Origin of the sequence: Bacillus sp. FSL W8-0645 (genome assembly GCF_038007905.1) — a bacterium.
In the GTDB taxonomy this organism is placed as follows: domain Bacteria; phylum Bacillota; class Bacilli; order Bacillales; family Bacillaceae; genus Bacillus; species Bacillus pumilus.
This window is the reverse complement of the sequence record NZ_JBBOYC010000001.1, coordinates 519,043-576,713: the sequence shown is the minus strand read 5'-3', so window position 1 is coordinate 576,713 and position 57,671 is coordinate 519,043. Positions and strand designations below refer to the sequence as shown.

The following is a 57,671-nucleotide window of genomic DNA, read 5'->3' as shown; positions in this document are numbered from 1 at the left end:
GGCAAGTGCCGCTAGCCAGCTTGTATCAAAGCTTGAACAACTTGGCTATGTCAAACGAGAAATTAATCCACATAACCGACGGGAAATCATTGTTGATTTTGCTCAAAAGGGCCATGACTTTCACAAGAATACAGAAGAAATTCAATTGCACCTCATTCAAAAATATTATGCAAAGCTTCCAAAAGAAGATTTAAAAACATTATTGTCTCTATACGAAAAAATCTATCAGATTGCGAAAGAAGCGCCTTAATACGGTGTTTCTTTCTCCAACATTTAAGTTAGATAAACTATTAAGGAGATGAAAGTATGGATAGCATTCTTTTAAAAGATGGTCGTCATATTGGTTTGTGTGAATACGGGGATCTTGAAGGGTTTCCAGTATTCTTTTTTCATGGAACTCCTGGATCAAGAGTGATGTTTTTAGATGATGACCCCATTTCTAAAGAGCTCGGTGTTCGTCTCATCTGTTTAGACAGACCAGGATTTGGTTTATCTACCCCTCAACCTGACCGTACGATTTTAGATTGGGCAAAAGATGTGTTGGAAGTAGCAGATCATCTCGGCGTTCACCATTTTTCAGTGATGGGTGTATCTGGAGGCGGCGCATTCGCTGCTGGCTGTGCTTATCAATTGCCGAATCGAGTCCTTTCAGCCGCTCTGATTTCAAGTACAACGCCATTTCAAGACGGAAAACCGCCTAAAAGTATGCTCAAAGAAAACAAATTGGCTTTTTTCCTCAGTAAGAAGTTTCCTTGGCTATTAAGAGCAAGCTATCGTTCCCAGAAGAAAATGATTGAGAACAAACCAGAGAAATTTAAGAAGCTGGCCAAAAACGGGAACAAGCATTTACATCCGTGGGACCGTCAATTCCTTCAAACCGATGAGCAGTTAGAGATGATGATGACACATTTACACGAAGCCACTCGTCAATCGGTGGATGAATGTATTCATGAACCAGTTTTACTCTCGCGTCCGTGGGCATTCGATATGAAAGATATTCAAATCCCAGTTGATGTATGGCATGGAAAAGAAGATTCCATGGCTCCGTTTGTCGAAATAGAAAAAATAGCTCCTAACATTCCAAACGTCAAAACCTATTATATCGATGAAGCGGGACATTTTCTTACGGAAGTAGACGATATTTGGCGAGATATTTTACTCTCTTTAAAAACACGTGCAAAAGAGCATCATCAGGAGCACGTATAAAAAAAAGACCCGAAGCTTCGGGTCCCTTTCTTCATTAATACTTTTCATAATATGCCTGCACTTTACTTGGATCTTTTGTCTTCGTTAAAGCGAGCATAAGTAGAATGCGTGCTTTTTGTGGATTCAATGAATCCGATGAGACAAAGTGATGTTCATCATCCATTTTTTCATGGGTCACAATTCCATTTCCTGCACGGCTTGATCTCACGAGGACCACGTCTTTCTTCACGGCATCTGTTGCCCCTTTGATGGCTTCTGTTGACATCGTTCCATTTCCGGCTGCAGCAACGACAATGCCTTTCGCTCCTGCTTTTACTGCTGCATCATACATGTATTTTTGATCATTTTGATAGCCGTATAAAATATCGACTTGTGGTAATTCTTTTATGTTTGATACATCAAATTCACTTTCAGACGTATGTTTTCTTGTTGGTTCGTTATAAAAGGAAACCACTTCACCAGCAATTTCTCCAATGTAGCCTTGCTCAAGAGACTTGAAGGAATCGGTTGTGGTCGTGTTTGTCTTTGTAATAAATCGAGCTGATGCAATTCGGTCATTTAATGTGACCATGACCCCTTTGCCTTTGGCTTCTTTTGTGGATGCAATTTTCACAGCATGATACAAGTTCAGCGGGCCATCCGCACTGATAGCAGACGCTGGTCTCATTGAGCCAACGACCACAACTGGCTTATTACTTTTGACAACCAAATGTAAAAAGTAAGCGGTCTCTTCAAGTGTATCTGTTCCATGTGTGATGACAATCCCATCGACTTGATCATCGTTTAAGAGTTTATTGACTCGTTTGGCTAATTTTAAAAGAAGAGCATCATCCACATTTTCACTGCCTACATTCGCCACCTGCTCACCTGTTACATTTGCAATATCCTTGAGCTGAGGAACTGAAGCAATGACTTTATCGATGCCAAGTGAACCAGATTTATACCCTGTCGTATCTGTATCACTGTCTGAACTGCCAGCAATCGTCCCGCCCGTCGCTAATACCTTAATATTAGACAAGGACTTATTACCTGTTTCTACGGCTGTCGTTTTGTCTTTTGATTCCTTAGATGCGGTTTCGTTTTCGCTTTGATTTTTCTGTTGAGTACTTGTATTGGCACAAGCTGCTGTCGACATTAATAAAACAGAAAGAAGGACAGCACCTAACCATTTTGTTACGTTCATTCGATCATCTCTTTTCTTAAATGTGATGGATTCAAAGCTATATCTCTTTCTATAGGGTTTACTTTATACCAATCCTTCATTCATCAGCATGAGGCGAAAGTTACAGAACCAAATAAAGGCAAAAAGGTCATTATCACAATCATTTCTTTACATCTAAATACCTACCTTTTTTTAAAAAAAAGGTAATATTGAGGTTGTTCAATTATTAACAGTAAACGATGCTAGATCATCAATTTATGATAAAATATAGTAAATTTTACAAAAAGGAGTTTACATATTGCAAAAGCTTCAATCATTTCACAAAATCCTAATAACACTATTCCTTAGTTCGATTTTACTCAGTCTGTTCGTATGCTTCTATCCACCGATTCAGGGTGAGCCTACGTTTATGGTATTTTACGTTCCCATCTTTTTTGTTTATTATTTCGTCTTTGCGGTTCCTTTGCAGTTGTTGTTTTCTTTGCAACCAAAGGTTTTCCATCCACTTTATCTAGCTGCTTATTTACTGATTGCAATGGTTGTCATGCTTTTTGTGATTGATGGAATTGGGAGTTCAGTATCTATACCTATCGTCATCATGAGCAGTCTCATCTACTGGATCTTTGATTCTTTGCTTTATCAAAGAACATATGAAAAAAACACCTAATGTGAAGGTGTTTTTAGCTGCTCGAGTATATGCTCACAATGATCCAAGTACGCTTGGCTCAGTAGGAAATCTTTCGGTGCGGCGATCGCCGCTAATGTGATCAGGGCATTGGAATGATGAATGAGCGGATTCAGCATTGAATGCTCTACGTCTCTTATTGTTTGAATATGCAACCATTGAGGTGCTACTTCTTTCTCGTAGATCGTTTTCGTTTCAGCGGAATCTACGTTTCGGTCATTTTGTGCCAAAACCAAATAGATCGGTGATTGGATGCGCTTGATATCTGAAGTGGCATCGGCTTTCATGTTCTTTTGTATGAATTCAAATCGATCTTTTGTCATCTCTTGATCGTCCGTTTTCTTTTGATATGTGCGAAATGCCGCGCCTTCTTCTAATAATTTGTTTTGCTCATCTTCTTTTTCGATTGTTTTTTGAATTTGTTCTTGAGATGCATTCGTTTCTTTTAATGTTTGAAGTGTATTGTACCTTCCCTGTCTCATCCAATTGATAGCAGGCCCGACAAGGATGGAGGCTGTGATATCGGTTCGATCTGTCATTACTTTTGGGATCACCCAGCCCGCTTGGCTTGCTCCCCATAAGATGATTTGTTTTGATTGAAGATTATGCTCTTTCTTCGACCATTTGATCACATTCTCTACTTCCTTTGCACGATCATCCATGGATTGATGCAGCCAGTTTCCTTCTGATTGACCCACCCCGGGCTTATCCCATGATATAGACGCATAGCCTTGCTTTGCAAAGCGTTCCATTAAAGGTCTGTATCCTCCGTCATATGTGGCATTTTGTGGACCATCTCCGTGTACAAAAAGGACAATTCCTTTTATTGACTCCTTCTTAGGTGTTGTGACGATACCTGATAATGTCCCATCCGCAGTCTCCATGACGACTTCCTTTTCATTCATAGCAAAGCTGTTTTCATAAAATACAAATGCTGTGATAAAAATGAATGCCGATGCAGCGATGATCAGCCAAATCCTTTTTTTCAAGTTCTATTCCCCGCTCTCTGTTCAACTGTATACACCATGGAATCTTGGTACGTGACAGAGACTGGTACATTCTCATATAAGATCATATAAGAAGGCTGGTCAAACGGAGCTTCGTGTAGAAAAGCCTCAATTTCTTCAATGACTTTCTCTTCATCTTCGGCTAAAAAACTTTTAACCGCGTAAGAACCTGCATCCAGTCTCACATCGTAATCCTGTTCATTTGATACATAATAAGAAATGGTTAAGTCATCTTGCAGATTGATCACATAATATCTCTCCTCAAAAAGAGACAGATCCAGCTCCTTTTGGTGAACGATTTGTTTAAAGTCGAGCTCTGTTTCACTCTTTAGAAGATGATCTGGGATCTGTTTCAAATAACGAATTGGCCGATCTTGAGTCGTTGTTTGATTAAGCTGAAGGCTGTTTTGAATCGACAGCATATGCTCCAGACGCTGTTTCACTTCGCTCAATTCCTGTAATTGCTTCTCGACCTGATCCAGCATACCTCGATAGGACAGGGTCATACCGGGTTCTTTCGAAAAGCTCTCGCTGATATCTTTTAAAGAAAACCCCGCCTTTTTTAAGAAGAGGATTTGATAAAGGGTGTAAATTTCTTTTTCATCAAATAATTGGTATCCATTTTGAGCGACCTTCGCAGTGCGGACGAGATCCTGTTCTATATAATGACGAAGCGTATACTTTGTGATGTTTAATAGCTTACATACTTCTCCACTTGTTACATACGTCACTAGATTCCCTCCTTGTGTACATAGTCTAAACCATGTGGTTACCACACAGTCAATCATGCCATAAAAAAATCACCGAGGACATCTTCCCTCAGTGATGTGTCATTTCTATTTCATACTTGGTCCAGCATGTGAAAAAATCGGATCTTTCAATTCAAAATCAAATGTCTTGCCGTCAACAATACCGACTGTTTTTTCATGATCATACAGCTCGAGCAGACAAGCTGCCATTTCTTTTGATGTATGATATTTCTTGATATTGCCTTCATATTCGAATTGATCTACATCTAATGAACGCTTTGCAAATTCCGATTCTGTTGCAGAAGGTGCTAATATTTTTGCCTGTAACTTAGCTCCCTTTTCTTTCAACTCTAGTGCCAGTCCTTCTGTAAAGGCACTCACGTAAAACTTTGTGGCCGAATAGGTGACGGCATTGCCGACGACTGTATAGCCCGCTCTTGAAGAAATGTTGATCAGCTGAGCCCCTTCTACTTGCTCATAATCACGAACAAATAAAGTGGATAAAATCGTTAAGGCTTCGATATTCAGATGAAGCATATCTCCAATTTTACTTACATCCTGTTCTCCTATCGAGCCGAAATGGCCGAATCCTGCATTATTAATGAAGGTGTCGAGCTCATATTCAGCCAATGATTCATAAAATGAATACACTTGCTCCATGTCGGTTAAATCGACAGACTGTATATTTACTTCGATATCGGGATATTGATCAAGAATCTCCTTCTTCAGCTCTTGGAGTTTCTCGAGCCGGCGTGCAGCTAAAATAAGATTTTTGCCTCGTGCTGCAAAGGCCAGTGCCGCCTCATATCCAATACCTGAACTTGCTCCTGTAATGACTGTATAGCTCATTTTATATCCCCCTATGAACGTCTTCTAACTAGTTAAATTATAACGACAGCACTTTGCTCTAGTCAATTTTGAAGAGAATCACAGGGGTGACTTGTCTAGCTTCATTCATCATGTTGGAGGATGTCATGTTGAGATTTTTTTGTTAATTTGTGAAAAACCAATTGGTAGGAATGTTCGATTAACTCCTCTACAAATGAAGCTGGAATGTCTGCATCAAGGTAAATGGAATTCCAATGAGTCTTATTCATATAATAGCCCGGAATAATCCCCTCATGCATCTCTCTTAGTTCTTCAGCACGTTGAGGGTCACATTTTAAAGTGATAACAGGCTTTCGATTCGCATCTCCGCCCATCATAGCAAACATCTTTCCACCAATATGATATCGATCTGCCTGCCATTCTGGCTGATAATCATGGGTGACTCCTTTTAAAGAAAGACAAAATGCCTGTAGATTCTCTTTTTCCATTAGATTCGCTCCTTTTTTAAGTCTACTATTCTTTCTATTATATCGACTATAAAGGCATATATCTGATCTTTTTCATTCACTTCACAACAATAAAGCACAGGCCCGCTAGGTTCTGTGCTTTTCTATCAATCAATGCTTCTTTCTTATTCAAACGCCTTCTTCAATTGATCACTCATGAGATGCCAAGCCTCTTCAGCTATTTCTAAATCTCCGGCATGCGTGAAGGCGTGGGGAACTCCTTTAAACTGTCTGTACGTGACGTCTATCCCTGCTTCTTTTAACTTCTCCGCATATTGTTCGGCTTCTTGAGCTAGCGAATCTCTTTCAGCTGTGATAACGAGAGCTGGTGGCATTTGTGCCAAGGATGAACGATCGGCAAAGATTGGAGAAACGAGCGGATTGCGCGGATCTTGGCCTTGCAGATAGAAGGCATTAAAGAGCCTCGCCATTTCAACTGGGATCGCTTCTTCAAACGCTGGCTTTTGTGCTGGATCAGTGGCTAAATCAAGTGGCGGATAATCAAGCACTTGATAGACAATCGGGAGTTGGTTCCCTTTTTGAATATTTAAGAGACAAGCAGCCGTTGCCAAGTTTCCTCCTGCGCTATGTCCGCCAATGGCTACTCTATTAGGATCTATTTGAAGCTCATCAGGGTGTTCATACAGCCACTTCAGCACATCATAGCATTCATGAAGAGCGGCTGGGAAAGGGTGCTCTGGAGCAAGCTGATACTCGACATTGACGACGATACATTGGGCTCGGTCTGCAATGACCGGACACCAGTGGTTATCCATTTCAGCACTGCCTAGGATAAATCCTCCGCCATGTAAATTCACAAAAACGGGCAGCGGCTGCTTTGAAGTGTTAACTGGCTTAAATACCCATACCTTTGTTTCTCCAGCACTTGTTGGAATGTCATATTCCATTTTGTTCACTTCATGAGGATGGACTGGTTTTAGTTCCGATTGACTAGGTAATGAACCTTCAGCCGGTTGACGTAATGACTCAGCGATTTTGATTTGTTCTTCTAAGTTCATGATCTCAGTCTCCTGTCTTATTTATTTCTTCTTAACTCATTCGTTTCTTTTTCATCTTTTCCTTCTACTGAATCAGCAGCACATTCTCATTGGTTCACTTTTTATCTATCTCCCCATTTTCGCCCTCTTTGAAACAAGCATTGAGAATATAAAAAAAGCACTGCGGCGCTAAGTCCTCAGTGCTTTTCATCTGTTTTATGAAACTTGCTGTTCTACCTTCACTCGTTTAATAAAGAAAGCGATGATCAAACCAATGACGGTCATGATCACAGCAAAGATAAATGCATGCTGGACGCCATTTGTAAAGGCGAGCAGCTTGTTCATCGGATTTGCAGGATCAGCCACATTTTCCATAAAGCTGCGGGTTCCTGATGAAAGGATCGAAATACCAACCGCAGTACCAATGGCTCCTGACACCTGCTGCAATGTATTCATAATCGCTGTACCATGCGGATATAGCTCTGGCGGCAGCTGATTTAATCCATTTGTTTGTGCAGGCATCATGATCATCGCGATGCCGACCATTAATGTAATATGAAGGGTCACAATGTATCCAATCGATGTATTCACACTTAGATTGGTAAAACCTAACATCGTCACTGCGACGATAGCAAGCCCTGGAATCACAAGCCATTTCGGTCCAAACTTATCAAATAAACCACCCATGATTGGAGATAGCAGACCGTTGATAATTCCACCTGGCAATAGCATTAAACCTGCTGTAAAGGTCGTTAGTGCCAAGGATGTTTGCAGATACAATGGCAAAATCATCATAGCAGACAGCATGACCATCATACACACTAAGATCAGCAGTAACCCAATGACAAACATCGGATATTTAAACGGGCTTAAGTTCAGCATCGGTTCCTTCATATTCAACTGTCTGAGAGAGAATACAAGAATCCCAATGACACCTACTGCAATTGCAACGATCACATGCATACTGCTCCAGCCGCCGCCTTCACCGGCACTGCTAAAGCCATACACAATTCCTCCGAAACCAATGGTTGAAAGCACAATGGATAAGATGTCGATTTTCGGTCTTGTTGGTTCTGTGATATTTTGCATAAAGATAAAACCAAAGACGAGTGCAGCTATTAATAGCGGAAGTGAAATCCAGAAAATCCAATGCCACGTCAGCGATTTCAAAATAAGACCAGAGACCGTTGGACCAACAGCTGGTGCAAACATGATCACAAGACCTATAATCCCCATAGATCTGCCTCGTTTATGAGGCGGGATGATCACCAAAATCGTATTGAACATTAATGGAAGAAGCAATGCTGTTCCGACTGCCTGTACGACACGTGCCACCATTAAAATACTAAAGACTGGTGCAACTGCTGCGATAAAAGTTCCAATGATCGAAAAGACGAGCGACGTCATGAAAAGCTGTCTTGTTGTAAACCATTGAAGAATGAGTCCTGAAATTGGTACGAGAATACCAAGTGTTAATAAATATCCTGTTGTTAGCCACTGAGCTGTCGTCGCTTCAATTCCAAAGTCTAACGTTAAGCTTCTCAGCGCCATATTTAGTGCCGTTTCACTGAACAGGCCAATAAAACCGGCTGTAATAAATGAGATAATAATGGGCAGCGTTCGAATATGAGAAGCTGCTGCTTGCTGTTTGTTCATAGTAGGTTGGCTCCTTTTCTTTTTCAATTTAAATCAATCATAGGAAGTGAGGACGGTCAGAAATGAGCCACTTCAATGTCTATTGAAAACAGATAAAATCTGTTTTTCTGCAGCGAATTGAGCGATTTTTTCGATTGTATAACCAGATTCATGAATATAAAACATCATTTCAGGCGTCATCGGAGAGGACATACAAAGTGTCGTCAGTTCAATATCCTGTAAATTCGCTTCCCCTTTTTCATCTGCTTCTTCTAGCAAATCACGAATCATTTGCCTAAGCGATTGACTGTAATGACAGTCATACACTTTGCTTGTCTGCTCTAAATTCCCAGATATCTTAAGCATCCGAATCCAGTCTAAATGATGACCGACAATGAGATGAATTTCTTCGAGCACATAACGCAAACGTTCACGAACCGGCTGGTCACTGATTTTGCTCAAGTAAAGATGCAAAGCAGGGATCAGCTGTTCAAATTTTTCTCCAAGGATCGAAAGGCACAAATCACTTTTATTGGCATAACGGCGATAAAGAGTACCCTGCCCAACACCAGCTGTTTTGGCAATTTTATGCATGCTGACATTTTCCACGCCAAATTCCTGAAACAAAGTAAAAGCGACCTCTTCAATTTCCTTCCCAATATCCTTTTCCATGATGCTTCACCTTCTTTACCTTCATCCATATTGCACTTCTCTCTATGTGTTCAATCAAAACTTTTTGGTTTTCATTAGGACAATTGTACCGGTATTATCTTACGGACAACTGTCCGCTTTGTCAATCATTCTTTAGTAAATAGCCTGAAAAAGATCATTTTCTTTCGTAACTTCCTATGAAATAAGAGAAAAATCTAGTAAAAAATCCTCTTTAATATCATATATTAGACCGATTTTCCATTTCGAGAGAATCATGTATGATCAATTAAGAAAACGCTTTCAAAATAAGAGAGGGGAATGCCTACATGTCTTACCGTGTGAAACGAATGTTGATGCTGCTTGTCACTGGAATAGTATTGAGTTTATCCACATTTACTGCGGGTGCCTCGGCCCAAACAGGCGGATCGTTTTATGAGCCTTTTAACAACTATAATACGGGATTATGGCAAAAAGCCAATGGGTACTCGAATGGAAACATGTTTAACTGTACGTGGCGTGCAAACAATGTCTCCATGACGTCGTTAGGGGAAATGCGATTATCGCTCACAAGTCCTTCCTATAATAAGTTTGACTGCGGAGAAAACCGTTCCACTCAAACATATGGCTACGGGCTTTATGAAGTCAGTATGAAACCAGCCAAAAATGTTGGGATCGTGTCTTCGTTCTTTACTTATACAGGACCGACTGATGGTACGCCTTGGGATGAAATTGACATCGAATTTCTTGGAAAAGATACGACAAAGGTTCAGTTTAACTACTATACCAATGGTGTAGGAAATCATGAAAAGATCGTCAACCTTGGTTTTGATGCAGCAAACTCTTATCACACGTATGCATTTGACTGGCAGCCCAACTCGATCAAATGGTATGTGGACGGACAATTAAAACATACTGCCACTACTCAAATCCCTCAAACTCCAGGAAAGATTATGATGAACCTCTGGAATGGTGCAGGTGTCGATGAATGGCTCGGATCCTATAACGGTGTTACACCACTCCACGCGCATTATAACTGGGTGCGTTACACAAAAAGATAACCACATCACAAAACCTGTGACAAGTCACAGGTTTTTCTTCATTTAAATAGAGCTGGTTTTTAGTTGATGAACTAGCTTTTGTTCATAACTGTGGATAATATCTTCATAACTTTCTATCTTGTAATCTAATCGCTTAATCGTCTCTTCGATTTCCTTTTGCTTTTCTACAAGTCTTTCTCTCTCATTGACCAAAATGCTTTTTCGCGAGGACAGGGTATGATCCTCGCCCTCGATAAATAAAGCCGTATATTCTCGAAGTGCATCAATTGAGAGACCCGCATTTCTCATACATTTGATAAATTCAATCCACTGAATATCCTCTTCTGCATAATCACGAACACCGTTTTCATCACGACGGATCGGTCGAATTAAACCAATATTCTCGTAGTATCTGAGCGTAGCAGTAGATAAATTGAGCTGCTTGGCGGCTTGTGCTATTTTCATTGTTTTCACCCTTCTCTTCTTCTCTCACCTTATGAAAAATGAAATTCCTTCTTCTCATCATCTCCAATTTGATAGAGAACGCAAGATGCTTTTGGCTCAATTCTTTATTTAAGGATGTTGAAAAGCCTGAAGAGGGTTCTCTATTGACTTAGAGTTCACTTTAAGACGTACAGTATAGAAGTAGAACAGAATCTTACTTTTGAAAGGATGATTTAGAATGTGTCAGACGCACCAATCAAACGTTTTAAGTGTTTCACATGCAAAAGCGAACTTTGAACGGACAACCATTGAACGAAGAGCGCTTCGTCCACATGATATTTTAATTGATATTCAATTTAGCGGGATCTGTCATTCAGATATCCACAGCGCCTTTGATGAATGGGGCGGCGGTATTTTCCCAATGGTTCCGGGTCATGAGATTACTGGAGTCGTTGCCGATGCCGGCGATGATGTGACGAAGTTTCAGATCGGAGACCGTGTAGGCGTTGGCTGTTTTGTTGATTCCTGCGGCACCTGTGAATATTGCCAAAATGGAGACGAGCAATATTGCAAGAAAGGAGTCGTCCAAACCTATAATAACCTCGATTATGACGGGGAACCAACTTACGGCGGCTATAGTCAGAAGATTGTCGTGACAGAGCGCTTTGTCGTCAGCATTCCAGATCAACTATCCCTTGATGTCGCAAGCCCTCTTCTCTGCGCTGGCATTACCACTTATTCTCCGTTAAAGCACTGGAAGGCAGGTCCTGGCAAAAAAGTCGCCATCGTCGGGATGGGCGGGCTCGGTCATGTGGCCATTCAATTCGCACGTGCACTTGGTGCTGAAGTGACGGTATTGAGCCGCTCTTTGAATAAAAAAGAAGAGGCACTGTCATTTGGTGCAAAAGACTATTTTGCTACAAGTGATCCTAATACATTTAAAACACTATCCGGCCAATATGACCTCATTCTCAATACGGTCTCTGCTAATATCAATGTAGACGCCTATTTGTCCTTACTTCGAGTGGACGGAACCTTGGTGAATGTCGGTGCACCACCTGAGCCAGATCAGTTCCATGTCTTTTCATTAATCACCGGGCGCCGCAGCATTGCCGGTTCACTCGTTGGCGGCATCCAAGAAACACAAGAAATGCTCGATTTCGCAGCTACTCACCATATCGCACCACAAATTGAAGTGATCAACGCAAGTCAAATTGATGAAGCATATGAACGTGTGCTGAAAAGTGATGTGCGTTATCGGTTTGTCATTGATATTTCGACATTATGATCGGATTCTATCTGGAAAGACCAGCTCAATGGCTGGTCTTTTTTAATGGTGGATATCCTGTTTTTCTTGTAGTGAGATTTTAGAGGATATGTTCAAAAATCATCCAACATTTTCATGAAATCATCTCTTTTTTTTAGAACTAAATTTATTGACAAAAAATAAATAAACATGTTATTATTAAAAATTTGATTATTTTACCCCTAAGTGTGGTACCCTTAAAGTAGATACATGATATGGAGGCGGATGATATGTTTCAAATTGGTGATAACATTGTTTATCCAATGCACGGAGCAGGTATAATTGAAGCCATAGAAGAAAAAGAATTCTCTGATGAAAAACAACAGTACTATGTGATTAATATGTCAATCAGTCATATGAAAGTGATGATTCCAACACGGAAAATGTCAGGTTCACGTGTTAGACCTGTTACAGATATACTGGCATTAAACAATGTGATGGACATTTTCCAGCATGGCGAATCAGTTCAAATACCGACATGGAAAGAACGGCATACAATTAATACAAACAAAATAAAAACGGGTAGCATCCAAGACGGTGCTGAAGTTGTACGTGACCTGATGCGTATGAAAAAAGAGAAAGCACTAAATGCAAGTGAAAAGAAAATGCTAGATGATGCCCATGAATTTTTGCTAAGTGAATTAGAGGTCATCGAAGGGATTACAGAAAAACAAATCAAAAGTTTCTGTTAAGAAATCTGCCGCTCTTTTGGGCATCCCTCACCATTTTTGAATTCAAGTTCTCTGACCCACCCTTCAATTAATGAAAGAAAAAAGAATTTATTTAGGCAAATTCCGCATATTGTAAATCCAATATGCTATACTGTTGATAAACCTTTGAAGCATGAATTTTTTTACGATTACCTTGTAACATCTCCCTACTTGTACGCTGAGTAGGGTTTTTTATTGAAGAAATAAATGAAAGTACAAAAAAACAGGCTCTCTACAGAGAACCTGTTTTAAAAAATGAAGATTAAGCAGTTTTTTGAACGTTAGCAGCTTGAGCTCCACGAGAACCTTGCTCTACGTCAAATGTTACTTTTTGACCTTCGTCTAAAGATTTGAATCCGTCACCTTGGATAGCTGAGAAATGTACGAATACATCGTCGCCTTCTTCACGTTCGATAAATCCAAAACCTTTTTCTGCGTTAAACCATTTTACTGTACCTTGTTCCATGTTTGTTGCCTCCTAGTGCGTTATCACACAATGTATTATACTATCCTTGCCCAAAGTATCCTCAAGACGAAAAGTCTTTCTTCATGCTATCCTTTACGCCGAACAAAAATAATTAATCTTATTGTAACATGATTCGGAAATAATTGCAATTTAGATTTAAAAGAGCACAAAATGTGCTATGGTAACACAAATAAGACAGGGATTTAATGATGAAACGTTCATTTAGCTATGTTCAATCATTTGCGCATAAAATATGTTATTTTCAGCACGAAAAGCAACCTTTATCTAAATTCTCTCTAAAATCGACTGAACAAAGTTAGTTTTTCCCTCGGCATATTTGTGTTTGTCTTTTTTATTTAAACTTGATAGGTTCAGTTTGAGCTGCTCGTACTCATTTCTCACTAATTCGTTTCTTCTTAAATAATCCCTGAAATTTAACTGTTCAAGTAAATACCTATTGCCTGTTTGATACATATGGATTTGGTGTGTACGTGGTTCTCCTTTGTTGAAATAGTGTCTTTCAGGTAATACATTGATTCCTCTATATGAATAACCAAGCTCTTGCAAAGCTGTTACACACTGTTTCCCGTCAAGAAAACAATCTATTTCAATCGCAATATCTATAATGGGTTTCGCACTCAAACCATTTACTGCTGTACTTCCAATATGATGCACATTCACCGTGTACTGCCCAATGACCTCTACTATTCGTTTCTTTTCCCTTTCAAATTCTTTGCCCCATTCAGCAGACCAAGGAACTAAAAAAACTTCCTCTCTTGGTAATCCAAGCATAAGCTCCACCCCTCCTTATTATTTCGTTGTTTAGTTGGAAATTTCAGCACAACCTAATTGAAGCCTTTCGATCCATTAGAACGACTTATTATAAGATAACTCAAACAAAAAGCCCACTTACTTAAGTTGAGTGGACTTTTTCGTTTAGAAACTATAAAAATCATTAATACAGCCATGAACCCGAATCAAGAAAACTTCTATTTATACAAAGGTGTACAACTACATATTTTCCGACTCAAGTCTGTTTAACCAGTTATGGACTAGTGAGTTAAATACATCAGGTTGTTCGATTTGCAGGTTGTGGCCAGCCATATCAAGCACTGCAAAGGTTGCCCTTGGATAGTCTTCGATCAGCCGCCACGCATCGTGATATCCAACTACATTGTCTTGACGCCCTGTGATAATGAGCGTGGGATACTGAAATTCAGCTGAAATGTCGAAGCTATAGCCATACCCATTTTGAAGAATGTTATTGATGAATTCATGATTTGTTTGTTTAGAAGGAAGGTAAATTTCATCTCGAAATCTTTCCCATTCCGTTTTTCCTTGCACAACTGCCATGGAACAAAATTCATCCGTCTCCTCTGGAGAAAGTTGTGATATCAAGCTGCTGTCACTTTTTAGAACGGTCTTCTCTGGCACGACTCTTCTATCGAATACAGGTATAGTCATTGGGGCCACAAGCAGTAATCCACGAACGGTTTCCCGGCGTGAATGAACAATACCTCTAGCTATGTACCCTCCATACGAATAACCACAAACACTAAACTGTTCATCAGGAATAATCTCGTCCAAAAGACGCAATACCGCTTCTAACATATCATCAGAATTCTGAATAGACGGATGCGGCTCGGAACGTCCCATCCCCGGTAAATCTATGTATATTCTCTTCCAACCGCTTTGTTTTTCAAATACCGGTTCCAATGCATGTAACATCACTTGATGGTCAAGTGTCCAACCATGTAATATTACAATTGGAAATCCTTCTCCAATGACTTTATGGTAAATTGACATGTATTTTCCCCCTTTCCTATCCTTCAATATTTTATCACAATTTTAGCAAAATTCTTTATTCCACTGAATTTGGTATCACCGTAAACTGTCATAAATAACAGTTCAATTACTTCGAAAACACAAAAAAACCAAAGGTCTACAACCTTTGGTTTCTTAGATGCGGCCGAGAGAACTTGAATTCAAATGAATAATACTCCCAGTAAAAATTTTAAAAAATTCACCTTTTAGAACGATGCTAAATACTCATCTATTGCTCTCAAAGCTTTCTCTTCTCCTCCAGATTCTTTAAAGCTTACACTTAACTTTCTAACATTCTCTCGATATGAAGGGTTAGAAAGTATAAGATCAACAGCTTCTTTTAACCTTGGTACACTTACCTCATTTGGATGAATTGTATAGCCAGCTTGAAGTTCTTCCAGCCGTTTGGCGATCATTGGCTGGTCATTAGCTTGAGGAATGACAATAAGGGGCACTTCATAATAGACAGCCTCACTTGTACTATTCATTCCACCGTGCGTAATAAAGACGTCTGTATGCTGCAAGACATCCAGCTGTGGTACATAGTGACGAACAATGAAATTCTCTGGGAAAGGCTCTAATTTAGAGATTTTCGTATTATCTCCAATTGAAAATACTACTTTACCTTTAAAATCTCTAAATGCCTCCATACAAGTTTTGAAAAAGGGCTCTCCACCCAAAAAAAGAGTACCCATCGATACATAAATGACTTTCTGGGCTTTTAATTCATCTAATGATAAATTGTTGGTTTGCTTGCGTTTCGTGATAGTTGGCCCAATAAAGATATAAGAATCGTTTATATGTTCGCTATTTGGCTGGAACTCTCTACTGGTATAGACGATATTCAAATCAGCTGTATTCATAAGAAATTGAAAAGGATGCTTCACCTTAACATTGAAGCTGTGCTCTATTTTCTTTATTAACATTTCATTTTCCCTCTCCACTTCTGAAGACGAGCTGAGTGATACAGAGCTGTTTTCTAACGTTGTTAAGAATTGTTCTTCAGGAACAACAAACGACGATGATGAAGAAATGGCTGGAATATTTAAGTATTCTTTGACCAATAATCCTGCACCGAACGTATCATAGTACACATAATCAAACGTAATGGATTGAGCAAGCTCCTGAACGATCGTTAAAATATCAATAGAAATCCTTAAATGGACTTGCACGAATTCATGAATGCTTGTGTTTTGAGGTGTCCGTCCCTTAAGGTAATTTGGGTGGAGATATGTTTTCGCGCCCAAAGCTTCAATTCGTTCCTTAAACTCTTCTGTTGTAACATAATAAACCGTATCTCCCCGATTAATTAATGCTTTCACTATGCCAAGAGTTGGGTTAACATGCCCCTCCCCTGGAAAATTGATCATTAATACATTCATAAGTCATACTCCTCCCTAATGAAACGAGCCTAAAAGATATACACTTTTAATTAAAAAGATTAATGTTAAATTCTTCATTCAGTATCTTGACATACTGATCTTCATTCAAAACCTTCTTCGTTTTTTTACCGTTTTTAATTTTGATGAATTTTTCTTTTGTTAACGTAATATGTCCATCTTCTATTATTTTTACAGCGAGAAGGTTTTTATTAAACGGTGATTTTTTATTTTTTGCTATGGTTTCTTGCATCTCATTTAACTCTATTTCTGATATCTCGTTCAGATTAAAAGCATATCCTAGTTTCCATTCTCCATATTCTAATGTATTTTTTTCTTGCATTTCAAAAACATAGGACCCTTTTTCAGTGTTCAGTTTTCTTACTCGATAATTTCTAACGGGAGACTGTACAACCTCACCTGTAAAAGGAACTGGTGAAAGAGGAAGAAATGATGCAAAACCCGAATCAATTAGATGCATTCTGTGATGGTATGTTAACATAATAGCTACATGTGTATGATCAATTGACCAGTTCTCAGATGAATGATCATATACTGTTGCTGATAATAATTGAACATCAAATCCACAATCTTTAAGGAAGTAGTATAAGAGTGGATTTATCTCATAACATAAACCGCCTCGATGATGATCTAAAAGTTTCTTTTGAAGATTTTCTTTAGAAATGACTCTATAATTTTTATAGATGACATCTATATTTTCAAAAGGAATACTCCTCGCAAAAGATTGAAGGAGATCAGGTAAATCTTCAAACTGTATGACCCTTTTTGATTCTAAATCTACTCTTGAAAAAATACGCTCCCTTAATGACGACACCAGATAACCTCCATTTTACATTTAAGTATATTATTATCATTTACCCACCTTTATTTTAAGTTGAATAAAGATGATTTTCAATTTTCTTGCTCAAAATCGCTTCTTTATATGTTCACTAAACTTTACTTGAACAAGTTTTACTTTATAGTCAGAGAGCCTTGGTTATCATTAAATTCAATACTCTAGTTTCTTCAGGCTCACATTTCACAACCAAACAAATGGATGACCATTCGTGATGATGTTATTTCACTGGTACTCCCACTCCTAAAGAGCCAACTTGTCTCGTCAGTTTCCATCCCAAGAGGATAATAATCAAGCCTAGAGTGATAAGCAGATACAATGTAGGAACAAAACTTCCTAAATAATCATGCAGGAACCCAATGATAAATGGTCCCACAGCACCAATCATATATCCAATTGCTTGAGTCATAGCTGACCAGGTACTTGCTTCTATTGGTGAATCTGTCTTATCAATTGGTAATAATAAAGTGAGTGAAACAAGACCGCCACTGCCAATCCCTAGACATATGCTCGCAACAAGAGGTGTGATGTTTGTAAAGCATAACAGTGATAAACCAATCATCACGCTGAGTGTGAAAAATGTAATCCAAAATCTTCTGCTTGGCATTACCTTTAAGAGACTAGGCAAGAAAAGGGTGGCCGGCAGCTGTGCGAGCATGGTTATAGTACCAATAAGACCACCAAATGCCGCAGTTTCTCCTTTTTCCTCTATAATTGCTGGCAGCCAAGCTGCAAAACAATAAAACAGTAGAATGACAAGACCAACAAAACAAGTTAATAGCCAGGCTTCTTTATTCTTTAAAGGCAAGGACGCACGAATCTTTTTGGACGATTTATGGGTGTGTTTTTGAGCTTGCTTAGTAACCAAGAACCAAAGTGGAAGTGCGACTAGAGCAAAAATACTCCAGAAGGCTAATCCATTTTTCCATGAATCATTTAACATGTGTTGAAGTGGTGTCGTCAGCCCAATTGATATAGATGCACCAACGACCATTGATGTAGAATAGATGCCTATCATAGAAGCAGCATTCTCTGGAAAGTAGCTTTTGATAAAACCTGAAAGTAAAGGACTGACAATTCCGATTCCCGCACCAATAAACAAAGCCGTTATCAATAGATTTACGGAAGAATTTGAAAAGACACGTAAAAGTGTTGCAACTCCTATCAAGGCGATAAAAAAGGTAATAATTTTCTCTGATTGATAGCGACTGGCCAATCGGCCTGCAAATAATGAACAAAAACCAAAACAAATTAAAGGAATAGACGTGAGTAAGCTTGCTGACATCGAACTCATGCTTAGTTCCTCCGTTATTCCATTTAGAACTGGGCTAACTGACGTGATACCCGGTCTCAGATTAAATGCAGCTAATATAAGTGCAAATAGAAATAATCTATTACGATTGATCATACTTGTTACCTCCGATACGTTTCTTGATGCGCAATCCTTTTTAATGGTACATGAAGTCATTACATAAATAAAATACATATTAATTATATAAGAGATAACAAAAATGATATGCATTTCAAAATAAAATCAGTCTGTTTTTATGTAATATAGATGAAAAAAGCCGAATTTCCCAATGTTTGGAATCTTCAGCTTTTAATAGTATTTTTACTTTTTCTATTCTTCAATTAGATAAAAATGTTCATCATATTTTATAAATCTGGCAGTGATAAGATTTCAATGGTTCGGAGCCTGATAAGGGATCTAGCTGATCTGTGCCTATTAACTGATTTACATTTGCACCTTCTACTGAGGATGGATCAAATTCAGCTAATTCTAGTTCATCACACTTATCCCACCAGCCTGCTTGAGTATAGACCGTACCCAAGGGTATACTTTGTGTCAGTCGAGCGACTGCCTTCATCCTGCCATGAGGAGATGCTAAATAAACCCATTCTCCTTCATTTAGGCTGTACACTTGAGCTGTTTGTGGATGGATTTCAACAAAAGGATCGGGATGCATTTTCCTTAGTCTTGCAATATTTCGATGCTGGCTATGACAAAAACCTTTTAATTTAAAAGAAGAAAGAACTAATGGAAAGTCTTTAGATTTTTTCTGATAATGCGGAACAGTTATTGGTTTCTCAAACTGGGGTAGTGGATCATACCCACGCTCTAACAAAAATTCAGAATAAATTTCTAGTTTACGCGTTGGAGTGGAGAAGCCACTGACTCCACCATTCTTCTTTTCCGCATATTTACAATACTTCACGTTTAAGGGAATGGATATTCCTTCTAGCTGAGTTAAGAGTTGATCTACGGTTACATTGAGAGGGCCAAGATAGTAATTAAACGCAGCCTCAATATCCCCATCCCAAAATTCTTCTTGATAACCCATTTCTAAAGCTAGGTCCATTATGATTTGTAGGTCAGGACGAGCTTCTCCAGGAGGCTTTGACATCGGAGGTTTGTATTGAATATGTTGCGCCGTTTGTAAATCCCCCTCAAAACCAGTCAACAAACTCGGTGACTCCCAAGCATGAGCAGCAGGTAAGACAATATCTGCAAACCTTGTCATTGGACTATGAAACAAATCGACATGGACATGAAATTCTAGTTTTTTCAAGGCTTCTATCATATTTTCACTTCCTGAGTTTTGAGTGACCATATTACCGCCAAAGCTTAACAATCCTCTTATCAGATAAGGAGATTTGTTCAATACAGCATCGGCAAAATCATATCCTGATGCGGATATTTTGGGAGCACCTAAGGGTCTCTGTTCTAATCCTAGACGTTTCTGCTGTTGTGAAAGTGGTATCAAATTTCCACCTTTAATTAAGCCTACTGGTAAAGATGGGAGGATAATGTTTCCCCCTTGCTTATCAAAACAACCAGTCAGACTATAAAGGATACATAATGCTCGATTGGTTGATGAACTATTTACATGCTGTTCTAAGCCATTCCATGAATAATAAGCGATCGGATTTACTTGGCATAATAATTCCCCCAGTTCCGTTAACTTCTCAGCTGGAACACCCGTGATGTTTTCTACATGTTCAATCGTAAAAGAAGAAACTCTTTTCATTAATTGTGAAAATACGGTTTCCGAAGAAACGTCCTCATTTTCATATTCACCTGTAAGCACTATTTGTTCTGACCATATCTCAGGATCTTCTAAAGTATTAATTTTAAATGGTTTCTGCTTGTGATGAAGAGTTAAAAATTCATTCGACTGATGATTTTCAGGTCGAAGGAATTTTCCTGTATGCTTATCGACTAAGAAAGGGGCATTTGTCCAGTTGAGTAAAAATTGATCGTCATATGATTGATTCTTAATCAAAAACTGAATACAACCTAATATTAAAGCAATATCAGTTCTATGATTCGGCGCAATCCACAAATCTGCCGCTGCAGCTGTCGTTGTTCGACGTGGATCAATGACCACTAGTTTACTTCCCCTTTTTCGTGCTGCCATCAGTCTTTTCCAAGTCTGTAGATTCGTATCTGCTGGATTATGTCCCCATATTAATATCAAGTTGGCATGTTCAAAGTCAGGTTGAGGCAACCCAACACCATAAGTGTATTTTGATCCCTCGTCCCTTGCCCATTGGCAGACATTTGTATGGGATATATAGTTGGGGGTACCATAAAGATTCATCAATCGCTGCAAATATGGGCCCCAGTTAAAACTTCCACTCGCACCAACAGTTGGATAAGTGTATGAAACAGTTTCCGCCCCTGTTTCTGAACGAATCTGTTTGAGCCTATCAGTAATTGTTCGAAAGGCTTCTTGCCATGTGATTCTTTCCCATACAGGGTCTTGTCCCTTTAGATTAGTTCTTTTTAAAGGGAACAGAATACGATCAGGATGATTGACTATTTGAGGGGCTGCGGCTCCTTTTGGACAGATTCCTCCATTCGGATGATTTTTGTCAGGAATCACCTTTATTAACTGATCATTTTTCGTAATGGATATAACTCCACATTTTGAAACGCATTGTGAACAAAATCCCGATCTCCTTTTTTCACTAGTACTCATCATACTTCTCTCCTTTTTCAGGCTGAAGTCATTAGTTAAAATCCAGGAATTTTTCCGGGCCAATGATGATGCATACAGCTTAAATACAGATTTCCCGTCATTCTAAGATAAAGAAAATACCTCTTCTAAATGCTGATCCGTCTTCTCAAATATTTTCTCTATATCCGGCTTGAGAGCCGAATGATTTGAAAGTGTTTTCAGAGGTTTCATTCCTATAAATTGCTGTGCTTTATGCATTGCAAATAGTATCTCATCTACTTCTCTTCCCTCAAAGAAAGGCTGCTCAGCTGGATTATTGAAAATCCATTCACCTGCACCCCAAGTAACAGAAAGCATGTATTGACGACCTTTTAATAAACCGCCTTCACCATAAATTTCTGTTCCTTTATAAAAAATTCCATGTTCATATACCGTGTCCATGTACTTTTTAAATGCAGCCGGGTAGTGATACCAATAAACAGGTGTTTGAATGATAACCATATCAGCCCATATAAACTTGTCCTGTTCTTCTTTTATTTCATAACCGCTATCCACATTTGTCGTTTTGACTTGATAAAATGGGCTTAACTTGTCTACCATTCTTTTTGTTAACGTTTGATTTAATTGCCCTTTTGCCATCTCATGATATTCATGAGCATTAATGATTAAAATATTTTTCATTATGATCCTCCTCCAAAAATTTAAATCCAAGTTCATGTATTACTTAATAAAAATAAAATATGATAACGAACTCACTTTCCGGTTGATTTCTTGAATTTATATTTACTATTATGATACATTAAGTTCCAACATAATTAAAATGCATATTAATTATATAGGAGATAACGAAAACGCTATGAATAGATCACAAATTCAACTGATTGTCCAAATATCAGAAACAAGAAGTTTCACAAAAGCTGGTGAGGAATTACACATGACACAGCCTGCGGTAAGCCGCGCTGTAGCAACTATTGAAGCAGAATTAGGAACAAAACTAATCATGAGAAATAAAAAGAATCGGTTGTTCTTTACTGACGTAGGAGAACGTGTCTTAATTATTTTCAGAAATATCCTGAGTGATTTGCAGAAGGTAGATGAATTAATTGCAGCTGAACAGGGGTTAGAGATTGGAAAAGTTCATATTGGGGCTTATCCAACGGCATGTACAAGATTTATCCCTAAGATTATACGAACAATGGAAGATCAATATCCAGGCCTTGAAGTCAAGATTTCAGAAGGAAGTGTAGTTCAAGTCAAAGAATGGTTACGTTCTAAAACGGTGGATGTAGGAATGATTATTCCACCTGAAGAAGATTTTGATATCGTGCCTTTAATGAAAGATCAATTAATTGTCATTATGCACTCGAGTCATCCTTTATATCAAAAAGACACAATCGGTATTCCTGACTTACAACATGAAGACATCATCATTGGAAGAGGGGGTTATGAGCTTCAAATTCTCTCTTTATTTAAAGATTTAAATTTGAAACCTAAGATTAGGTTTGTCATTGATTACATCGACACAGCATTATGTATGGTACAAGAAGGGTTAGGGATTACAATTACAACGAAAAAAAACATATTATCCCTACCTGAAGATGTGGTTTTTCGTGAATTGAAGCCAAACACATATAGAGACATCGGTATAGCTGTTCCAAATATGAAGGATATCTCTAAGGCTACAGAAGTCTTTATTCAAACGGCTTGTTCTCTTTTTAAGAGCTAGATTGACTTCAAAAGGGTATGGCTGCAATTGAACGACACTCTATAAAAATATAATTTCAAACAAATAAGTCCACTCACTTTAGGTGAGTGGACAGATTTTGGACAGCTTCATTTAAAGTGATAAAAAATAAAAAAACCAAAGGTCTACAACCTTTGGTTTCTTAGATGCGGCCGAGAGGACTTGAACCTCCACGGGTTATTCACCCACTAGGCCCTCAACCTAGAAAATTTTTGTTATCACTTACGAAAAGTTGATTTTATTACACTCTTTTTTATCTATTATATAGGGAATTGAGTTTTCTAGGACATTTTTCGGTCATTTTCAATTAGGTCATATCTCTATATTAAAATATTAATATATTCTTACGATTAGGCTTCGGTGGTCTTATGAAAACACAAAAAATCTGTTACAATCCCATATCACTGATCTCTGAGATTATAAACAGATTTTTAAATACAATATCGTCCCCAAAATTATTAATATTTCCAAAAGCCAAGTTATAGTAAATAACCAAATTTTCTTTTTTAAAAATAAGAGGTCCTCATTATAAGCACTATCAGAGTCGAAAATCTCATTAATTTCTGTATCACTTAGAATATCACTATACATCTTTTTAAGACGGTTATATTGCACTTTATATCTACTACGTTCCATCCATGCATACCACTTTGAAGATAATAAAAAGAAAAAAGATATAATTAAAATTGCATATGAAATCACAGTGATATCTTTAGTGAAAATCTCTTCAATTTTATTTTCTGAAATTGCATTGAGTATAACTATAGAAGTGAAAAAAGTAACGATTAAAAGTTGGTTACTTTTTAAAGACGAAGCTAGCCCACTTACTATCTGACTAGTTTGTTGCGTTAAAGAAATAAGCATATCGGATAGAGTGTCTTTAACTCTTATATATTCTTCTATATTTTCTTTTTGAAACAGCTGGTAACTGGATTTTAATGAATTGAAACAATCTTTACGAAGAATAATTCTCCCATCATCTTTTATAATACATTCTTTTGTTATTGTATTTCTAGCTAACCCTAACTTATCATATGGATGTAAACCTTCATAAACCCATTGATATATTGAGGTTATAACATCATTATCGAAATTCAAATTCTTATAATCTACCGTGAAATTTAAATCTCTATGTCCTAAAAATTCAAAGTCAATAATATTATTATCATCACTGAACATAACAACTTTATTAGAAAGAAAAGCAAATGAGAATATGTTATTCAAGTTATTAAACATTTTTTCTAAGCTTCCTAAACTGTCATCATCTATCAATTTAAAATCTTGAGGTATTAGATCTAATGCGAAATTTTCAACAAAGTTACTAACTCTATTTCTTATTGAAATAACTCTTTGTCTTTCAATTGGAGGTTCGTTTGGAAAATTTTTTGTTGACGAAAAATAAAAACTTCTAGTTCCACCTTCAATCCCTTCATGTTGAACTTCAAAGTTTAGTCTGTTTTCTCTTTTGATTAAATCATTGAACTTAACTAATATAGTTTTTAAACTCATATTCATGAAATAGTCTTGAAAAGAAGAGAAATCATAAAGAGTTATTGAATTATCAATACACCCTTTCATGATATTTACAATCAAAAACCAATCTGATTCATTATTCAGTTCAATCGCAACATTAATCTCTTCAATAAAACCATTTACATCCTCCACAGTTCTCACAGTGGTCTCTAAGATATCATCTATTTTAAAATCAATATTCACCCTATCTCTTTCATGAATCCAAGAAAAAACATCAGTTAAAAATTCAAAGTCTTCTGCTGTTGAACCTTTATTAATTTGCATAAAAATTTCACATCTATCTAAATCTTCAATGATTTTAATAATTTTAAGATTTAAATCCTCTTTCAGGAACCTTATCACATCCAAGCTTTCACCTTCTTAATCAATTAAATTTCAAGAGTCTAAATGTCTCGTTATATTTCTCTTCGTCATCAACTTTCACGATAATAACTCTATTTTGTGCTTCATCAGTTTTAGCATATATTTTATCTCGAAGATCTTCAATATGCCCATTAATTCTAATTTCAACTTTTTCACTGACTTTATATGTCGTTCTCATTCTTTTGTTAATTGCAGTTTTCTCTATTGTAAACTTAGTATCAAATTTTCCTTTTTTCATTTCATTTTGAAATTTTTCAATTAGTTTATCGGTCTTAATTTTTGCTGGATTTTCAGGAATATATTCTTCTAAAACTTCCTTTATAACCCCTGTAACAGCAAAATTTTGATGATTTCTAAAATAACCCAGAAGACTATTATATAACTGAGTATAGTCAGCCTCCGATTGTTTTAATACATCTTTCTTAAGAATTTTATCAAATGCCATAAACGCCTTTAAAGTATTCTTTCCATCTGTATTCAATTCTTTTAATTCAAGAAATTCTCTGTACCAATAAGCTGCGATTGTTGTATTTGTATCAGTTACTATAATATCTGTTATTCCATCGTCAAATTTAATTAAACAAGATTTTAAACTCCTTGTCTTCTTATTATAAGGAACACCAACAATTTCTCTGAAATTATCTGAATCCAAAAAGTTTTCATGCTCTACTTTTGTAATCAGAAAATACAACTCTGATTCATACTCAATTAGTGATTGAATCAAACTACCCTCTTGTATGTTTATCATACTATGCTTCTCCTGAGCATTGATATGTTTTTCAAGAGCTCTATCAGCAATAGTATTACAAACATCCTTGAGAAAATCAGTATCTACCGAATCTTGGGTTATATCTTGTTCAAACACTCCAGATATTAGTGTGTTTATTTCGACTGTTTCAGAATTAAAAATATAATAACGCTTATCTTCTTTTGATAAAATATCATACATAAGATCTTGTAAAAATCTATCTATTGATGGATGATTATTGGCCTTTCCAGTGATTTTTTTCTGCTTAATATCCATGTGGTGAATACTATCAAAGATTCTTCTTACATTCGTCATTTATTTATTTCCTCCCAAAAAATATTTGGAAAGAGAAATTAAAACACATGATGACTTAGCATATTCTTACAAGCTCAAAATAATTTCTCTCTCTATAAAAGTTGATTTCCATTTGTTGTGAAGCAATTACAAACTTCCATAGAAATATTATCGGTTATTTAGATTGAGCTTTGAAGTTTAGGAAAAATAAAATGCACCTTATTTCGAAGTAAGGTGCATTCAATATTTAGTGGCAAAAGTAAGACATCCAAGTATGAATTAAGATATCTTATTTCCTCAAATTTATTTTAACTTCCTACTCTTTCAGCCAGTGTCTTAACATTTTCCGTTTTAAATAAGCCAAAGTTTTTCTCAGAATCACTTGCTCCCACCAACACCACTGATGTAAAGACCGCTGCTGTCATGATCGTTCCCAATAAAATCATTTTGATTTTCATATATAATCTCTCCTTTTTGTATTTCTTTTCGAGCGATATTAACAATATGATAATATTCGCTCGCCAATTCATACCTCTTTTTCCCTCGATAATATTCGGCGACTTCTAAAGCAAAATCTTCAATATCGGCAAACATTTGCCTTTCCTTAAAGAAAACAAAGCATTGATCTAACAAGTACTTATCTTCCTTCACATATAGTGATTTAAGTATATTGAATTTATTAATATATTCCAAGTCATTATTCATTTTCGCCAAAAAAACGCCTTTTTCTAAATAAGGCTTGGCATCCCTGCTTCTCTCATTTTTACATAGTGCGTGAGCCATATTAAATAATGCTTTCGGCAAAAAGCTATGATTATCTTCTTCAAAGATTTTAATTGAGCACATCAAATGTTTTTCTGCTTCTTCATAATTTTCACGAGCAATACAACAGATTCCCAAATTCAAATGAGATGTACCGACTAAGTGTGACTTATTTAATTTTCTTGCTATGTTTAAATTCTCTTGAAATTGATTAAGAGCACCTTCATAATCTAGGATATCCATCAAATTACCAGCCATTATGCATTGAACATGAATTATATGATCCGCATAACTATTATACTTGCTATAAATTCTTAATGCTCTCTTAGCGTAATTTAAAGAGAAAAAGGTTTGTTTCATATAATAATATACTTCTGATATTTTAAAATAAAATTCCGCATGCTCAATTTCATCTTCAATACCATTTAGTTTCGTTTCTGCTATTCTATAAGCACTTATAGCAGTCGTTAATTCCCTTTGTCTAAACTCATACATTCCCATAAAAAAGAAAAAATAGTATTCAAGCATTCCAGTAAGATTCCCATCAAACTGACGAAGCTGTTCATACGTCTCATTAACTTCTTTCAAATCCTCCGATCTCATATAAGACAGCATTAATTCATGTCTAAAATCTAATAATTGATAGTACATCAATACATCTTGATTTTCTTCCATATTATCTATCAATTGTTCAACTTCTTTTTTTATTTCTTTTGCTTCTGTAATTAGATTGTTTTTAATAGCTGTATACCAAAAATTAAGACGAGTTGAAACTAAGTCATATGGAATCCTATCAAAACCCAAACATTTCCCCTCCAATAACAACAGAATTTTCTGTAATTATGAGAATTATGCCAAATAATTGAATCTTTAAAAAGGGTATATAGTTACATTTTCTTACTCTTTTGGTCAATAATACACCAACTAAAGATATATAAATCAAAACCTTATTCTTTGATCCATTCTACATCTTCTTTACTCCATCCCTCTGGTAAACCATTTGGGTATGGATCATCTGCATACACTGGCTTCAAAAGAACCTCGTCATATTCTATCGTTTCCGAATTCATATGAGCATACATATGGGCGTATAGCTCTAGTTGTTGTTGCACATCCACCATAACGAGATTCACACCCATAGGCGGTGATTTCAGTTTCATGTCATACTTCCCAATGTAAGACCAAATAGGGCTATAAAACTTACGTCCCCCATTCACAAGATCATACGTGATTCTTTTGTCTTTTTTCTCGACCTGTTCATCATCAAAAAGGTGACCTGTGTGACGCTCAACGTTTATATGCGGAAGCTCATACGTAATATCATACACCGATGTTTCGCCCTTCATTTCACTGCTATGCTTCGTTTCTTCCATTTCAACTAAAGAACGGTTTCCGCTTTTCTTGTATGTCAAATAACTATCGACCATATTAGTCGGGACTTCAAAATCAAATGCAGGCGCAACCTTTCCGCCAATTTCATTTTCATAATGAAGATTCACTTCCCTTTCAAAGCCATAACCTGTTTTCTTTCTTGGAATTTGACTAATCGGTATACTTAACTGTTCATAAAACACCTTTCCCATCAAAGGCGTTTTTTCTGTCATGACAACACCCTTGTAAGACAGCTTTTTGTCTTTTGCCGCATCTGCCTTGATCGTTTTTTCACTCGCTGCGTATCCATCCGTTGCAAGTGAAGTTTTCGCAAAATCAATTTTAAAATCGTTTTTGCTGAAGTCTGTAAACTTCACTGTGTAAAGAGCCTTGTCATTTACCTTCAAATACTTCGCAGGGATTTTCATATCAATCTTTTTAGGTAACTCTTTTGCTGTATACGTTTTTGATGTGACCTTTGTTGAGCCACGATATAGCCCTACTGTGATTTTTTTGTCGGACATTTCTTTCAAGCTAGACTTGTAATTCAGTTCTTTCGACAAAAATACTTTGACAGGCAGACCCTTTTCCCACTGCGCTGTATAGATTTGCAGTTTTTCAAAGCCTAATTTTGCAAGTGGCTTGTCATAATAATAATTAATCGTGATGTTTTTTGACCCCACTGTTCCGCTTTCTTTGTCTCCATCAGTCTTTACATAATGATACGTGTATTCACCATCCTTAATTGTAGGATGTTTTTCGGAATACTTTTCACCACGAACCTTTTTATATTTCTTGGTCGCTTTGATCTTATCGCCTGTACGGTTGTCATAATAATTGACCGTTACATTACGCTCCAAATTATAGTAAAACTTGATCGTCACATCTTTGTTTAATGTGCCCGTTTTCTTGTTATTGTTCACAGGGATGAATTTTTCTTTCCCTTTTGCAATGGATGCCTTAGGGGAAAATGAATACGTTGAACCTATGTTTCTTGTGTAACTCTCTTCTTCAAGAAGATCACCCGAATACTTGTCTAAATGTTGTACATTGATGTTCTTTTGACGCTTCTCGAATTTTGCTTTGAATGACGTAGTATTATAAGGGTCTTTGAACCATTCCATGAACCCTAATACTTGATAACTACCTCCAGACGGTTTAGTCAATAAGGGTTGATATATAGCCATATCACTTTCAAGTTCTCCAGTAGTATAATTTACCCCTACATCCATCTCAGCTTCTAAGTGTACTTTTTGATAGCCATATACTCGCATAGTACCATTTGTTACTTTTTTTCCCGTTGACTCATTTACAATTGTGACACCCTTAGGCACTTTAATTTTCACACTGTTTTTCTTAGATGTTTTCAAAGTTGTTGTTTGTGAAATTTGTTTATTTCCTTTCACAAGAACCGATAGATCATTGTCAGAAAATTTAATAGCATTATCTAAGTCTTCACCATTTATAACTAAATCCCATAGCTCGTCATACTTCGGAAGATTCTTTCCAGAACTTCCGCCAGAATATAAACGGTCTAAGATCAAAGATGTAATGACAATACCTTGATTTTTATTTTTAAAGATATTTTCTTGACCACCCCATCCATAATACAAAGCCCTTTGCACTCTCGCATTATCATAAGGTGTCGCTTCTTTATACTTTGAACCCGTCGGCGGTGACACTTTAGAATGCTGAAAACAAAAAGCCTGTTTCCCATCTACCCTAAAATCTCCGACAACTGAACCACGATAAGTGACTGCTCCTTTATATTCAATTTTGGGAGCCGCTGCCTTCGCTTTGGATGGCTTTAGAAAAGAAAAAATGGAAGCGATCATCCCTTGTTTGTCTTCAAGGTCGCTTTCCATTAATAGTTGTTGATTTGCATCTCCTTTTTCAATCAATCCGTTAAGCGTTGCTTTGACACGTTCACCGTCAACTAGCATATAGAGAACTTCGCCATTCATTTCTAAATATCCGTCATGGTTAACACCAAATGTTTCTATTCCTTCACCTTTTGCATGAACAGAAGGTGAATATCCTATGATCACACTAAATAGCATGATTACAATTACCGCTAAAAGTTTTCGTTTTCCTAACGACGCTTTATCTTTCATTTCGACACCTCTCACATTTTTTCAAAATAAAAAAGGCATCCATTTTAGAATGCCTTTCGATCACTTTTACTTATTCAATTCGTCCCATGGTACACCGTCAAGATCATTCGCATCAGCTATGCCTTTTTCATAAGTTCTACCCGATGATTTATCACCACCATGATTCTTGATATTTCCTTCACCTGTTTTAATACCAGTTGTAGACGTACCACCTTTTGAACGTTTAGGCGCTGTTTTTTTAGGAGTGTTCACATGACTAAATGATTTTTTAGGACTGGTTGATTGTTTGGGTTCTTTAGAGCTTGTTACCGATCTGTTAGAACTAGTAGTCCCATTAGATGGCTTCGTTTGGCTGTATGATTTATTAGAGCTAGTTGAGCTAGTTGAGCCATTAGAAGAACTATATGACTTCTTAGAAGCCACTACTGGAGCTTTAGACGTTGAAGTATTGTTATTCTTCTGCTCCACCTTATTTATCGACTGGCTCTTTTCCTTTTTGTTGGTTGCTACTGTTTCACTTTTCTTTGAATCTGTTTTTTTAGTTTTCTTTGAATCTGCTTTTTTGTTTTTCTCTACCTTGTCCTTTTTAGAGCTTTCCTTCTTTTTCTTTACTTCGTCTTGTTTCTGTTCCTTAGTTTCAGCTTTTTCAACCTTTGCAACAGAAAGCGTTTTTGCTTGCTGTTTTTCCTGCGTTTTCAGTGTTTCTTGCTTTGCGTTAGCATTAAAACCCCAAATAGTACCGCCTACTAATACGCCCGCCAACCCTAGACCAACAACAGCTTTGACCATTGTATTTTTCTTTGCTTTCATTTGTCTAATCCCCCATTTTTCCGCTATTCGTTAAGTCAATTATATCACAAATTAGCATTATTTTACATCTCTATAGAACAAAAAGAAAAACAATCAATCCCCCTATTCCCCCAATTCTTTGGGGGACTCCCTCGCCGGTAGGCAGCTCAAAAGGTGTGATGACCTTTTGAGACATTAAAAGGGTTTTGGGGACGCTGATTGTTTCAACTCCTTAATGCTCCCTACGGTGCGCTTACCGTTGACACAAGCCTCATTCGCACCACTGGACTTTGATTCGATTGATCTTAGATACATTTCAAATAGTTCTCTCATAAAATGAATACCTCTAATCTTTTCCACTCCTATCACCCCATCTGCCTTTCTTCTAAAAATGTTTCTAACATGTCTATATGCTTCTTATCTAACTTCGCATTAAGGATCATGTCAGATATATTATTTGTTCCCTCTGCTTTATCCATTTCCAACACGACACGTATAATAGGTGCACAGTTATTTAAAAGCCACATATAGGATTTCTCAAAAGTATCTTTTTCAGTTTTCACATGAAGTCGTAGTTTCCCCACGTCACCTATGAACCTCTTCCAAAACTTACTGGATTCCCAATGCTGTTTATGCCTGTTGTCCTTATCAACAAAGCGAATATAATAGTTAATCACTGCAATGGCGATATACGTCAAATCCTCTTTTTCCAACAATTCTTGAACAGCTTTTTCAGCACGATCATCCTTCAAACGCACTTCGTATCTATTCCACTTCTTATCAATATCATCATAAGGAATATCGTATTTTTGAGCTTGTTCAAATCCTTTCTGATAGAAACAGAAGTAGACGTCCGATTTCTTTGAACCCATGTAGAGAGTCAGTCCATAGGGCTTCCCTCCATCAAGCAAAGTCGAGCCATCATACGAGATACTTTTAAATTTTGTAATGCATTCTTGCCGCCTAATTCTTTCACAAAGTGCAGGAATAGAAAAATACGTCTTTTTGTCATCTATTGCAATATCAAGCCTTGTGAATTTCCCTTTTTTGTCCTTACACTCTCGAAAGAAGTCAAACCACGTTTTCTTTCTGCATTCTAGGAATACTTCAAACTGTCGACAACCTTGACCCGACATTTCTATCAGTACACCTCTTTCATCATGTGGCGCACTATAGAACACTTTGATCATATCCATTTCGTACGTACCTATATATCCGTAAAAGCCTGTCGGCTTATGTTTCATAAAATCTTCATGTAAGTGTAATACGTTTTGGATAATATCCTTTACATCATGTGTTTTAAAACTCACACGAATATAGTCAACTATTGATGTGACAGTGTTTTCAACGGTTTCTTTTTCTTTTTTTGTGTTTTGTACCCCCCTGTTAGCTAGGGGGGGTTGGACTAATCCCGTCATTCGCTCCGCTCACTCCTCCCGTCGCTGGGCGCTACCGCTGCCGCTTGCGGCTGTCGCCGCCTGCGCGCCCTCACGCTCCTATTACGCACTTCTTTTTTAATCCATTCCCCAATAGTTCAGACGCAAATACACTCGCAAGATGAACTAAACCATCTTCAACTAAAACGAATCGACCGCAATGTTCAAGTAACGCACGTGTCTTACACAGGAAGTACAGACCTAATTCACGTGCTATCGTGAAAAGTTTGTCCTCTATCATTTCATTCACATGAATGATGAAAATTTCTTTATCTTCTTCGTTCTTATAGTATTGCAAGCTACCATCTAGACGTCCTAATGGTTGCGGAAGTATGCAAATGTTTAATTGTTGGCAAATCTTATAAACGTTATTTGTCTCAAATTCTTTTAACAATGATTCCACTTTATGTTTAACTTCCGTCACAGTATAAATGACAATCACTTTCCCTTCTTGAATGAGATCAATCATATATATCCGCTCTGGCTTCCCATCATGGCGCTTATCAGTCGTTTCAATCGACCTAGTAGGCTATTTATAGCCATCAAGTTGATTAATGGTGACAACTATCCCGCACGCTTTTTCTAGCCTGCTTACAGTTTGGTATACGATTACTGCCAATCGCCAAAAACGACGCATATAGACATTTCATTCAAGAAGCCCTATAATAAAATTGTCTAGGTTTTATTATTGGGCGTTCTTGATTCAGTCAAGGCGCTTTTTTTGTTTGTATGTACTTTTTCAAAGATCAACCTCTCCTAAACACTTCTTCTTTGACAGTCCATCAATGGTGTATACTCACATTGATCAACTGGCCATCAACGAATTGATCTCTTTCATTCCGACTTTATAATGTTTTTTGATCCGCCTTAGTGATACGCCTTTAAGCAATAACCTTTCGATAATCCCTTTACTTAATGGCTGTTTAAGATAATGGTTTATAATCACAATATCTAAAGCCATTTTCATTCGTATCGACCAACTACCTTCTAGTGTCTTAGCAATTAACACTGCTTTTCTCATCAATTTGTGAGTTTCTTGTAAATCCATTTTCATCACCCAGTCTTTACTTCCTCATTAAAAAAATATGCTCTTTCAAAAATAGCTTTATTTACTCTACCTCTAATTACTTTATAACCCTTCTCCTGCATTTCACAATTTAATTCCCTAATGATTTCATAAGATTTAGATTGCCTAACTCCAAGAATCTTCTGAACATCTTTCGCAGTTAAAAAGTCTTTCAAAGAAATCACCTCCTTGTTAACACTCACAAAAAGTTAACTTAACGTGTATTAATTATATTATATATCTCCTTTAAGGGTAATTCAACCATTTTTTTAACTTTACGTGTATTTATTTGATGATTTATGGAAATAACATTATTATATAACTCCTTAAAGAAGATTTTATTGCTTCAACAACATCTCCTAATAGTGTATTTTCCGTTCGTTTATTTTACTTTTAGGAGAATTTTGTGACATTTTTTAAAAACGTTGCTAATATTAAAATATAAAAATCAACTTTTCGTGAAATGGATGATTAAAATGACATTAGGAAAAAAGTTAAAAGAAGCTAGAGAAAAAGCCGGATACACTCAAAAAGAAGCAGCTCAAAAAATAAACACTACTAACAATAACTTATCTAACTATGAAAGAGATTATCGAGACCCAGATACAGAAACTTTAAGAAAACTTAGTGAACTCTACAATGTTTCAACAGACTACTTATTAAGTAAAGAAGAAAAAAAGGAAACTAAGGAGGATACACTCAGTAGAACAATAAATAAAGCCATTCAAGAATTAAAAGATGAAAATACACTTCTTTTTATGAAAGAAGGCGAAATAGACGAAGAAACTGCCCTTTTAATTAAAAAAGCTTTAAAAAATGGAATCAAATTAGTAGATGATCTAAAAAAGAAAGAGTGATTTTTATTTATACTACGAAGAACATAAAACACAAAGCGGAGTCAGTTATTGAAGGTTTTAAAACAAATGACATTTATGAAATCTGCAAGAAATTAAAAATCATTATCACAAAGAGTAACTTGGGGAGCGTGAGAGGTTTTCTACAATTTTATGAAGAAGAAAATCATTATTTAATCCATGTCAATGAGAAATTTAATTGTGAAAAACTTGTCATAGCACATGAGCTAGGGCATTTTTTTCTACACAAAAATGTTAACACATTTAAACTAGCAAATTGTTCTAGTGTTTTAGAAAACAAATTAGAACATCAAGCAGATGTTTTTGCTTCGGAAATCCTTTTAACAGATAAAATGTTAACTAATGCTTTACCCGAAATCGAAAACATGACACACATACAAATAGCTTCATTTTTTCAACTCCCATTGTTCGTTATCGAGTATAAAGTCGAACAACTAAGACTTTTATCACGCACAAGAGAATATTCAATACCTAGACATTTTTACCAATACGCTTAAGGAGAATCGAATGCCAATAAAAAGACTAGAAAACGGAAAGTATCGAGTTGATATAAGTATAGGACATGACCCAATAACAGGTAAAAGGCGAAGAAAAACAAAAATAGCCACAACAAAAAAAGAAGCTGAAAAAATATATTATTCTCTAAAGGAAGAATACAATACAAAATCAGTAGCAAGTGAGCGAAACCTTAGTTTTTCCCAAATCAAAGATATTTTTCTTGATAATTGCAGACTTCACAATAAGCCAAACTATTATGCTATCCAGGAATACACTATTAATAAACATATATTCCCCACTTTTGAAAATTGCAATTTCAAAAAAATAACACACACAGACATCAAAAATTTTCAAAAGAATTTAATTAATACAGGCTTAGACCCTAAAACAATTAATAATATTCTGATCATTCTTAATAAAATTTTTGAAACAGCTATTTTAGAGAAAGTCATAACAACAAATCCTTGTATCAATGTAAAGAATCTTTCCCTTTTCAAAAAACAAATGAAATTTTGGACACCCGAACAATTTAAATTGTTCACTCAATTAATAGATAACGAAGAAGAATTTATATTTAAAGCATTTTATACTACTAGCTACTTAACTGGTATGCGTTGTGGTGAAATGCTCGCCTTAAATTGGGATGATTTAGACAAATCGAGAAAGGAAATAAATGTATACAAATCATTATCCTTTATTAAAGGTGAATACAAAATAACAACACCAAAAACGAAAAATTCTATTCGTCGAATAAGTATCAATTCAAAATTAATCGAATTATTATTCCAATGGAAAGAAAAACAAAGAGAAATATTTAACAAATTAAACATCATACATTCTGACCAAACTTTTATGTTCGGTTATAGAGAGCTACCACCTTCAAAAGACAGGTTCAGCAGAGGTATTAAAAGAATCTGTTCCAGAAGTTCCGTTGAAGCTATAAGATTGCACGATTTAAGACATTCCCACGTAGCTTTACTTATACACCAAGGTGAAGATTACACAACCATAAAAGAAAGACTTGGACATGCTTCTATAAAAACAACAATTGATGTTTACGGACACCTTTTCCCAAACAAACAAAGAGAAACTGCTGACCGTTTAGATGACTTACTTTAAGTAACAGGAGTATTTGTGGAGTACAATATTTTAAAAAGATCAAAACAAAAAATACCAAGGGCGCTTAAACCCTTGGTATCATTGATGCGGCCGAGAGGACTTGAACCTCCACGGGTTATTCACCCACTAGGCCCTCAACCTAGCGCGTCTGCCATTCCGCCACGACCGCGTGTATGATGTGCTCATATATTCATAAGTGCACTGTTTGAAAAACAATGCGGGTGAAGGGACTTGAACCCCCACGTCATAAAGACACTAGATCCTAAGTCTAGCGCGTCTGCCAATTCCGCCACACCCGCGTGACAATGGTGAGCCATGAAGGACTCGAACCTTCGACCCTCTGATTAAAAGTCAGATGCTCTACCAACTGAGCTAATGGCTCATCTGCTATGCAGAAAAACATATAAAAAAATGGCTGGGCTAGCTGGATTCGAACCAACGCATGACGGAGTCAAAGTCCGTTGCCTTACCGCTTGGCTATAGCCCAACGAATCAAAAAAACAAAACATGACCCGTACGGGATTCGAACCCGTGTTACCGCCGTGAAAGGGCGGTGTCTTAACCGCTTGACCAACGGGCCATAAAATAATGGCGGAGAAGGAGGGATTTGAACCCTCGCGCCGCTCGCGCGACCTACACCCTTAGCAGGGGCGCCTCTTCAGCCACTTGAGTACTTCTCCATTATGGCTCCGCAGGTAGGACTCGAACCTACGACCGATCGGTTAACAGCCGATAGCTCTACCACTGAGCTACTGCGGAATAATAAGACATGTTTCATTATATATATGCCAGAAAAATGTGTCAAGAATTTTTAAGCGTTTCATCCCTGCTTCATTTGCGACGGCTTTTATAATTTAACATATACTAATATAACAGTCAAGCCTTTTTCCATGCCATTTGTTTACTTGGCATAAAGCCCCGGGCCTCTTCACGTAGACCAAGGGCCTTGATGCAGCCTTCCATGAGATTAAGACAGATGAAACTTTCTCATCCATTTATAAAAAGTACTTCTTGGCACTCCTGCTAACCTCGCTGCTTCTGACACATGACCTTTTGTTTTATGCAGTGCTTCTATCACTGTTTGCTTTTGAATGCGTTCCCTGAATGTGAGTTCTTTTGGAGTTTCAGTACACTCTGCTGGATGCAGCTTCTGCTTTTTCTGATCAATCGCCTCTAATACTGAAGCATATTGCGATTCACCAATCCATCCGCCTTGCGGAAAGAGGACCCTAAGATGTTCAAATAGGTTAAAAAGCTCTCGTATGTTTCCTGGCCAATGATACTCCTGTAATTTCTGGAAAAATGATTCAGGAAACGCCGCATGCCAGTGGTGCTTCTTTTGATAATAGCGATATAAATCATGAATGTCTTCTTTTCTTTCTCTAAGCGACGGAATGTTGATTGGATAGACATGAAGACGGTAATATAAGTCTTCTCGTATTTTTCCTTCCTTCAGCAGTTCGTTCATATTACGGTGTGTCGCTGTAATGATTCTAATATCCAAAGGGGTTTCGTGTGTCCCGCCGAGCGGTACGACTTTCCTTTCTTCTATCACCCTAAGAAGCGCTACTTGCATCGCATATGGGATTTCGCCAATTTCATCTAAAAAGAGTGTTCCTTTATGAGCTTGTTCAAATTTCCCTTTAGCTCCGTGACGTTTTGCCCCTGTAAAAGCCCCTTCAGCATAGCCAAATAATTCGCTTTCTAAAAGGCTTTCAGGAATGGCTCCGCAATTAACAGCAATAAACGGCCCTCTATGCCTTTCACTGGCTGAGTGAATAGCTCTAGCGGCCAGCTCCTTTCCTGTACCTGTTTCTCCCCAAATATATACATTTGCATCTGTTTGTGCCGCTCGTTTCATTTCGCTGAGCGTCTGTTGAAATACCTTACTTGTTCCGGATTCCCCGGGAAATTGAGCAAATGAAACGGTTATGCTGCTTTTCGCTGCTTCTTCAAGGGAAAGGGATATGCCTAGCATCTTTCCATCGTGCTCTGATTGAATGATCTGCTTTCCTCTGATAGCAAATGGATGATCCTTAAGCCGCTCGACATCCATTCCATACCAGTCTGAAAATCGTTCTCTAATCGACCGGCTGGCAGAAACAATTTGCTTTTTTTCATTACAGACCACATACGGTTCGTCTGCTTCCACCTGCTGGAGACAGTGAGTGATTAGCTCCATCTCCCTCCTTTTTTGCTGGACTTGAATTTCTCTCTCGATGGCATAAGCAACCGTTGAAGCCATTCCAAGCATAAAAGGGTGCTTGTTATCCGTCATACAGGAGATGTCAATCACCCCTATGATTGTACCGTCTGCATCGCGAATAGGAGCGGCTGAACAACTCCAATGATGAGAGGCGATAGAAAAATGCTCAGTTCCATTGATCGTCACCGCTTCTCCGATGACGAGTGCCGTTCCGATCGCGTTTGTCCCTACATCTGTTTCGGTCCAGCGCGCCCCCTCCATAAAATTAATTTTTCTTGCTTCCACCATCGTCCTTTGGCTTCCTGTCAGACTTAGCACATACCCGTCTGCATCGATGAGTAAGGCCAACATGTCAGATTCTTTTAATTGCTGACTGATTTTATTTAAGTAAGGGAGAGCCGCATTTAGGAATAATGAATATTTCTTTTTTTGGGCACTGAATCTTTCCTTTTCTAACAACGACTGTCCTTTATCTAAATACGGATTCACATTTGCCTGTTTACACCTGTGCCATGATTCCACCACTCTCTTATTCAGACGAGACTGATCAAGCAAACCTTCACGAACAAAACGTTTCCACGTATTTAAATAACAAGGCGTCGGATTCATTCCATCCTCTCCTCTAGGGGGTTTTTATTCATTATAGATAATTATAAAAGCGCTTTCAATTATCATTAGCTAACCCAAGAAGTCAATCGGATAGAAAAGAAGCCTTTTTCAGCAGTGCACCGCTCGTCCAATGGTTTGCAGCAAGGCTTCGTGTATCGCCTCTGAAAGTGTCGGATGTGCCGCAATAAACTGCTCTAAAGTATCAGCGGTCAGCTCTGTATGCATCATCACCGCCGCTTGTCCAATCAGTTCTGTTGCATTTGGTCCGATGATTGAAACACCTAATATTTCTTGATATTGCGGTTCTACAATGACCTTTACGTGACCGGCTGGTTGATTTAAGATTAATGCTTTTCCATTTGCAGAAAATGCACATGTCCCTATCCGAATCTCCTCATATTGTTTTCTAGCACTCTCTTCATTTAAACCAACACTGGCGATTTCTGGAGAGGTGTAGATGCACCTCGGAATTACTTGCTCATTGACCTTTACATGTTCACCTGATGCATGGGATGCCGCAACCGTTCCTTCATGAAAAGCAGCATGAGCAAGCTGGACCCCACCTGTTACATCACCGCACGCATAGATATGCGGGTGATTGGTTTGCATATGTTCATTGACGTAGATGCCGTTTCTATCAAAATCAATACCAACCTGATCAAGATTCAATTCTCCAAGCTGCGGATTTCTGCCAATGGCCACTAAGCAAAGATCCGACTGGATTTCACACCGCTCTCCTTGATTATTCTCCACCACTACTTTTCTTGAAGAGGAATCAAGCTGTTTGACTGCGGCGGACGTCAAAATGTCTACACCCGTTTCTTCGAGTTGCTCGTGAAGACATTGTGCTGTATCACGATCTTCTTCAGGTAAAATGTGCACTGCCCGTTCAACCATGACAACCTTTGATCCCATTCTGCTAAAGATGCTCGCAAACTCACAGCCGATCACCCCGCCCCCAATGATGCAAAGCGAATCTGGTATCGAAGAAAGTGACATGGCATCCTTGCTGTGAATGATCCATTCGCCATCAAAAGGTGAAAAAGGTAAAGCAGCAGGCGCTGCCCCCGATGCAATAATGATTTGTTTTGCTTGAATGATGTCAGACTTCCCTTCACTTTCTATCAATAGCTCATGTGCTGATAGAAATGAAGCCTTCCCATTTACCACGGTGACTTTGTTTTTATTCATCAAGTAGCGAACACCATCAGTGAGCTGCTTGACGACAGACTGCTTCCGTTTTTGGACAGCATTCCATTGGATGATAGGCTCATGTTCTGGAAGCTCAATTCCAAAATGTCCAGCCGATTTCACATGCTCATACATATCGGCACTTTGCAAAAGTGCTTTGGTCGGAATACAGCCTTCATTGAGGCAGGTCCCCCCCAGCTGACCTTGATCAATTAACACAACCTCCCTGCCGAAACGGGCGGCTGTTATGGCTGCCACATAACCTGCTGGTCCGCCTCCTATAATGACCAGTGTCATGGTACGTTCACCTTCTTCCTATAAAAGAGTGGATATTGGTTCTTCTAAATGTGCTTTGACCGTTGATAAAAATGCGGACGCCGGCGCTCCATCCAGCACGCGGTGATCAAACGTAAGACTGAGAGGCAGGATGGTCCCTTTGCACAATTCATCCTCTCGATAAACCGGGGTGTCATACATTGTTCCGACGCCCAGGATACCTGCTTCCGGCGGATTCAAAATTGGCGTGAAATACTCTACACCATAGGCTCCAAGATTGGTCAATGTAAAGGTCGAACCTTGGATTTCATCATGGAGAAGCTTTCCTTCACGTGCTTTTTGGCCATACAATTTAATGCTCTTCGCTAGCTCTATCAGCGTTAACCGCTCCGCATGCTGAATGACCGGTACAGCCAATCCGTTATCTAACGCAGCAGCAATCCCAAGATGAACATTCTCAAAGGTTTCCACAACTCCGTTATGATATTGACTGTTCATCGCAGGATGTTCTAACAACGAAAGGATCGCTGCTTTGGCTACAAAATCGGTGATGGTCAACTTTGTATCGTAACGTGCTATGGCTGTTTCATTCAGCTGTTGTTGTAAGTTTGTAAGTTTTGTCACGTCCGCTTTCATCGTAATGGTTAATTGTGCACTTGTTTGCAGGCTTTCCATCATTCTTGAGGCAATTGTTTTCCGCATCATGTTAATCGGCTGATGCTCTGTCTCATTTTGTTTTTTCTCTTCTTGTTTTTTCTCTTCCCGTTCAGGAAGCGCATGAAGCACATCCTCTTTCGTAATTCTTCCACCTGGTCCTGTCCCACGAGCGTATCAATGTCTAGGTTTGCGCTATTCGCCAATTTACGGGCAACAGGAGAGATTTTCTTTCTCTCTTTCTTTGGTTTTGACTGGTTGTCTCTAGCTTTCTTTTCCTCCACTGGTTCATTTCCTTCACCGATATAGCAGATGACCGTGCCAGGCGGTACACCTTCTCCCTCAGATACTTTTATATCCAATATGGTTCCTTCAGCAGGTGATTCAATCTCCATTTCAATTTTTTCGGAGTTGATGCTTGCAATGCTTTCTCCTTTATTTACGGTCTCACCAACCTCCTTATTCCAGACAGATACCGTTCCTTCTTTCATCGACATGCCCAATTTAGGCATCACAACTTCGACAGCCATCTCCCTCTCTCCTTTCTTTAGTTCAAGATCTTCTCATGACTCTTGCCAATCATCTCTAATACAGTGTTCACAACTTTATCAGGTGTTGGCAGATATATATCTTCAAGAGGTGGTGAAAATGGTACCGGTGTATGAGGAGCCGTCACTTTTTTGATTGGAGCATCAAGTAAATCAAATCCTTTATCTGCAATCAAAGAAGAGATATCTGCGGCAATTCCGCACCTTGGATTTGCTTCATCGACAATGACAAGTCGATTTGTTTTTTCTACTGAAGTCAGAATGGCCTCTTCATCGAGCGGCGACAAGCTTCTTGGATCAATCACTTCCGCTTCAATACCTTGAGCAGCTAACTCTTCTGCTGCTTCGAGTGCTGTATGCACTTGTTTGCCTACTGCAAAGATGGTTACATCAGATCCTTCTCTCTTCACATCTGCTTTCCCAAGTGGCAGTGTGTAATACCTCTCCGGCACATCTCCTGTGATATTGTAAAGCGTCTTGTCTTCAAAAAAGATGACAGGGTCCTGATCCTCGATGGCTGCCAGCAGCAGCCCTTTGGCATCATATGGTGAAGAAGGCACAACTACTTTCAAACCAGGGATGCTTGTAAATAGTGCATACAAACTTTGCGAATGCTGGGCAGCTGCTCTAAAACCCGCCCCATGTGTCGTTCTAATTGTGATTGGCACCTCTGCTTTTCCGCCAAACATGTATCGAAATTTTGCGCCTTGATTCAGGACTTGGTCCAGACAAGTACCGATAAAATCATTAAACATAAGCTCCGCAATTGGTCTTAGCCCTGTTGACGCAGCTGCCATAGCCGCACCAACATAGCCAGCTTCACTAATCGGTGTGTCAAGGACACGCTCACGTCCAAATTCCTGTACGATTCCTTTCGTTACACCAAGAACACCGCCCCATGCTTCATCATCCTGTAAGTGATCTACATGAGCGCCTCCCGCAACATCTTCTCCCATTAAAATGACATCTTCGTCTCTTCTCATCGCCAGTTTAATCGCTTCATTCAAAGCACTAGACATGCTGATTTCTCTTGTCATTTCCCTCTCCCCTTTCTGATTTATTGATACGAAACATACACGTCGGTCAATAATTCGGATTGATCTGGATATTCACTTTCTTCACTGAATCTAACCGCTTCATTTATCGCTTCTGCTACAGCCGCTTCAATACTTGATATCTCTTGATCCGTCAGCAGCTGCTCCTTTAATAATTCATTTTTAAAAAGCGTGATGGCATCTTTCTCTTCTTGGTGTTCTGTTTTTTCTTGGTTTGTTTTGTAGCGCTGGGCGTCCCCTTCAAAATGACCATAATTCCGATATGTCATGCATTCAATCAATGTCGGACCTTCTCCATTTTTTGCTCGTTCTATCGCTTGTTCTGCTGCTTGATAAACGGCTGTCACATCTTTTCCATCTACTTGAATACCCGGAATACCATAACTGGCGGCTCGATCCACAATCGATTTGCAGCTTGAAGCATAGGAAAATGGCGTCGCTTCCCCGTAACCATTGTTTTCTGCGATGAAAATGACTGGCAGTTTCCAGATAGCGGCGAGGTTGATTCCTTCGTGAAAAGTCCCTTGATTGTTTGCACCATCCCCAAAAAAGCAAACGCTTACATTATCTGTCTTTTTATATTTAGCTGTGAGGGCTGCCCCGCACGCAAGTGGAAAGCCGCCTCCAACAATTCCGTTGGCACCGAGCATTCCTTTATCAAAATCTGCAATGTGCATAGATCCACCTTTTCCTTTACAAAGGCCTGTGGCTTTTCCATAGATTTCTGCCATCATTCCTTTTAGATCACAGCCCTTAGCGATACAATGACCGTGGCCACGGTGAGTACTTGTAATACTGTCTTGTTCATTCAGATGAGCGCAGACTCCGACAGCAACAGCTTCTTCACCAGCATAAAGATGGACAAAACCTGGCAAGATCCCTTTTGTAAAAAGCGTGTGTACTTGATCTTCAAATTGGCGGATTTCCTGCATTTTTTGATACATCCAAACGGCTTTTTCTTTTGTGAGTGCCATTTCCATGATAAAACCTCCTATCTTTTTTACTTGCACTTCTATACAAGCAAAAAGCGTGCCAACATCATGGCGCTTGAAAGCCTAGGCTTTGAGCGATTCACATCGATCAAAAAAGAGACAAAATGAGACTTGCGTCTCTATTTGTCTCAATGTGTCTACTTCATCTCACAAAAAAAGCATCCCCTAAAGGAATGCTTATCACTCTGAACCGATTGTACGCTGCCACTTTAATTTTCCTTTGCAGACGCCGCACACATAACGAGAGGTATCAAACCGTCTTTTCCTGATAAAATACTGACCGCATCCTGTGCAGACATATTCATGCCGTTTCTGTACACGCCGTTTATTTTGTACGGTCTTTAGCGGTGTACAAAAACGCGGGGCTCCTACTTGTTTTAATAACTCTTTAAAGGAACGGTCACGATGCTGATAGCCTTTCCCCTCAAGATGCAGATGATAATGACACAGCTCATGCTTAATGATCCCGATTAATTCTTCTCGTCCATGTTCCTCTAGGTATCGGCGGTTCAGTTCGATATTGTGTGTACCAAGTAAATATCGCCCGCCTGTCGTTTTGAGACGGTCATTAAAAACAGCCTGATGGCGGAATGCCTTACCAAAGAAATGCTCAGAAATATGCTCTGTTAACTGCTGTAACTCGCTCTCCTTCAATCAAGATCGTTCCTTTCTATAAAAACATCGAACAGGACAATTTCCCCTTTGCATACATTGAAGGTACACCCACTGTTTTGATCAAAGGAGGAATGGGCGATGCCCAACTGGCTGAAAAATCAGATGCAGAAGGCTTTTTTCGAAAAAAATCATTACCAAATCAAGTTGCTGAATCAATGCTGGTACTTCTACAGAAAAAAACACTCAGTCACATCAAGGCACACCCCATCCTAAGGTGCGCCTCGTTTTTTGTTTACTCTGGTTTCAGCATGGAGAGGGCAACGCGGCCTTTTACCTGATCAACGGAGTCCACCCATACAGTCACAATGTCACCAACTGATACAACGTCAAGCGGATGCTTCACAAAACGGCTGCTGAGCTTAGAAATATGGACAAGCCCGTCCTGTTTTACACCAATATCAACGAATGCGCCGAAGTCTACGACGTTTCTTACCGTTCCTTGCAGCTCCATTCCTTGCTTCAAGTCCTCCAATTTCAACACATCTGTTTTTAAAAGAGGTTTTGGTACTTCATCGCGCGGATCACGCTCAGGTCTTGTCAGCTGATCGATGATGTCCTGAAGTGTAATGATACCAATATCAAGCTGCTCTGCTGCTTCATCCAGTTTGACCTCTGCGATTTTCTCCTTTAATTGCTCTGTGCCAAGATCATTTGGTGTCATCTTGATCATGCGTAAGAACTGTTTTGTTTCTTTATAGCTCTCTGGGTGAATGCCTGTCCGATCAAGTGGATCTTGTCCATCTGCGATGCGCAGGAAACCGATACACTGCTCATAAGTCTTTGCCCCAAGTCTTGGAATGTCCTTTAGCTCTTTTCTGCTTGTGAATCTCCCAATCTCTTCGCGGCGCTTGATGATATTCCCTGCGACGGCTTTTGAAAGACCTGACACATATTGCAGCAGCGCCTGTGAGGCCGTATTGACGTTCACACCGACTTGGTTGACGACCGTCTCTACCACGAAGGTTAACGAGCTGTTTAATTGCTTTTGGCTCACGTCATGCTGGTATTGGCCCACTCCGACAGACTTCGGATCAATTTTCACGAGCTCTGCTAAAGGATCTTGTAATCTTCGAGCAATGGATATGGCGCTACGTTCTTCGACTTGCAGGTCTGGAAACTCTTCTCGCGCCAGTGCAGACGCAGAGTATACGCTTGCTCCTGCTTCATTCACGATCAAATAGGAGACCGGCTGATCCAGCTCTTGAATGAGGTCTGCAATGAATTGTTCAGTCTCTCTTGAGGCTGTTCCGTTTCCAATCGCAATGACTTCAATATTTGATGATTGAATGATCTCTTTCACTTTTTGTTTGGCTTCCGCTTTTTTCTGTACAGGCGGATGCGGATAAATGACGCCGATATGATGGACTTTGCCCGTATCATCCACGACGGCTAATTTACAGCCTGTACGAAACGCAGGGTCCACTCCAAGTACACGTTTCCCTTTCATCGGTGGCTGAAGTAGTAGTTTTCTTAAGTTTTCAGCAAAAATATGAATCGCTTGTTCTTCTGCTTTTTCTGTCAGCTCTTTGCGTATTTCTCGTTCGATGGAAGGCTGAATGAGGCGTTTATACGCATCGTCAATTGCCGCTTCAATAAACGGTCTAGCCGTCGTCTGTTTGCCTTTTATGACTTGTTTGCCGAGATAGAAACGAATATTTTCAGCAGGTGGCTCGATGGCTGCCTTTAAGATGCCTTCTTTCTCTCCACGATTAACCGCTAGTACACGGTGAGGCACTATCTTTTTGATGGGCTCTTGATAATCGTAATACATTTCATAGACATTTTTTTCATCGCTTTCGATGTCTTTTCCTGATGTGACTAGACTGCCCTTTTGGTACGTTTCGCTGCGAATCCATTTCCGCATATCAGGATCATCTGCCAGCTGTTCAGCAATGATGTGCTGCGCGCCTTCCAGTGCCTCTTCTACACTTGTTACTTCCTTTTCTTCGTTGATAAAAGAAGCGGCCTTCTTCTCGATCTCATCGTTTGGCAGCGTGAGTACATATTCAGCCAGCGGCTCGAGCCCTTTTGCTTTGGCTACATTTGCTTTTGTTTTACGTTTTTGTTTGAATGGCCGGTATAAATCTTCGACCTCTTGCAGTTTATGAGCCTGCTCAATTTTTTGTTTTAATTCATCCGTCAGTTTGTCTTGTTCTGCGATTAATCGGATGACTTCTTCTTTTCGGTTCATGACATTTTGGATATATGTATAGCGCTCTGAAATGGTTTGAATTTGCACCTCATCCAGAGAGCCTGTCTGCTCTTTCCGGTAACGGGCAATAAACGGGACGGTGTTGCCATCCTCTAAGAGCTTGATGACACTTTCAATTTGTTTTGTTGAAAGCTTTAATTCTGTTGCAATTTGTTTCAATAAAAAGTCAGATGTCTTCATACTTTGCATCCCCTCACTGTGTCTTCTCTTTTAGTGTATCAAAAAAACCGGCAAAACAGAAAAAAGGTCAGCTATTTTACGTGAGCTGACCAAGTACATAGGTGAGATCGTCCTTCTTGTCTTGTGTGTATGTTTCAAGTTGTTTGGCAATGTCTGCAACTGAATGACTATGCTTTAAACACATTCTCATGTTTGGCACATTCAATCCGTCTGAATACATAATGAATGTTGATCCTTTTTCGTAGGAATAGGTGTATGTTTTATATTTTCTAGGTTTCCCTGATAAGTATCCTGATGTCGGAAGTGGATAAATATAGTCGCCAGAAGGGGCATTCAAGATGAACCGAATATTACCAACCGAACAATAGGTAAATTGCTGCTGGGAAAAATTCACCTTTAAGATCGCTACTGTGGCTCCGCGTTTATTTTTCATCGCCTGATTGCATCTTTCGATGAGGGTCGTCATATCCTCATGTCCATATTCTTCGACAATTTCGCTGACTAAAGAAGATGATTCATTGGCGAACTGACCGCTGCCTAATCCGTCTGCCACAGCACAAATTAGTTCTTCATCATCTGCTTTAATAAAAAAACTGTCCCCGCAGCATGATTTCCCTTCTTTATTCGATTGATAGATAATGGCATTCACATGCTCATGCTGTTCAATCTGCTTCATTACCCTAGCTCCATAGACGCATCTTCTGATAATGCATCTCGTAGCTTTTTAACTGCCTTCCGTTGCAGTCTCGATACATGCATTTGGGATATCCCTAGTAAATCGCCTGTTTCTTTCTGACTCTTATTTTGCAAATAAGTCAGGTTGATAATCTCTTTTTCTCGATCTGTCAGAACATGAAGCACACTCTCAAGCATCATTTTTTGGTTTACACGTTCGTAGCCCTCTTCTTGTGAGCCGACAACGTCTAAAATGGTGACTGTACTTCCTTCAGAATCAGCCTCTACGCCTTGGTCAACAGACAGTGCTTGATAGCTTTTGCCCATCTCCATGGTTTCCAGTACTTCTTCCTCTGTCACATCTAGGTACTCTGCAATTTCTTGGACTTTCGGTGATTTTTGCGTCTCTGTTGTTAGATGATCAACGGCCATCTTGATTCTTGGTCCAAGCTCTTTGATCCGCCTTGGTACATGGACACTCCATGTTTTATCTCGTAAAAAGCGTTTGATTTCCCCGATGATGGTTGGAATGGCAAAGGCTTCAAATGATTTGCCGACGAGTGGGTCATATCGCTTAATAGCGCCAAGTAAACCAATCATTCCAACTTGTCTGAGATCCTCATGAAAGCTTTTTCCTTTTGAATACTTTTTTGCCAACATATCGACCAAGTTTGTATAGCATTCGACCAGCGTGAGCTGCGCCTGCTCATCTTGATTGGATTGATAGCTTTGGATAAGGCGATCCACTTCATCTTTAGTTAGTTTCATAGTTTTGGATGGTTGTGTCATGGTCAACTCGCTCCCTGTTTAAAAACTTTGTCATCGCAACGGTAACTCCGGAGTTTGCTTGCACCTCGACTTCATCCATCAATGTTTGCATTAAGTATAAACCAAGACCTCCTTCTGCCAATTGATCCACCGTATGAGCAGATGTGTAAGGCCCTAATCCTTCCTGCTTTTGCTTAAAGTCAAAGCTACCGCCTTTGTCAGCAACAATGATTTCTAGACGATCCTCATAGACAAGAAAGCGAACTGCTACCTCTCCATCTTCGCCATGTTCACCTTTATAGGCATGCTGAACTGCATTTGTACAGGCCTCACTGACGGCAATTTTTAAGTCTTCAATCTCTTCGTAAACATAGCCCATTCGGCTTGCTACGCCTGAAAGAGTCAGACGAATGATGCCTACGTATTCTGGTTTCGCTGGGATTTTCATCTCGATTAGATCTACTGATTCGTTCATTGTACCCCACCCTCTGTATTTGCAGAAATGTCAATGATGTCCTTTAGTCCAGTAATTTCAAACAACCTTACAAGCCGTTCTGACAAGTTCTCAAGCTTTAGTGTTCCACCTGCTTTTTGAGCCGCTTTAAACAGCCCAACAAATACACCTAATCCTGTACTATCCATATACGTAACATCCTTCAAACAAATTTCAAGATGCTCTCCCGCCTCGGCTTTAGGCATGAGTGTTTCTCTTAGCTGAGGAGCAGAGTACACATCGATTTCTCCGCTGACACTAATTTTTGTTTTTTGATCTATTTGATGCTCTTTCACTGTCATATTCATTATGCATTCACCTCGAAATTCTTGTTTCCTAGAATTTTATATACCCGCATCTTTACTTTCTAAACCTTTCTTTTGAGCACAAGTAAAGTGAAGTCATCGTGAAGCTGAAAATCTTGTAGCTTGAGTAAGCTGGCATAGATGGCATCGACCATTTCCTGAGCTGAGTAGGATAGGTGCTCTGCTATAAGCGCTCTGATATCCTCCCGCTCTAAAAAGCCGTCCTCCGACTTAGATTCTGTGACACCATCAGAGAATAAGATCACCATATCTCCTACGTCCAAATGCTTCTCATACTGCTTATAATCAAAATCTGGTGCGATTCCAAGTACAAGCCCTTTTGCATCTAAATCGTAAAATTGGTTCTCTTGATTGCAATAGAAAAAGCCCGGCTCATGACCAGCCGATGCATATTTAAATTCATGCGTTTCTTTATTATAACTGCCATAAAACATGGTGATAAACATACTTGGGTCTACGTTTTGCTCGACAACACGATTAAGGGTTTTCAGCACTTTAGTTGGGCCGCTCCTTGACTCAGGCAAGGAATCCATCGCATATTTAATCATCGACATACAAAGCGCAGCTGGGATTCCCTTTCCAATGACATCTGCGATCGCAATATTAATCGTATCGTGATCCGTTACAAAATGGTAATAATCTCCACTCATCTGTTTTGCCGGTACACTGATTGCCCCAATATCGAACGTATCTCCTTCTGGAATTTTCGTTTCCAGAAGGGTTTGCTGAACATTTGCAGCAATTTCAATTTCAGATTTAATTTCTTGCTGGATGCCTCTAAGTGTTAAATGTTCCTGATAGGCAAGTCCGTACCCAATCATGACTTCAATTAAGAAGTCTAGTGAATGAAAAACATCTTCCGGCAAATCAGGGTAAAGCTCCTGAATCACTTTTCGGTGAACACTCACTATTTCTTCAGGAGGTATTTGATGCTCAATGGTTTTACGGCTAAATTTTTGAGCTTGATAAAGCGATGTTTCAGTTAAATCACTGATATAACGACTGAGCAACTGATGGTACCGCTGCTCCATTACCTCCTTAAAATCCATGGTTTCCCTCCTAGCGAAGCCACTTAACAGCTTGTATCTCCGTTCCTTGTTCTGGTGCAGAATCTAATTTAAATTCATCCATCAGTCTTCTGACGCCCGGCAAGCCTGCTCCGAGTCCGCCTGATGTAGAAAATCCGTCTTCCATCACTTTACGTATATCCATGATGCCAGGCCCCTCATCGGCTGCGATGACCTTGAGTCCACGCTTTCCGCGCTCCATCACTTCTTCTATACAAATCTGACCTTTACCAGCGTATAAATAGATGTTTCGAGCTAATTCTGAAATGGCCGTCGTAATTCTTGCTTGGTCAACTGTTCCAAAACCAAGTTCTTTTGCAACATTGCGCCCCAATTGTCTTGCTGCAACTATATCCCATTCCGTCAATATTTTCACACAGGATTGGTCTTTCATATCTATTCCCCCAATTCCCGCTTCAGTGTCTCAAGCCCTTGTTCAAGATCTAGTGCTGTCTGAATTTCTTCCAGTGATATACCAAGTTCAATAAGCGTCACAGCGACTGCCGGCTGTATTCCTGTTAATACAACTTTTGCCCCCATGAGCTTGGACATGGTGATCACATCGCCTAATACCTTTGCAATAAATGAATCAATCATATCGACAGATGTTAAATCAATGACAACACCGTTTGCTCCTGTTTCATGAATTTTATTCAGTAAGTCTTCTTGAAAGTGAAGAGCTGTTTGATCATCAAGCTCCCACTGTATTGAAATCAGAAGACAGTTATATAGTTTTAAGATTGGAATCTTCGGGTGATTTCTCAATTGGTTATCCCTCCAATGAAACAATTTTTCGATTTGTCATTTCCAAAGCAGTTTGAATTCCTTTTTGAAGGGTATTCTTTGTTGTAACCTGTGATAAATCAATTCCAAGGTTAACGATCGTTTGGGCTATTTCTGGGCGAATACCGACAAGTAAACACTTCGCTCCTACTAATCTCACAGCCTCTGACGCTTGAATGATATGGTGGGCCACCATTGTGTCCACGACAGGTACACCCGTGATATCAATTAAGACGACCTGTGAGCGATGTTTGACAACACCATTGAGCAGGTTCTCCATAATTTTTTTCGCACGATCTGTATCAATTGTTCCAACAAGTGGCATGACGGTGATGTGCTCAAATACAGGAATTAGCGGGGCAGAAAGTTCCTGCAGCGCCATTTTTTGAAGGCTGACGGTTTTTTCCCATGAGATGGAGTACTGGTTTAAGATCTCGTTATGGATGGGTGTGATGAATCGATCGATTTGCCAAATGAGGTCATGACTTTCTTGTGTTGTATCTTTGTCATCGTTCATTTTTTCATATAAATGTGTACGAATTTCCGTTAGACCGTTTGCCAGTAACTTAAGTGATATACCCATTTGAACAATTTTTAAAGCAAAATTTTGCACTTTTTCTTCAAAATCCTCACTATACCCCTCTGAAAGAGATGTAATGATTAGTTGAACATATTCCGAACAGATGGTTTCATACATTTTGTCGTTCAGCATCATGTCCGTTTCTTTTTTTCCGAGTCGTTTTAAAATGTCCGTCCACTCTTTTTCTAATTCCTTTTGATGCTTTCTTGCAAAAGCTAACACGATATGATTCGACATGTTTTACCCCCTACTTACATTTAAAGCTCTTCTTTAGTCTTTCTTCATTATAACGTTAATAAAAATTGAACACAAAAAAAAGTTGCTCCAGTAGAGCAACCATCTCTCACCATATTAAAAATCAATAAGAGCCAAACTAACTTGTAAGGCTTCATCAACCTTCTCCATCATCTCATCATCAAGATGTGTAATTTTATCTGTCAATCTTTGTTTATCGATTGTACGAATCTGTTCCAAAAGAATGACAGAATCTCGTTCAAAGCCGTAGCGCTTTGCATTAATTTCGACGTGAGTCGGTAATTTCGCTTTTTGTATTTGGGCTGTTATGGCTGCAACGATAGCAGTCGGGCTAAAGCGATTTCCAATGTCATTTTGAATCACCAATACCGGGCGAACCCCGCCCTGCTCGGAGCCAACAACAGGAGATAAATCAGCAAAGTAAACATCACCGCGTTTAACAATCAAATGTTTAACCCCCGCTGACTAATCGCTCAACTGTATTCTCAGCCTCAAACTCTGCGTATTGTGCCTCTGAAGAGATATTCAGATTAATTTTCGCCATCTCCATGTAGCCGCGTCTCATCGATTCACGATTTTGTCGAATATTACGTTCACGAATATACGTTTTTGTCGCTCGGTAGATCAATTCATTTCTTGTTACCTTATCCTGCTCTGCTACTCGTTCGATCTCAGACATTAAAGCCTCCGGCAGTCGAATCTTCATTTCATTTGTTGCGCTGGATTCAGACAAAAAACATACACCTCCACAAAACTTACGGATACCGTATCGATCCATTCCAAGACTAATCATACCATTATTCAATGCACAAGCAAAGCTGTTTCATGATTTCTTTTTTTAGATGATGATATTGCGTTCGGCCACCCGTAAATCAAGATGATAATGGAGTTCCTCTTTCCCATTATACGCTTTTTTCCGAAAATCATACGGTATTTCCAAAATCTCTAAAAAAGGGAGAATGTTTACCCTACTTTTGTCGAATAAAAAAGAACGAAGTCAGTTTGACTATCGTTCTTTTGAATGTTGTTTATAAAAAACTTGGCCCGCCTTGAAGGAGCGGATTCCGCACATGCACTCTTTCGCCGTCCTCTATATATACTCTTGGGACGCGGTGGCCAATCGAGCAAGTGACTTCATAGTTAATGGTTTCAAGCCTTTTGGCGATTTCATCGACTGATACCATGTCTTCTCCTTGCTGACCAATCAAAACGACCGGCTCCCCTACTGGAAGCTTGTCTTTCAGTTCAATCATGAATTGATCCATACAAACCCTTCCTGCGATCTTCCGGCGCTTTCCGCCAACAAGCACTTCCGTTCCTGCCAGCTTCCTGATCCATCCATCTGCATAGCCGACTGGAACCGTGCCGATCCACGTATCTTGATTGGCTGTATACGTCGCCCCATAGCTGACACTCTCACCCTTTTGAATATGCTTTACATGGGCAAGCTTTGTATGAAGAGACATGGCTTCTTCGAGCTTGAAAGGCAATTCATCTTTGATTTCTTCAGACGGTGACAGCCCGTACATACTGATGCCGAAGCGAACCATATTAAACAAAACGTCTTTAAACCTTAAAGCTGCAGCACTGTTGGCGCAATGAACGAGCAACTTGTCCGTATGAAGCGGCTCAAGCAGTGTTTGAAAGGTGTCGACCTGCCGATCAAAGTAGGCTTCATCCTTTTCATCTGCTGTCGCAAAGTGAGTAAATACGCCTTCCAGCTGTAAATAAGAGTGCTCGCTGACAAGCTTTTTCACTTCGTTCACTTGCTCTATCGTTTTCACACCTAATCGGTTCATTCCGCTGTCTATTTTCAAATGAAAACGTATCGGTTGTCCCATCTGCCCTTTCACCATTTTGGTGACGTCTCTCAGCCAATCGATGGAGTAAGCGGTCATGATGACATTGTATCGAACGGCTGCTTTGACATATTCCGGCGGTACAGCGCCGAGTACAAGTATTGGTGCTGTGATGCCTTTATTTCTTAAAGAAACGGCCTCATCTAAAAAGGCGACGGCTAATACGTCTGCTCCTGCTTTGAGGGCAGCTCTTGCCACTTCTATATCTCCATGTCCATATGCATTGGCTTTCACCACAGCCATCAGTTGAACACTTTGACCGATATGATCTTTCATATGTGAAACATTATGCTTGATTGCTGATAAATTAATTTCTGCCCATGTGTCTCTATAAAAGGCATTTGTGTCCATCCTTCACACTTCCCTATTGAATGATTCAATCCCCTCATATGATACTAAAAATCAAGAATAAAGTGAAACAAATCAAAGAAAATCAGCCCTTGCATAGGGCTGATTTTTCATTTCTAAGGCTCTCGCCTGAGATATTTATTTAGCTGACTGGCCTTCTACACTCTTTGCAACCATCAAGAGCTCTTCCTTCGATAGATCACTTGAAGAAATCAAGTAGTCCACTCCGTCAGATGTCCATGAAAGGGATTGATCTGTCAGAACCCCAACTGTCATGCCAAGGTCGACTGGCTCACCGTTCATTGTCACAGGCGTAGATGCTTCAGCGACTCTCGCTTTTTCCTGAATAAGTGTGAAGGATTTCTTTCCGCCATACGTCATGACATAACGCTTCCCGGCATCTGTCATCATTTCTTTCTCTTCCATCTTCTTCACACCCTCTGGCATGTCAACTGGCGTTTTCACCGCAAAGCTGTCAGATGGGTCTGCACTTGTGGCAACATCCATTTGAGAGAGTGTCATGTTTTTCTTCTCATCAAATGCATCTTTGCCAAAGGATTTATTGAATTCAAAGTGAGAGAATTCCACTTTCACCATTGGCTTTTTGTCGCTATCCAGCACTTTCACACTGGCAGGTGCCATTGTTTTTTTATGAAAGATAATCTCTTGGGTAGGCAGCATTTGGTTGTGCTGATAATTGGTTTTGGTTTCAAACACATACTTTGAATCTTTCGCTTTGAACTGAGCGGCACTGTCATTTTTAATGTCCTTCACGAGTGACTCAAATAAGTAGACCTGACTGCTATTATTCGGCCAATCACTGTGGAAACGGAAGCTCTTGTTCAATGAAGGTGTCAGCACAAACACACCATTGCCATTTCTTAAAATGACTTGACTCTGATCCTTTTTCGGATTTTCTAAATAGACACGGTAAAGTTCCGGCTTCTTGTACCAAATTTCTACTTGATACTCCTGCGGGTCATTTCCTGTCTCAATGGTCATTTTTGCTTTGGCTTTGTATGATGTCATTTCCTCTGCCTTTTTGTTTAAATCTCCAACGATATCCTGCTGAGATTTTTGACCGCATGCGGAGAGAATCAGTACAAAAAGGATTCCCGTTACAAGCAAAACAAAGCTTTTTCTCACCCTTTTCAACCCCTTCGTTAATTGTGTTAAAAGGAAGAAACCGCTTGTTTGACTTTAACAGTACGCCTCAAGAGTTAACTGCGTACCGCGAACCATCAAAGCCTGTTAGCAACACGCCCTTCCTTATCGCACTACCCAATATATGAAGGGGGGACAAACAATATGCAGACTAGCTTGACAACCTTTCAATTAAAACTTGTGCAGCAGCATATTCGTTCGTGTGAGTGATGGACACATGAACCTGGTCACCCTTCGTCTTTTCGCTTTTGATGAAGGGTTTTCCAAGTTCGTCTTTATGGATTTCCATATCATGAAAGCTTAAATGCCGGCCGATTCCCGTTCCGTATGCTTTAGCGAAAGCTTCCTTTGCTGCAAAACGTCCTGCCAAAAATTCTAGCTGCCTCTTTTCACTGAGAGTGTGAAAGATGTCTTGTTCACTTATCGTTAAAATTCGTTCTGGTAAACGAGGCTGTCTGCTAAGCACTCGCGCGAGCCGGTTGATCTCTACTATATCAATACCTATTCCTTTGATCATGAGGTACCTCCTATGATACTCGTACTAATTTGGATGTTCTCTTCATAAACGTGTTACTATACACTTACCATTATCTAGTTAAAAGGGGTTTGTTATGTTTATTCGAACGGAGAGCTTTCAACAATTTATTAGATCGTATCCAATCGTCACAACGATCCTTGCTTTGCAATTTGGTCTATGGCTTATATTTGCGCTTCCTATCCCTCTTATACAGCTTGGTCACGACCATCTCGTCGGTTTCAATTATGGTGTAGCTACTGGAGAATGGTGGCGGCTCGTCACACCTGTTTTCCTTCACGGAAGTCTGACCCATATTTTGTTCAATTCTATGTCTTTGTTCTTATTCGCTCCAGCGCTTGAGCATTTGCTTGGGAAGGTTCGATTTCTCATTATCTATCTTGGTGCAGGGTTCATTGGCAATCTCGGAACCTATTGGGTGGAGCCTTTAGAGTATGTACATGTCGGCGCTTCTGGTGCGATCTTCGGTTTGTTTGGCGTTTATTTATACCTTGTTCTATTTAAACCGCATATGATGGACCGCGGCAATTCTCAGGTGATCTTAACGATTCTTGCAGTCTCTGTCATCATGACGTTCGTCAACTCAAACATCAATATCATGGCTCACTTATTTGGATTAATCGGCGGCATGCTCCTAGCACCTCTTACGCTATTTTTCCATACAAAAAAAAGACGCTACTAACCTCATAAAAAATGTCGATCACTCCTATGAACAGGAAGCGGATCGACATTTTTTGTTTAAGAAGATTTATTTTTTTCATATGAATACCAATCCATTACACGTGCTGCATCTTCTTCCTCAAGGTGATGCACACCAAAGGAATCAAGCAGCGCAGAGGATTTCACAAAGGTGTGAATACTCGCCACTCGGCCTTTCTTTTGGAAGAAAGATTGCGTCATCGTATAGTTTTGCATTCGTTTTCTCAAGACAATGCCGGTGGTTTTGCCAATGCCTCTTGATGTCAGTTGAATCAATGGATCTTTGATCGTATAGCCTGATTGTTTATAAGCTAAATAGCCAAAAACCAAAGCAATAGGAAGCGGAATGAGTGCCAAATACCCCCATGGCGGGAAACGGACAGATAGGATCACGCCGACAAGTAATGGTACAAAGCCGAAAGAGATCAGATAGCGCTTGAGTGAACGCTTTGGCACCTTTTTCAGTTCAGCTTCTGGCTCCAAATGATAATCATCTGTGAATTGAGAGAGCAGTTCGTTGATTTTTTTCTTCCGAATCAGTGGAAATAAGACGGAAGAGGTTTCTTTTTCTGTAATAGAACCTCCTGCACTCACAAGCATCACCGTCGCAAAGCCAAAGGGTTCACGGAGAACATTTTCTTTGATTTTCACTGCTTGAATTCTCGCAAGTGGAATGGTCATTTGATGCCTCTCAATGAGCCCTCTTGTGATGATGATGTCTTTCCCTTTTCGTTTTGCGGTAAAATTTGCATATTGAAGGGATGTTACCCCAACACTAAGAATCCACGCAATCAATACGGCAATAAATATGAGAATCGCATAAATCTCAACACTCGCATGACTTAAAAAAGAAAACCGCTTGAAGAATCCGTCCAAAGGAAGAATTTCATCTATTTGTGTGTAAATGGCGAGACACCCAGAAATAATGACTCCGATCCCGCTTGAAGTGGTCGCAGCCAAAAGCAGCTCGGGTATACCCATTCGGTAGGAAACATTGATTTCTTTTTCTACAGGTTGCTGCGCTGTCAGAGGATCATGCGGGACATCCCCATTTTCATCCACCATTTCTTCTTGCTGCAAGCTTTTCTTCCGGTTGAAAATCGATTGCTTTAATTGTTCCGCTTCTGCTTTTGTAATTGCCGTCAGACTCACTTCCGGTCCGTCTGTTCCGCCAGCCGTTTCGATTTGAACCCGCACCAAACCAAAAATCCGCTGGAAGATACCTTCACTTGTATTCACCGTTTGAATTCGTTCTAACGAAATATATTTTTTCTTTTTTGTGATGACGCCCGATTCCACGCGAAATTCATCCTCTTCCATCCGGTAGGTAAATCGTCTCCATGCTAAAACGGTTGAAACAGCTTTCCATAAAAGAAGCACACCAAGAATGATAAATGC

At 39.1% G+C, this 57,671-nt stretch carries 58 protein-coding genes, 7 tRNA genes and 1 pseudogene (2 of these 66 only partly in view); 12 read left to right on the top strand and 54 right to left on the bottom strand.

Annotated features, from left to right (window positions below; genetic code table 11):
- On the top strand, positions 1 to 250 hold the 3' portion of the coding sequence (locus tag NST39_RS02825) for a MarR family winged helix-turn-helix transcriptional regulator (RefSeq protein ID WP_065097490.1). Its footprint begins 203 nt before the window's first position; only the last 250 of its 453 coding nucleotides appear in the window; the start codon falls outside the window, past its left edge; it ends in the stop codon at positions 248 to 250.
- 56 nt (positions 251 to 306) lie between these two features.
- On the top strand, positions 307 to 1,206 hold the full coding sequence (locus tag NST39_RS02820; protein ID WP_341026905.1) for an alpha/beta fold hydrolase: 900 nt from the start codon (positions 307 to 309) through the stop codon (positions 1,204 to 1,206).
- Positions 1,207 to 1,240: 34 nt separating this feature from the next.
- Here the strand turns inward: NST39_RS02820 and NST39_RS02815 are convergent, their stop codons facing one another.
- The gene (locus NST39_RS02815; protein WP_341026903.1) at positions 1,241 to 2,389 is read right to left on the bottom strand and encodes a type II asparaginase; all 1,149 of its coding nucleotides are present in this window, start codon (positions 2,387 to 2,389) and stop codon (positions 1,241 to 1,243) included.
- A gap of 388 nt (positions 2,390 to 2,777) precedes the next feature.
- Here NST39_RS02815 and NST39_RS02810 point away from each other — a divergent pair, with 388 nt between their 5' ends.
- Positions 2,778 to 3,035 carry a hypothetical protein gene (locus tag NST39_RS02810; protein ID WP_412072056.1) on the top strand — a complete coding sequence of 86 codons (258 nt, stop codon included), beginning with the start codon at positions 2,778 to 2,780 and terminating at the stop codon, positions 3,033 to 3,035.
- On the opposite strand, the gene NST39_RS02805 is transcribed toward NST39_RS02810, so the two are convergent.
- The 7 genes from NST39_RS02805 to NST39_RS02775 all read right to left on the bottom strand — a co-directional run bounded on the left by NST39_RS02805 (position 3,032) and on the right by NST39_RS02775 (position 9,448).
- Positions 3,032 to 4,042 (bottom strand): alpha/beta hydrolase family protein, encoded by a 1,011-nt coding sequence (locus NST39_RS02805; RefSeq protein WP_065097492.1) that lies wholly within the window; start codon positions 4,040 to 4,042, stop codon positions 3,032 to 3,034. The genes NST39_RS02810 and NST39_RS02805 overlap by 4 nt on opposite strands.
- Entirely contained in the window at positions 4,039 to 4,791 is a 753-nt protein-coding gene (locus NST39_RS02800) for a MerR family transcriptional regulator (RefSeq protein WP_065097493.1), read from the bottom strand. Before NST39_RS02800 ends, NST39_RS02805 begins: the two co-directional genes overlap by 4 nt.
- A 105-nt stretch (positions 4,792 to 4,896) precedes the next feature.
- Positions 4,897 to 5,658 carry an SDR family NAD(P)-dependent oxidoreductase gene (locus NST39_RS02795; protein ID WP_050945638.1) on the bottom strand — a complete coding sequence of 254 codons (762 nt, stop codon included), beginning with the start codon at positions 5,656 to 5,658 and terminating at the stop codon, positions 4,897 to 4,899.
- Positions 5,659 to 5,759: 101 nt separating this feature from the next.
- Entirely contained in the window at positions 5,760 to 6,125 is a 366-nt protein-coding gene (locus tag NST39_RS02790) for an MmcQ/YjbR family DNA-binding protein (RefSeq protein ID WP_003213869.1), read from the bottom strand.
- 143 nt (positions 6,126 to 6,268) lie between these two features.
- A complete protein-coding gene (locus tag NST39_RS02785; protein WP_341026897.1) occupies positions 6,269 to 7,162 on the bottom strand; it encodes an alpha/beta hydrolase in 894 nt (297 codons plus the stop codon).
- Between the two features lie 195 nt (positions 7,163 to 7,357).
- On the bottom strand, positions 7,358 to 8,797 hold the full coding sequence (locus tag NST39_RS02780; RefSeq protein ID WP_044140593.1) for a DHA2 family efflux MFS transporter permease subunit: 1,440 nt from the start codon (positions 8,795 to 8,797) through the stop codon (positions 7,358 to 7,360).
- 72 nt (positions 8,798 to 8,869) lie between these two features.
- Positions 8,870 to 9,448 carry a TetR/AcrR family transcriptional regulator gene (locus tag NST39_RS02775; protein WP_341026894.1) on the bottom strand — a complete coding sequence of 193 codons (579 nt, stop codon included), beginning with the start codon at positions 9,446 to 9,448 and terminating at the stop codon, positions 8,870 to 8,872.
- Positions 9,449 to 9,753: 305 nt separating this feature from the next.
- Here NST39_RS02775 and bglS point away from each other — a divergent pair, with 305 nt between their 5' ends.
- Positions 9,754 to 10,485: a beta-glucanase gene (gene bglS / locus NST39_RS02770; RefSeq protein WP_065097497.1), complete on the top strand. Its 732-nt coding sequence runs from the start codon at positions 9,754 to 9,756 to the stop codon at positions 10,483 to 10,485.
- A 42-nt stretch (positions 10,486 to 10,527) separates the two neighbouring features.
- Here bglS and NST39_RS02765 read toward each other — a convergent pair whose 3' ends face one another.
- A complete protein-coding gene (locus tag NST39_RS02765) occupies positions 10,528 to 10,929 on the bottom strand; it encodes a MerR family transcriptional regulator (RefSeq protein WP_044140590.1) in 402 nt (133 codons plus the stop codon).
- Between the two features lie 217 nt (positions 10,930 to 11,146).
- Between NST39_RS02765 and NST39_RS02760 the strand changes: the two genes are divergently transcribed.
- Together NST39_RS02760 and NST39_RS02755 are read left to right on the top strand one after the other, a co-directional pair.
- Positions 11,147 to 12,196 (top strand): NAD(P)-dependent alcohol dehydrogenase, encoded by a 1,050-nt coding sequence (locus NST39_RS02760; protein ID WP_341026892.1) that lies wholly within the window; start codon positions 11,147 to 11,149, stop codon positions 12,194 to 12,196.
- Between the two features lie 248 nt (positions 12,197 to 12,444).
- Positions 12,445 to 12,906 (top strand): CarD family transcriptional regulator, encoded by a 462-nt coding sequence (locus NST39_RS02755; RefSeq protein WP_341026889.1) that lies wholly within the window; start codon positions 12,445 to 12,447, stop codon positions 12,904 to 12,906.
- 280 nt (positions 12,907 to 13,186) lie between these two features.
- Here NST39_RS02755 and NST39_RS02750 read toward each other — a convergent pair whose 3' ends face one another.
- The 8 genes from NST39_RS02750 to NST39_RS02715 form a co-directional block, all read right to left on the bottom strand.
- Complete coding sequence (locus NST39_RS02750; protein WP_003214229.1) at positions 13,187 to 13,390, bottom strand: cold-shock protein; 204 nt, start codon at positions 13,388 to 13,390, stop codon at positions 13,187 to 13,189.
- A gap of 285 nt (positions 13,391 to 13,675) precedes the next feature.
- On the bottom strand, positions 13,676 to 14,182 hold the full coding sequence (locus NST39_RS02745; RefSeq protein ID WP_341026886.1) for a GrpB family protein: 507 nt from the start codon (positions 14,180 to 14,182) through the stop codon (positions 13,676 to 13,678).
- Between the two features lie 219 nt (positions 14,183 to 14,401).
- Positions 14,402 to 15,196 carry an alpha/beta fold hydrolase gene (locus NST39_RS02740; protein WP_341026885.1) on the bottom strand — a complete coding sequence of 265 codons (795 nt, stop codon included), beginning with the start codon at positions 15,194 to 15,196 and terminating at the stop codon, positions 14,402 to 14,404.
- A 224-nt stretch (positions 15,197 to 15,420) separates the two neighbouring features.
- A complete protein-coding gene (locus NST39_RS02735; protein ID WP_341026882.1) occupies positions 15,421 to 16,596 on the bottom strand; it encodes a macrolide family glycosyltransferase in 1,176 nt (391 codons plus the stop codon).
- Positions 16,597 to 16,642: 46 nt separating this feature from the next.
- On the bottom strand, positions 16,643 to 17,428 hold the full coding sequence (locus NST39_RS02730) for an arylamine N-acetyltransferase family protein (RefSeq protein ID WP_341026880.1): 786 nt from the start codon (positions 17,426 to 17,428) through the stop codon (positions 16,643 to 16,645).
- Between the two features lie 241 nt (positions 17,429 to 17,669).
- Positions 17,670 to 18,857 carry an MFS transporter gene (locus NST39_RS02725; RefSeq protein ID WP_341026877.1) on the bottom strand — a complete coding sequence of 396 codons (1,188 nt, stop codon included), beginning with the start codon at positions 18,855 to 18,857 and terminating at the stop codon, positions 17,670 to 17,672.
- A 241-nt stretch (positions 18,858 to 19,098) separates the two neighbouring features.
- Entirely contained in the window at positions 19,099 to 21,432 is a 2,334-nt protein-coding gene (locus NST39_RS02720; RefSeq protein WP_341026874.1) for a molybdopterin-containing oxidoreductase family protein, read from the bottom strand.
- A 102-nt stretch (positions 21,433 to 21,534) separates the two neighbouring features.
- Positions 21,535 to 22,092, bottom strand: a complete 558-nt coding sequence (locus NST39_RS02715; RefSeq protein ID WP_309217951.1) for an NAD(P)H-dependent oxidoreductase — start codon at positions 22,090 to 22,092, stop codon at positions 21,535 to 21,537.
- Positions 22,093 to 22,267: 175 nt separating this feature from the next.
- Between NST39_RS02715 and NST39_RS02710 the strand changes: the two genes are divergently transcribed.
- Positions 22,268 to 23,137, top strand: coding sequence for a LysR family transcriptional regulator (locus NST39_RS02710; protein WP_309217954.1), 870 nt, complete (start codon positions 22,268 to 22,270; stop codon positions 23,135 to 23,137).
- A 435-nt stretch (positions 23,138 to 23,572) separates the two neighbouring features.
- Here the strand turns inward: NST39_RS02710 and NST39_RS02705 are convergent, their stop codons facing one another.
- From NST39_RS02705 to xis, 9 genes are all read right to left on the bottom strand, one after another.
- Entirely contained in the window at positions 23,573 to 25,036 is a 1,464-nt protein-coding gene (locus NST39_RS02705; RefSeq protein ID WP_341026870.1) for a hypothetical protein, read from the bottom strand.
- Between the two features lie 16 nt (positions 25,037 to 25,052).
- The gene (locus NST39_RS02700) at positions 25,053 to 26,114 is read right to left on the bottom strand and encodes a hypothetical protein (RefSeq protein ID WP_341026867.1); all 1,062 of its coding nucleotides are present in this window, start codon (positions 26,112 to 26,114) and stop codon (positions 25,053 to 25,055) included.
- Positions 26,115 to 26,471: 357 nt separating this feature from the next.
- On the bottom strand, positions 26,472 to 27,674 hold the full coding sequence (locus NST39_RS02695; RefSeq protein WP_445662390.1) for a response regulator aspartate phosphatase: 1,203 nt from the start codon (positions 27,672 to 27,674) through the stop codon (positions 26,472 to 26,474).
- A gap of 128 nt (positions 27,675 to 27,802) precedes the next feature.
- On the bottom strand, positions 27,803 to 30,340 hold the full coding sequence (locus NST39_RS02690) for a thioester domain-containing protein (protein WP_341026862.1): 2,538 nt from the start codon (positions 30,338 to 30,340) through the stop codon (positions 27,803 to 27,805).
- A 66-nt stretch (positions 30,341 to 30,406) separates the two neighbouring features.
- Positions 30,407 to 31,150, bottom strand: a complete 744-nt coding sequence (locus NST39_RS02685; RefSeq protein ID WP_341026860.1) for a hypothetical protein — start codon at positions 31,148 to 31,150, stop codon at positions 30,407 to 30,409.
- A gap of 344 nt (positions 31,151 to 31,494) precedes the next feature.
- The gene (locus tag NST39_RS02680) at positions 31,495 to 32,547 is read right to left on the bottom strand and encodes a replication initiation factor domain-containing protein (protein WP_341026858.1); all 1,053 of its coding nucleotides are present in this window, start codon (positions 32,545 to 32,547) and stop codon (positions 31,495 to 31,497) included.
- Positions 32,548 to 32,617: 70 nt separating this feature from the next.
- Complete coding sequence (locus NST39_RS02675; protein ID WP_341026856.1) at positions 32,618 to 33,034, bottom strand: hypothetical protein; 417 nt, start codon at positions 33,032 to 33,034, stop codon at positions 32,618 to 32,620.
- A gap of 336 nt (positions 33,035 to 33,370) precedes the next feature.
- Positions 33,371 to 33,619: a hypothetical protein gene (locus NST39_RS02670; RefSeq protein WP_341029929.1), complete on the bottom strand. Its 249-nt coding sequence runs from the start codon at positions 33,617 to 33,619 to the stop codon at positions 33,371 to 33,373.
- Positions 33,619 to 33,807 (bottom strand): ICEBs1 excisionase, encoded by a 189-nt coding sequence (gene xis / locus NST39_RS02665; protein ID WP_341026854.1) that lies wholly within the window; start codon positions 33,805 to 33,807, stop codon positions 33,619 to 33,621. Before xis ends, NST39_RS02670 begins: the two co-directional genes overlap by 1 nt.
- A 300-nt stretch (positions 33,808 to 34,107) precedes the next feature.
- Here xis and NST39_RS02660 point away from each other — a divergent pair, with 300 nt between their 5' ends.
- Genes NST39_RS02660 through NST39_RS02650 form a run of 3 tightly spaced genes read left to right on the top strand, consistent with a single transcriptional unit; the run spans position 34,108 to position 36,123 of the window.
- Positions 34,108 to 34,488 carry a helix-turn-helix domain-containing protein gene (locus tag NST39_RS02660; protein WP_341026853.1) on the top strand — a complete coding sequence of 127 codons (381 nt, stop codon included), beginning with the start codon at positions 34,108 to 34,110 and terminating at the stop codon, positions 34,486 to 34,488.
- Positions 34,485 to 35,003 (top strand): ImmA/IrrE family metallo-endopeptidase, encoded by a 519-nt coding sequence (locus NST39_RS02655; RefSeq protein ID WP_341026852.1) that lies wholly within the window; start codon positions 34,485 to 34,487, stop codon positions 35,001 to 35,003. Before NST39_RS02660 ends, NST39_RS02655 begins: the two co-directional genes overlap by 4 nt.
- A 10-nt stretch (positions 35,004 to 35,013) precedes the next feature.
- Entirely contained in the window at positions 35,014 to 36,123 is a 1,110-nt protein-coding gene (locus NST39_RS02650; RefSeq protein WP_341026850.1) for a tyrosine-type recombinase/integrase, read from the top strand.
- An 85-nt stretch (positions 36,124 to 36,208) separates the two neighbouring features.
- Here the strand turns inward: NST39_RS02650 and NST39_RS02645 are convergent.
- The 13 genes and pseudogenes from NST39_RS02645 to NST39_RS02585 all read right to left on the bottom strand — a co-directional run bounded on the left by NST39_RS02645 (position 36,209) and on the right by NST39_RS02585 (position 44,308).
- Positions 36,209 to 36,292 (bottom strand) — tRNA-Leu (locus tag NST39_RS02645).
- A 47-nt stretch (positions 36,293 to 36,339) separates the two neighbouring features.
- A tRNA-Leu gene (locus NST39_RS02640) sits at positions 36,340 to 36,422 on the bottom strand.
- 7 nt (positions 36,423 to 36,429) lie between these two features.
- Positions 36,430 to 36,505 (bottom strand) — tRNA-Lys (locus NST39_RS02635).
- A gap of 30 nt (positions 36,506 to 36,535) precedes the next feature.
- Positions 36,536 to 36,610: transfer RNA gene (locus tag NST39_RS02630), tRNA-Gln, on the bottom strand.
- Positions 36,611 to 36,631: 21 nt separating this feature from the next.
- A tRNA-Glu gene (locus tag NST39_RS02625) sits at positions 36,632 to 36,703 on the bottom strand.
- Between the two features lie 9 nt (positions 36,704 to 36,712).
- Positions 36,713 to 36,803 (bottom strand) — tRNA-Ser (locus tag NST39_RS02620).
- Between the two features lie 4 nt (positions 36,804 to 36,807).
- A tRNA-Asn gene (locus tag NST39_RS02615) sits at positions 36,808 to 36,882 on the bottom strand.
- 208 nt (positions 36,883 to 37,090) lie between these two features.
- Positions 37,091 to 38,938: a sigma-54-dependent Fis family transcriptional regulator gene (locus NST39_RS02610; RefSeq protein ID WP_341026848.1), complete on the bottom strand. Its 1,848-nt coding sequence runs from the start codon at positions 38,936 to 38,938 to the stop codon at positions 37,091 to 37,093.
- A gap of 108 nt (positions 38,939 to 39,046) precedes the next feature.
- Entirely contained in the window at positions 39,047 to 40,426 is a 1,380-nt protein-coding gene (lpdA, locus tag NST39_RS02605) for a dihydrolipoyl dehydrogenase (RefSeq protein WP_341026847.1), read from the bottom strand.
- A gap of 18 nt (positions 40,427 to 40,444) precedes the next feature.
- A pseudogene (locus NST39_RS02600) lies at positions 40,445 to 41,589 on the bottom strand (dihydrolipoamide acetyltransferase family protein).
- A gap of 17 nt (positions 41,590 to 41,606) precedes the next feature.
- Positions 41,607 to 42,644: an alpha-ketoacid dehydrogenase subunit beta gene (locus NST39_RS02595; protein ID WP_268485762.1), complete on the bottom strand. Its 1,038-nt coding sequence runs from the start codon at positions 42,642 to 42,644 to the stop codon at positions 41,607 to 41,609.
- A gap of 20 nt (positions 42,645 to 42,664) precedes the next feature.
- Entirely contained in the window at positions 42,665 to 43,642 is a 978-nt protein-coding gene (locus tag NST39_RS02590; RefSeq protein WP_341026844.1) for a thiamine pyrophosphate-dependent dehydrogenase E1 component subunit alpha, read from the bottom strand.
- Between the two features lie 192 nt (positions 43,643 to 43,834).
- Positions 43,835 to 44,308 carry a SprT family protein gene (locus NST39_RS02585; RefSeq protein WP_111913362.1) on the bottom strand — a complete coding sequence of 158 codons (474 nt, stop codon included), beginning with the start codon at positions 44,306 to 44,308 and terminating at the stop codon, positions 43,835 to 43,837.
- 99 nt (positions 44,309 to 44,407) lie between these two features.
- On the opposite strand from NST39_RS02585, the gene cmpA reads away from it, so the two are divergent.
- Positions 44,408 to 44,542 (top strand): cortex morphogenetic protein CmpA, encoded by a 135-nt coding sequence (gene cmpA / locus NST39_RS02580; RefSeq protein ID WP_095286213.1) that lies wholly within the window; start codon positions 44,408 to 44,410, stop codon positions 44,540 to 44,542.
- 19 nt (positions 44,543 to 44,561) lie between these two features.
- On the opposite strand, the gene NST39_RS02575 is transcribed toward cmpA, so the two are convergent.
- The 14 genes from NST39_RS02575 to acpS form a co-directional block, all read right to left on the bottom strand.
- Positions 44,562 to 46,721, bottom strand: coding sequence for a Tex family protein (locus tag NST39_RS02575; protein WP_341026841.1), 2,160 nt, complete (start codon positions 46,719 to 46,721; stop codon positions 44,562 to 44,564).
- Positions 46,722 to 46,797: 76 nt separating this feature from the next.
- A complete protein-coding gene (locus tag NST39_RS02570; RefSeq protein WP_044140574.1) occupies positions 46,798 to 47,397 on the bottom strand; it encodes a PP2C family serine/threonine-protein phosphatase in 600 nt (199 codons plus the stop codon).
- Positions 47,397 to 48,185 (bottom strand): RNA polymerase sigma factor SigB, encoded by a 789-nt coding sequence (sigB, locus tag NST39_RS02565; RefSeq protein WP_012009000.1) that lies wholly within the window; start codon positions 48,183 to 48,185, stop codon positions 47,397 to 47,399. The genes NST39_RS02570 and sigB overlap by 1 nt, the downstream gene beginning before the upstream one ends.
- On the bottom strand, positions 48,151 to 48,639 hold the full coding sequence (gene rsbW / locus NST39_RS02560; protein ID WP_044140573.1) for an anti-sigma B factor RsbW: 489 nt from the start codon (positions 48,637 to 48,639) through the stop codon (positions 48,151 to 48,153). Before rsbW ends, sigB begins: the two co-directional genes overlap by 35 nt.
- A complete protein-coding gene (locus tag NST39_RS02555) occupies positions 48,636 to 48,965 on the bottom strand; it encodes an anti-sigma factor antagonist (protein ID WP_268485755.1) in 330 nt (109 codons plus the stop codon). Before NST39_RS02555 ends, rsbW begins: the two co-directional genes overlap by 4 nt.
- 59 nt (positions 48,966 to 49,024) lie before the next feature.
- Positions 49,025 to 50,032, bottom strand: coding sequence for a PP2C family protein-serine/threonine phosphatase (locus NST39_RS02550; protein ID WP_268485752.1), 1,008 nt, complete (start codon positions 50,030 to 50,032; stop codon positions 49,025 to 49,027).
- A 10-nt stretch (positions 50,033 to 50,042) separates the two neighbouring features.
- The gene (locus NST39_RS02545) at positions 50,043 to 50,444 is read right to left on the bottom strand and encodes an anti-sigma regulatory factor (protein WP_003214085.1); all 402 of its coding nucleotides are present in this window, start codon (positions 50,442 to 50,444) and stop codon (positions 50,043 to 50,045) included.
- A gap of 2 nt (positions 50,445 to 50,446) precedes the next feature.
- Entirely contained in the window at positions 50,447 to 50,815 is a 369-nt protein-coding gene (gene rsbS, locus NST39_RS02540) for an RsbT antagonist protein RsbS (protein ID WP_003214235.1), read from the bottom strand.
- 4 nt (positions 50,816 to 50,819) lie between these two features.
- Positions 50,820 to 51,650, bottom strand: a complete 831-nt coding sequence (locus NST39_RS02535) for an RsbT co-antagonist protein RsbRA (protein ID WP_341026831.1) — start codon at positions 51,648 to 51,650, stop codon at positions 50,820 to 50,822.
- A 114-nt stretch (positions 51,651 to 51,764) separates the two neighbouring features.
- On the bottom strand, positions 51,765 to 52,115 hold the full coding sequence (ndoA, locus tag NST39_RS02530) for a type II toxin-antitoxin system endoribonuclease NdoA (protein ID WP_003214169.1): 351 nt from the start codon (positions 52,113 to 52,115) through the stop codon (positions 51,765 to 51,767).
- Between the two features lie 4 nt (positions 52,116 to 52,119).
- Positions 52,120 to 52,401, bottom strand: a complete 282-nt coding sequence (locus tag NST39_RS02525; RefSeq protein ID WP_003214273.1) for a hypothetical protein — start codon at positions 52,399 to 52,401, stop codon at positions 52,120 to 52,122.
- Positions 52,402 to 52,696: 295 nt separating this feature from the next.
- The gene (alr, locus tag NST39_RS02520) at positions 52,697 to 53,878 is read right to left on the bottom strand and encodes an alanine racemase (RefSeq protein ID WP_065097545.1); all 1,182 of its coding nucleotides are present in this window, start codon (positions 53,876 to 53,878) and stop codon (positions 52,697 to 52,699) included.
- 135 nt (positions 53,879 to 54,013) lie between these two features.
- On the bottom strand, positions 54,014 to 55,030 hold the full coding sequence (locus tag NST39_RS02515) for a LolA family protein (protein ID WP_106066425.1): 1,017 nt from the start codon (positions 55,028 to 55,030) through the stop codon (positions 54,014 to 54,016).
- 160 nt (positions 55,031 to 55,190) lie between these two features.
- Positions 55,191 to 55,556, bottom strand: a complete 366-nt coding sequence (acpS, locus tag NST39_RS02510; RefSeq protein ID WP_044140566.1) for a holo-ACP synthase — start codon at positions 55,554 to 55,556, stop codon at positions 55,191 to 55,193.
- 94 nt (positions 55,557 to 55,650) lie between these two features.
- Between acpS and NST39_RS02505 the strand changes: the two genes are divergently transcribed.
- Entirely contained in the window at positions 55,651 to 56,256 is a 606-nt protein-coding gene (locus tag NST39_RS02505; protein ID WP_106066427.1) for a rhomboid family intramembrane serine protease, read from the top strand.
- Positions 56,257 to 56,312: 56 nt separating this feature from the next.
- Here the strand turns inward: NST39_RS02505 and NST39_RS02500 are convergent, their stop codons facing one another.
- Positions 56,313 to 57,671, bottom strand: the 3' portion of a protein-coding gene (locus NST39_RS02500) for a PH domain-containing protein (protein ID WP_341026826.1). Its footprint extends 141 nt past the window's final position; 1,359 of the gene's 1,500 nt are visible here — the last part of the coding sequence; its start codon lies off the right edge, out of view; it ends in the stop codon at positions 56,313 to 56,315.

Coding starts and splice junctions, on each gene's coding strand:
- NST39_RS02820 (WP_341026905.1), top strand. CDS start 307: ATGGATAGCATTCTTTTAAAAGATGGTCGTCATATTGGTTTGTGTGAA.
- NST39_RS02815 (WP_341026903.1), bottom strand. CDS start 2,389: ATGAACGTAACAAAATGGTTAGGTGCTGTCCTTCTTTCTGTTTTATTA.
- NST39_RS02810 (WP_412072056.1), top strand. CDS start 2,778: ATGGTATTTTACGTTCCCATCTTTTTTGTTTATTATTTCGTCTTTGCG.
- NST39_RS02795 (WP_050945638.1), bottom strand. CDS start 5,658: ATGAGCTATACAGTCATTACAGGAGCAAGTTCAGGTATTGGATATGAG.
- NST39_RS02790 (WP_003213869.1), bottom strand. CDS start 6,125: ATGGAAAAAGAGAATCTACAGGCATTTTGTCTTTCTTTAAAAGGAGTC.
- NST39_RS02785 (WP_341026897.1), bottom strand. CDS start 7,162: ATGAACTTAGAAGAACAAATCAAAATCGCTGAGTCATTACGTCAACCG.
- NST39_RS02780 (WP_044140593.1), bottom strand. CDS start 8,797: ATGAACAAACAGCAAGCAGCAGCTTCTCATATTCGAACGCTGCCCATT.
- NST39_RS02775 (WP_341026894.1), bottom strand. CDS start 9,448: ATGGAAAAGGATATTGGGAAGGAAATTGAAGAGGTCGCTTTTACTTTG.
- bglS (WP_065097497.1), top strand. CDS start 9,754: ATGTCTTACCGTGTGAAACGAATGTTGATGCTGCTTGTCACTGGAATA.
- NST39_RS02765 (WP_044140590.1), bottom strand. CDS start 10,929: ATGAAAATAGCACAAGCCGCCAAGCAGCTCAATTTATCTACTGCTACG.
- NST39_RS02760 (WP_341026892.1), top strand. CDS start 11,147: ATGTGTCAGACGCACCAATCAAACGTTTTAAGTGTTTCACATGCAAAA.
- NST39_RS02755 (WP_341026889.1), top strand. CDS start 12,445: ATGTTTCAAATTGGTGATAACATTGTTTATCCAATGCACGGAGCAGGT.
- NST39_RS02750 (WP_003214229.1), bottom strand. CDS start 13,390: ATGGAACAAGGTACAGTAAAATGGTTTAACGCAGAAAAAGGTTTTGGA.
- NST39_RS02745 (WP_341026886.1), bottom strand. CDS start 14,182: ATGCTTGGATTACCAAGAGAGGAAGTTTTTTTAGTTCCTTGGTCTGCT.
- NST39_RS02740 (WP_341026885.1), bottom strand. CDS start 15,196: ATGTCAATTTACCATAAAGTCATTGGAGAAGGATTTCCAATTGTAATA.
- NST39_RS02735 (WP_341026882.1), bottom strand. CDS start 16,596: ATGAATGTATTAATGATCAATTTTCCAGGGGAGGGGCATGTTAACCCA.
- NST39_RS02725 (WP_341026877.1), bottom strand. CDS start 18,857: ATGATCAATCGTAATAGATTATTTCTATTTGCACTTATATTAGCTGCA.
- NST39_RS02720 (WP_341026874.1), bottom strand. CDS start 21,432: ATGAGTACTAGTGAAAAAAGGAGATCGGGATTTTGTTCACAATGCGTT.
- NST39_RS02715 (WP_309217951.1), bottom strand. CDS start 22,092: ATGAAAAATATTTTAATCATTAATGCTCATGAATATCATGAGATGGCA.
- NST39_RS02710 (WP_309217954.1), top strand. CDS start 22,268: ATGAATAGATCACAAATTCAACTGATTGTCCAAATATCAGAAACAAGA.
- NST39_RS02700 (WP_341026867.1), bottom strand. CDS start 26,114: ATGACGAATGTAAGAAGAATCTTTGATAGTATTCACCACATGGATATT.
- NST39_RS02690 (WP_341026862.1), bottom strand. CDS start 30,340: ATGAAAGATAAAGCGTCGTTAGGAAAACGAAAACTTTTAGCGGTAATT.
- NST39_RS02685 (WP_341026860.1), bottom strand. CDS start 31,150: ATGAAAGCAAAGAAAAATACAATGGTCAAAGCTGTTGTTGGTCTAGGG.
- NST39_RS02680 (WP_341026858.1), bottom strand. CDS start 32,547: ATGACGGGATTAGTCCAACCCCCCCTAGCTAACAGGGGGGTACAAAAC.
- NST39_RS02675 (WP_341026856.1), bottom strand. CDS start 33,034: ATGATTGATCTCATTCAAGAAGGGAAAGTGATTGTCATTTATACTGTG.
- NST39_RS02670 (WP_341029929.1), bottom strand. CDS start 33,619: ATGAAAATGGATTTACAAGAAACTCACAAATTGATGAGAAAAGCAGTG.
- NST39_RS02660 (WP_341026853.1), top strand. CDS start 34,108: ATGACATTAGGAAAAAAGTTAAAAGAAGCTAGAGAAAAAGCCGGATAC.
- NST39_RS02650 (WP_341026850.1), top strand. CDS start 35,014: ATGCCAATAAAAAGACTAGAAAACGGAAAGTATCGAGTTGATATAAGT.
- NST39_RS02610 (WP_341026848.1), bottom strand. CDS start 38,938: ATGAATCCGACGCCTTGTTATTTAAATACGTGGAAACGTTTTGTTCGT.
- lpdA (WP_341026847.1), bottom strand. CDS start 40,426: ATGACACTGGTCATTATAGGAGGCGGACCAGCAGGTTATGTGGCAGCC.
- NST39_RS02595 (WP_268485762.1), bottom strand. CDS start 42,644: ATGACAAGAGAAATCAGCATGTCTAGTGCTTTGAATGAAGCGATTAAA.
- NST39_RS02590 (WP_341026844.1), bottom strand. CDS start 43,642: ATGGAAATGGCACTCACAAAAGAAAAAGCCGTTTGGATGTATCAAAAA.
- cmpA (WP_095286213.1), top strand. CDS start 44,408: ATGCCCAACTGGCTGAAAAATCAGATGCAGAAGGCTTTTTTCGAAAAA.
- NST39_RS02575 (WP_341026841.1), bottom strand. CDS start 46,721: ATGAAGACATCTGACTTTTTATTGAAACAAATTGCAACAGAATTAAAG.
- NST39_RS02570 (WP_044140574.1), bottom strand. CDS start 47,397: ATGAAGCAGATTGAACAGCATGAGCATGTGAATGCCATTATCTATCAA.
- sigB (WP_012009000.1), bottom strand. CDS start 48,185: ATGACACAACCATCCAAAACTATGAAACTAACTAAAGATGAAGTGGAT.
- rsbW (WP_044140573.1), bottom strand. CDS start 48,639: ATGAACGAATCAGTAGATCTAATCGAGATGAAAATCCCAGCGAAACCA.
- NST39_RS02555 (WP_268485755.1), bottom strand. CDS start 48,965: ATGAATATGACAGTGAAAGAGCATCAAATAGATCAAAAAACAAAAATT.
- NST39_RS02550 (WP_268485752.1), bottom strand. CDS start 50,032: ATGGATTTTAAGGAGGTAATGGAGCAGCGGTACCATCAGTTGCTCAGT.
- NST39_RS02545 (WP_003214085.1), bottom strand. CDS start 50,444: ATGAAAGACCAATCCTGTGTGAAAATATTGACGGAATGGGATATAGTT.
- NST39_RS02535 (WP_341026831.1), bottom strand. CDS start 51,650: ATGTCGAATCATATCGTGTTAGCTTTTGCAAGAAAGCATCAAAAGGAA.
- alr (WP_065097545.1), bottom strand. CDS start 53,878: ATGGACACAAATGCCTTTTATAGAGACACATGGGCAGAAATTAATTTA.
- acpS (WP_044140566.1), bottom strand. CDS start 55,556: ATGATCAAAGGAATAGGTATTGATATAGTAGAGATCAACCGGCTCGCG.
- NST39_RS02505 (WP_106066427.1), top strand. CDS start 55,651: ATGTTTATTCGAACGGAGAGCTTTCAACAATTTATTAGATCGTATCCA.